At 69.1% G+C, this 57,671-nt stretch carries 42 protein-coding genes (2 of these 42 cut by a window edge); 26 read left to right on the forward strand and 16 right to left on the reverse strand.

Going from position 1 to position 57,671, the window contains the following annotated elements; translation table 11 throughout:
• The 8 genes from FVQ98_RS12245 to hutG form a co-directional block, all read left to right on the forward strand.
• Window positions 1–638, forward strand: the 3' portion of a protein-coding gene (locus FVQ98_RS12245) for a branched-chain amino acid ABC transporter permease (RefSeq protein ID WP_147913730.1). 247 nt of this gene lie to the left of the window's left edge; 638 of the gene's 885 nt are visible here — the last part of the coding sequence; the start codon falls outside the window, past its left edge; its stop codon occupies window positions 636–638.
• On the forward strand, window positions 635–1,441 hold the full coding sequence (locus tag FVQ98_RS12250; protein WP_147913731.1) for an ABC transporter ATP-binding protein: 807 nt from the start codon (window positions 635–637) through the stop codon (window positions 1,439–1,441). Before FVQ98_RS12245 ends, FVQ98_RS12250 begins: the two co-directional genes overlap by 4 nt.
• Window positions 1,434–2,138, forward strand: a complete 705-nt coding sequence (locus tag FVQ98_RS12255) for an ABC transporter ATP-binding protein (RefSeq protein ID WP_147913732.1) — start codon at window positions 1,434–1,436, stop codon at window positions 2,136–2,138. Before FVQ98_RS12250 ends, FVQ98_RS12255 begins: the two co-directional genes overlap by 8 nt.
• Window positions 2,139–2,199: 61 nt before the next feature.
• A complete protein-coding gene (gene hutU / locus FVQ98_RS12260) occupies window positions 2,200–3,897 on the forward strand; it encodes a urocanate hydratase (RefSeq protein WP_147913733.1) in 1,698 nt (565 codons plus the stop codon).
• Between the two features lie 55 nt (window positions 3,898–3,952).
• Complete coding sequence (locus FVQ98_RS12265) at window positions 3,953–4,546, forward strand: HutD/Ves family protein (RefSeq protein WP_187265719.1); 594 nt, start codon at window positions 3,953–3,955, stop codon at window positions 4,544–4,546.
• A gap of 88 nt (window positions 4,547–4,634) precedes the next feature.
• The gene (gene hutI / locus FVQ98_RS12270; protein WP_147913734.1) at window positions 4,635–5,864 is read left to right on the forward strand and encodes an imidazolonepropionase; all 1,230 of its coding nucleotides are present in this window, start codon (window positions 4,635–4,637) and stop codon (window positions 5,862–5,864) included.
• Between the two features lie 73 nt (window positions 5,865–5,937).
• Window positions 5,938–7,371 (forward strand): formimidoylglutamate deiminase, encoded by a 1,434-nt coding sequence (locus FVQ98_RS12275; protein WP_147913798.1) that lies wholly within the window; start codon window positions 5,938–5,940, stop codon window positions 7,369–7,371.
• A 30-nt stretch (window positions 7,372–7,401) separates the two neighbouring features.
• Complete coding sequence (gene hutG, locus FVQ98_RS12280; protein ID WP_147913735.1) at window positions 7,402–8,226, forward strand: N-formylglutamate deformylase; 825 nt, start codon at window positions 7,402–7,404, stop codon at window positions 8,224–8,226.
• 10 nt (window positions 8,227–8,236) lie between these two features.
• Here the strand turns inward: hutG and FVQ98_RS12285 are convergent, their stop codons facing one another.
• Genes FVQ98_RS12285 through FVQ98_RS12295 form a run of 3 tightly spaced genes read right to left on the reverse strand, consistent with a single transcriptional unit; the run spans window position 8,237 to window position 9,629 of the window.
• On the reverse strand, window positions 8,237–8,944 hold the full coding sequence (locus tag FVQ98_RS12285) for an ArsR/SmtB family transcription factor (protein ID WP_147913736.1): 708 nt from the start codon (window positions 8,942–8,944) through the stop codon (window positions 8,237–8,239).
• Window positions 8,945–8,949: 5 nt separating this feature from the next.
• Complete coding sequence (locus FVQ98_RS12290; protein WP_147913737.1) at window positions 8,950–9,294, reverse strand: antibiotic biosynthesis monooxygenase family protein; 345 nt, start codon at window positions 9,292–9,294, stop codon at window positions 8,950–8,952.
• A complete protein-coding gene (locus FVQ98_RS12295; RefSeq protein ID WP_147913738.1) occupies window positions 9,291–9,629 on the reverse strand; it encodes an NIPSNAP family protein in 339 nt (112 codons plus the stop codon). Before FVQ98_RS12295 ends, FVQ98_RS12290 begins: the two co-directional genes overlap by 4 nt.
• A gap of 137 nt (window positions 9,630–9,766) precedes the next feature.
• Here FVQ98_RS12295 and FVQ98_RS12300 point away from each other — a divergent pair, with 137 nt between their 5' ends.
• Complete coding sequence (locus FVQ98_RS12300) at window positions 9,767–10,813, forward strand: homocysteine S-methyltransferase family protein (RefSeq protein ID WP_147913739.1); 1,047 nt, start codon at window positions 9,767–9,769, stop codon at window positions 10,811–10,813.
• A gap of 104 nt (window positions 10,814–10,917) precedes the next feature.
• On the opposite strand, the gene FVQ98_RS12305 is transcribed toward FVQ98_RS12300, so the two are convergent.
• The 3 genes from FVQ98_RS12305 to FVQ98_RS12315 form a co-directional block, all read right to left on the reverse strand.
• Window positions 10,918–11,589 (reverse strand): 4'-phosphopantetheinyl transferase family protein, encoded by a 672-nt coding sequence (locus FVQ98_RS12305; protein WP_147913740.1) that lies wholly within the window; start codon window positions 11,587–11,589, stop codon window positions 10,918–10,920.
• Window positions 11,590–11,722: 133 nt separating this feature from the next.
• Window positions 11,723–12,958: a phospholipase A gene (locus tag FVQ98_RS12310; protein WP_255507756.1), complete on the reverse strand. Its 1,236-nt coding sequence runs from the start codon at window positions 12,956–12,958 to the stop codon at window positions 11,723–11,725.
• Window positions 12,959–13,150: 192 nt separating this feature from the next.
• On the reverse strand, window positions 13,151–17,215 hold the full coding sequence (locus FVQ98_RS12315) for a Pls/PosA family non-ribosomal peptide synthetase (protein WP_147913742.1): 4,065 nt from the start codon (window positions 17,213–17,215) through the stop codon (window positions 13,151–13,153).
• A gap of 205 nt (window positions 17,216–17,420) precedes the next feature.
• Here FVQ98_RS12315 and FVQ98_RS12320 point away from each other — a divergent pair, with 205 nt between their 5' ends.
• Together FVQ98_RS12320 and FVQ98_RS12325 are read left to right on the forward strand one after the other, a co-directional pair.
• The gene (locus FVQ98_RS12320) at window positions 17,421–17,870 is read left to right on the forward strand and encodes a PACE efflux transporter (RefSeq protein WP_147913743.1); all 450 of its coding nucleotides are present in this window, start codon (window positions 17,421–17,423) and stop codon (window positions 17,868–17,870) included.
• 38 nt (window positions 17,871–17,908) lie between these two features.
• Complete coding sequence (locus FVQ98_RS12325) at window positions 17,909–19,111, forward strand: threonine ammonia-lyase (RefSeq protein ID WP_147913744.1); 1,203 nt, start codon at window positions 17,909–17,911, stop codon at window positions 19,109–19,111.
• 108 nt (window positions 19,112–19,219) lie between these two features.
• Here the strand turns inward: FVQ98_RS12325 and FVQ98_RS12330 are convergent, their stop codons facing one another.
• Genes FVQ98_RS12330 through FVQ98_RS12340 form a run of 3 tightly spaced genes read right to left on the reverse strand, consistent with a single transcriptional unit; the run spans window position 19,220 to window position 26,272 of the window.
• Window positions 19,220–21,328 carry a PAS domain S-box protein gene (locus FVQ98_RS12330; RefSeq protein WP_147913745.1) on the reverse strand — a complete coding sequence of 703 codons (2,109 nt, stop codon included), beginning with the start codon at window positions 21,326–21,328 and terminating at the stop codon, window positions 19,220–19,222.
• A 4-nt stretch (window positions 21,329–21,332) separates the two neighbouring features.
• Entirely contained in the window at window positions 21,333–22,154 is an 822-nt protein-coding gene (locus FVQ98_RS12335; RefSeq protein WP_147913746.1) for a carbon-nitrogen hydrolase family protein, read from the reverse strand.
• Entirely contained in the window at window positions 22,151–26,272 is a 4,122-nt protein-coding gene (locus FVQ98_RS12340; RefSeq protein WP_147913747.1) for a YhdP family protein, read from the reverse strand. Before FVQ98_RS12340 ends, FVQ98_RS12335 begins: the two co-directional genes overlap by 4 nt.
• A 170-nt stretch (window positions 26,273–26,442) precedes the next feature.
• On the opposite strand from FVQ98_RS12340, the gene glnE reads away from it, so the two are divergent.
• From glnE to FVQ98_RS12365, 5 genes are all read left to right on the forward strand, one after another.
• Window positions 26,443–29,256 (forward strand): bifunctional [glutamate--ammonia ligase]-adenylyl-L-tyrosine phosphorylase/[glutamate--ammonia-ligase] adenylyltransferase, encoded by a 2,814-nt coding sequence (gene glnE / locus FVQ98_RS12345; protein WP_255507765.1) that lies wholly within the window; start codon window positions 26,443–26,445, stop codon window positions 29,254–29,256.
• 375 nt (window positions 29,257–29,631) lie between these two features.
• Entirely contained in the window at window positions 29,632–31,083 is a 1,452-nt protein-coding gene (locus FVQ98_RS12350) for an efflux transporter outer membrane subunit (RefSeq protein ID WP_147913749.1), read from the forward strand.
• Window positions 31,084–31,322: 239 nt separating this feature from the next.
• Window positions 31,323–32,567: an efflux RND transporter periplasmic adaptor subunit gene (locus tag FVQ98_RS12355; protein WP_255507757.1), complete on the forward strand. Its 1,245-nt coding sequence runs from the start codon at window positions 31,323–31,325 to the stop codon at window positions 32,565–32,567.
• 37 nt (window positions 32,568–32,604) lie between these two features.
• On the forward strand, window positions 32,605–35,715 hold the full coding sequence (locus tag FVQ98_RS12360; RefSeq protein ID WP_147913751.1) for an efflux RND transporter permease subunit: 3,111 nt from the start codon (window positions 32,605–32,607) through the stop codon (window positions 35,713–35,715).
• Window positions 35,715–36,311, forward strand: a complete 597-nt coding sequence (locus FVQ98_RS12365; protein WP_147913752.1) for a rhomboid family intramembrane serine protease — start codon at window positions 35,715–35,717, stop codon at window positions 36,309–36,311. Before FVQ98_RS12360 ends, FVQ98_RS12365 begins: the two co-directional genes overlap by 1 nt.
• A gap of 234 nt (window positions 36,312–36,545) precedes the next feature.
• Here FVQ98_RS12365 and FVQ98_RS12370 read toward each other — a convergent pair whose 3' ends face one another.
• The 3 genes from FVQ98_RS12370 to FVQ98_RS12380 all read right to left on the reverse strand — a co-directional run bounded on the left by FVQ98_RS12370 (window position 36,546) and on the right by FVQ98_RS12380 (window position 42,485).
• Window positions 36,546–39,884, reverse strand: a complete 3,339-nt coding sequence (locus tag FVQ98_RS12370) for a DUF11 domain-containing protein (RefSeq protein WP_187265720.1) — start codon at window positions 39,882–39,884, stop codon at window positions 36,546–36,548.
• Window positions 39,885–40,473: 589 nt separating this feature from the next.
• Window positions 40,474–41,079 (reverse strand): MOSC domain-containing protein, encoded by a 606-nt coding sequence (locus FVQ98_RS12375; protein WP_147913754.1) that lies wholly within the window; start codon window positions 41,077–41,079, stop codon window positions 40,474–40,476.
• Entirely contained in the window at window positions 41,076–42,485 is a 1,410-nt protein-coding gene (locus FVQ98_RS12380) for an aminopeptidase P N-terminal domain-containing protein (RefSeq protein WP_147913755.1), read from the reverse strand. Before FVQ98_RS12380 ends, FVQ98_RS12375 begins: the two co-directional genes overlap by 4 nt.
• A gap of 115 nt (window positions 42,486–42,600) precedes the next feature.
• On the opposite strand from FVQ98_RS12380, the gene FVQ98_RS12385 reads away from it, so the two are divergent.
• Window positions 42,601–43,455 carry a phosphate/phosphite/phosphonate ABC transporter substrate-binding protein gene (locus tag FVQ98_RS12385; RefSeq protein ID WP_187265721.1) on the forward strand — a complete coding sequence of 285 codons (855 nt, stop codon included), beginning with the start codon at window positions 42,601–42,603 and terminating at the stop codon, window positions 43,453–43,455.
• Window positions 43,456–43,482: 27 nt separating this feature from the next.
• On the opposite strand, the gene FVQ98_RS12390 is transcribed toward FVQ98_RS12385, so the two are convergent.
• Complete coding sequence (locus FVQ98_RS12390; RefSeq protein WP_370512957.1) at window positions 43,483–44,214, reverse strand: nucleotidyltransferase family protein; 732 nt, start codon at window positions 44,212–44,214, stop codon at window positions 43,483–43,485.
• 242 nt (window positions 44,215–44,456) lie between these two features.
• Between FVQ98_RS12390 and FVQ98_RS12395 the strand changes: the two genes are divergently transcribed.
• From FVQ98_RS12395 to FVQ98_RS12415, 5 genes are all read left to right on the forward strand, one after another.
• The gene (locus FVQ98_RS12395) at window positions 44,457–44,906 is read left to right on the forward strand and encodes a CopD family protein (protein WP_147913758.1); all 450 of its coding nucleotides are present in this window, start codon (window positions 44,457–44,459) and stop codon (window positions 44,904–44,906) included.
• A gap of 94 nt (window positions 44,907–45,000) precedes the next feature.
• Window positions 45,001–47,157, forward strand: coding sequence for a transketolase family protein (locus tag FVQ98_RS12400; RefSeq protein ID WP_147913759.1), 2,157 nt, complete (start codon window positions 45,001–45,003; stop codon window positions 47,155–47,157).
• A 79-nt stretch (window positions 47,158–47,236) separates the two neighbouring features.
• Entirely contained in the window at window positions 47,237–48,238 is a 1,002-nt protein-coding gene (gene gap / locus FVQ98_RS12405; RefSeq protein WP_147913760.1) for a type I glyceraldehyde-3-phosphate dehydrogenase, read from the forward strand.
• Window positions 48,239–48,469: 231 nt separating this feature from the next.
• Window positions 48,470–49,471 (forward strand): L,D-transpeptidase family protein, encoded by a 1,002-nt coding sequence (locus FVQ98_RS12410; RefSeq protein ID WP_222707602.1) that lies wholly within the window; start codon window positions 48,470–48,472, stop codon window positions 49,469–49,471.
• Window positions 49,472–49,508: 37 nt separating this feature from the next.
• Window positions 49,509–50,381, forward strand: coding sequence for a M23 family metallopeptidase (locus tag FVQ98_RS12415; RefSeq protein ID WP_255507759.1), 873 nt, complete (start codon window positions 49,509–49,511; stop codon window positions 50,379–50,381).
• 134 nt (window positions 50,382–50,515) lie between these two features.
• On the opposite strand, the gene FVQ98_RS12420 is transcribed toward FVQ98_RS12415, so the two are convergent.
• Complete coding sequence (locus FVQ98_RS12420) at window positions 50,516–51,253, reverse strand: DUF4230 domain-containing protein (protein ID WP_147913761.1); 738 nt, start codon at window positions 51,251–51,253, stop codon at window positions 50,516–50,518.
• 178 nt (window positions 51,254–51,431) lie between these two features.
• Here FVQ98_RS12420 and FVQ98_RS12425 point away from each other — a divergent pair, with 178 nt between their 5' ends.
• The 3 genes from FVQ98_RS12425 (at window position 51,432) to FVQ98_RS12435 (ending at window position 53,600) form a co-directional block, all read left to right on the forward strand.
• Window positions 51,432–51,869 (forward strand): DUF3717 domain-containing protein, encoded by a 438-nt coding sequence (locus FVQ98_RS12425; protein ID WP_147913762.1) that lies wholly within the window; start codon window positions 51,432–51,434, stop codon window positions 51,867–51,869.
• Window positions 51,870–52,425: 556 nt separating this feature from the next.
• Entirely contained in the window at window positions 52,426–53,145 is a 720-nt protein-coding gene (locus tag FVQ98_RS12430) for a TerC family protein (RefSeq protein WP_147913763.1), read from the forward strand.
• A gap of 110 nt (window positions 53,146–53,255) precedes the next feature.
• Window positions 53,256–53,600, forward strand: a complete 345-nt coding sequence (locus FVQ98_RS12435) for a phage holin family protein (protein WP_370512955.1) — start codon at window positions 53,256–53,258, stop codon at window positions 53,598–53,600.
• 181 nt (window positions 53,601–53,781) lie between these two features.
• Here FVQ98_RS12435 and FVQ98_RS12440 read toward each other — a convergent pair whose 3' ends face one another.
• A complete protein-coding gene (locus tag FVQ98_RS12440; RefSeq protein ID WP_255507760.1) occupies window positions 53,782–55,377 on the reverse strand; it encodes a M48 family metalloprotease in 1,596 nt (531 codons plus the stop codon).
• Between the two features lie 146 nt (window positions 55,378–55,523).
• On the opposite strand from FVQ98_RS12440, the gene moaC reads away from it, so the two are divergent.
• Window positions 55,524–56,027 carry a cyclic pyranopterin monophosphate synthase MoaC gene (gene moaC / locus FVQ98_RS12445; protein WP_147913765.1) on the forward strand — a complete coding sequence of 168 codons (504 nt, stop codon included), beginning with the start codon at window positions 55,524–55,526 and terminating at the stop codon, window positions 56,025–56,027.
• Between the two features lie 119 nt (window positions 56,028–56,146).
• On the opposite strand, the gene FVQ98_RS12450 is transcribed toward moaC, so the two are convergent.
• Window positions 56,147–57,671 carry the 3' portion of a PglL family O-oligosaccharyltransferase gene (locus FVQ98_RS12450; RefSeq protein ID WP_147913766.1) on the reverse strand. It continues 41 nt past the right edge of the window, so the window shows 1,525 of its 1,566 coding nt (coding positions 42–1,566); its start codon lies beyond the right edge, outside the window; it ends in the stop codon at window positions 56,147–56,149.

The raw sequence follows: 57,671 nt of genomic DNA on the forward strand, positions 1-57,671 counted from the left end.
CCGATTTTCTTGCGGTCACCACCATGGGCGTCGGCTTTCTGTTCATTGGCGTGGTGCGCCAGCAGGAATGGATGGGCGGTGAAATGGGCATCGCCGGTTTCCCCGATTCCGGCTTGGGCGACGTCGGCTTCATGCTGCTGTGCGTGGTGCTGGCCGCGCTGACCGCCGCGCTGTGCGTGTTCATCCGCCGCACCTGGATGGGCCGCGTCTTCGGCGGCATTGCCGAAGACGAGGACACCATGCGCGTGCTGGGCATTGACGTGCCGCGCTACAAGCTGGCCGCGTTCGCCATCGGCACCGCGCTGGCCGGCCTGGCTGGTGCGCTGTATTCGCAGCAGATCAAGTTTGTGGGGCCGGACAGCTTCGGCTTTGTCGAATCGATCACCGTGCTGTCGATGGTGGTGGTGGGGGGCATCGGCTCGGTGTTCTGGGTTGCCGTGGCCGCTGCGGTGCTGACCGCGCTGCCGGGTTGGTTCCAGTTCATTGGCGACTACAAGCTGCTGGTCTACGGCGGCCTGCTGTTCCTGATGATGCGCTTTGCACCGGGTGGCCTGGCCGGCATCGTGGAAAGCCTGCGCAAACCCAAGGCCAAACCCAACACCCAGGCGGCCGCCGCGACCAAGGGAGCCCAGCCATGAGCACAACGTATGAGGCGGTGGCCCCGCTGCTGGTGGTCTCGCACATCACGGTGCGCTTCGGTGGCCTCAAAGCCATCGACGACGTGTCGTTCAACCTTTTCCCGGGCGAGCTGCTGGGCTTGATCGGCCCCAACGGCGCCGGCAAGACCACCTGCCTGCGCTCCATCACCGGCGTGGTGCGCGCGCAGGAAGGCAGCGTCACGCTGGACGGCCAGCCGCTCGACGGCCTAGCGATTGAAAAGCGCATCCGCCGCGGCCTGGCCCTGTCGCAGCAGCTGGTCAAGCCGCTGCGCCACCTGTCCTTGCTGGAGAACGTGGCGTTGGCCGCGGGTTCAGCCAAGACGGCGTCACCATTGGCGTCGCTCATGCATGTGTCGGAGAGCGCCGAGCAGGCGCGCGCGCTGGAGTTGCTGCGCAGCGTCGGCATTGCCGAGCGCGCCGATCAACTGCCGGGGACGCAGCCGCTGGGCGTGCTCAAGCGGCTGGAGATGGCGCGGGCGCTGGCGCTCAAGCCGCGTGTGCTGTTGCTGGACGAGCCGCTGGCCGGCCTCAACTCCAAAGAAGCGCGGTCTCTGGCCGAAACCATTGCGGACATCAACCGCAGCGGCGTGACCATTGTGCTGATCGAACACAACCTGGGCGAAGTCATGCGCATCTGCCAGCGCCTGGTGGTGCTGGACAACGGCCGCAAGATCGCCGACGGCGAGCCGCGCGCCGTGATGAACGACCCGGTGGTGCGCGCCGCCTACCTGGGCAACGACACCCTGGCCGAATCGGCCGCGCCGGAGGCCGCCCATGCTTGAGCTGAAAAACCTGGCCTGCGGCTACGGCGCCTTTGGCGCGGTGCACGACCTGTCGCTGAACCTGAAGGCCGGCACGCTAACGGCCTTGCTGGGCACCAACGGCGCCGGCAAGTCGTCCACGCTGATGTGCATCGCCGGGCACGTCGCCCAGCAAGGCGGGCAGATCCACTTTGACGGACAGGACATCGGCCAACTGCCGCCCACCGAACGCGTGCGCCGTGGCATTGCCATTTCGCCCGAAGGCCGCCGCCTGTTCAAGGACCTGACGGTGGAAGAGAACCTGCGCGTGGGTGGCGTGATCCACCCCGCGAGCTACTTTGCGCAAGACCGCGACCGCGTGCTGGCGCTGTTCCCCCGCCTGGGTGAACGCCTGGATTCGTTGGCCGGCAACCTGTCGGGGGGTGAGCAGCAGATGCTGGCCATTGGTCGTGCGCTGATGACGCGCCCGCGCCTCATCATGATCGACGAGCTGTCGCTGGGCCTGATGCCCAAGGTCATCGACCTGTGCTACCAGGCGCTCAAAACCTTGCGCGACGAAGGCATGACGGTGCTGCTGGTGGAACAGAACACCGAGCGCGCATTGGCCATCGCCGATGGCGTGTGCGTGCTGGAGTCGGGCGATGTCGCCTGGCAGGGCAGCGCCGCCGACGCCCGCAACGACCCTGAACTCGCCGCCGCCTACCTCGGCATGCATTGACCGCAACGCCCGCCCCATTGTCTTCACCGTTCAATCGAACCGACCTGAAAGAGGCCTGCACATGACCACCGCCACCGACCCTCGCCTGGACCCCACCCGCGTGATCCGCGCCCCGCGCGGCAGCGACCTCAGCTGCAAGAGCTGGCTCACCGAAGCACCATTCCGCATGCTTCAGAACAACCTCGACCCAGAGGTGGCCGAGAACCCTCAGGCCCTGGTGGTGTACGGCGGCATTGGCCGCGCCGCACGCAACTGGGAATGCTTCGACCAGATCCTGGCATCGCTCAAAGACCTGGAAGCCGACGAAACACTGCTGGTGCAATCGGGCAAGCCGGTGGGCATTTTCAAGACGCATGAAGACGCGCCGCGCGTGCTGATCGCCAACTCCAACCTGGTGCCCAAATGGGGCAACTGGGAGCACTTCAACGAGCTGGATCACAAGGGCCTGTTCATGTACGGCCAGATGACGGCCGGCAGCTGGATCTACATCGGCAGCCAGGGCATCGTGCAGGGCACCTTCGAGACCTTTGTCGAAGCCGGCCGCCAGCACTTCAACAACGACCTCACGGGCAAGTGGATCCTCACCGCCGGTCTGGGCGGCATGGGCGGCGCGCAGCCGCTGGCCGCGACTTTGGCCGGCGCCTGTTCGCTGACCATCGAGTGCCAGCAGTCGAGCATCGACTTCCGCCTGCGCACCCGCTACGTGGACAAGCAGGCCAAGGACATCGACGATGCGCTGGCGCTGATCAAGCAGCACACTGAGAAAGGCGAGGCTGTCTCCATCGCGCTGCTGGGTAATGCGGCCGAGGTGCTGCCCGAACTGGTCAAGCGCGCCCAGGCCGGCGGCCCCAAGCCCGACATCGTGACCGACCAGACCTCGGCCCACGACCTGATCAACGGCTATCTGCCCATGGGCTGGAGCGTGGACCAGTGGAAAGCCGCCATGGCCGACCCGTCCCAGCACGCCGCATTGACCAAGGCCGCCGCGCAAAGCTGCAAGGTGCACGTGCAGGCCATGCTGGACTTCCACGCGATGGGCGTGCCCACGGTGGACTACGGCAACAACATCCGCCAGGTGGCGTTTGACGAAGGCCTCGCGAACGCCTTCGACTTCCCTGGTTTCGTGCCCGCCTACATCCGCCCGCTGTTCTGCGAAGGCAAAGGCCCGTTCCGCTGGGTGGCGTTGTCGGGTGACCCGGAAGACATCTACAAGACCGACGCCAAGATCAAGGAACTGTTCCCCAACAACAAGCACACTCACCGTTGGCTGGACATGGCCAAGGAGCGCATCAGCTTCCAGGGCTTGCCGGCGCGCATCTGCTGGCTGGGCCTGGGCGAGCGCCACATCGCCGGCCTGGCCTTCAACGAGATGGTCAAGAACGGTGAGCTGAAAGGCCCGATCGTGATCGGCCGCGACCACCTGGATACCGGCTCCGTCGCCAGCCCGAACCGCGAAACCGAATCCATGAAGGACGGCACCGACGCCGTGTCCGACTGGCCACTGCTCAACGCCATGCTCAACGTGGCCGGCGGGGCGACCTGGGTCAGCCTGCACCACGGCGGTGGTGTGGGCATGGGCTACTCGCAGCACTCCGGCATGGTGATCGTGTGCGACGGCACCGAAGCCGCCGAGAAGCGCCTGGCGCGCGTGCTGGTCAACGATTGCGGCTCCGGCGTGATGCGCCATGCCGACGCGGGCTACCAACTGGCGATCGAGAAGGCGAAGAAGTTCGGGTTGAAGCTGCCGATGATCAAGTGAAGGCGGTGCGCGCCGGCCGCGACCGGTTGTGCGCGCGCTCTTCGCCGAGCTGCCAATGACCTTGCACGCCTTCACTCTCGATGCCATCGCGCCCACGCCGTGGAAGAACGGCGGCGGCACGACGCGCGAAATCCTGTGCTGGCCGCCCGGTGCGGACACCAGCACCTTTGACTTCCGCGTCAGCGTGGCCAGCATCACGCAGGCCGGGCCGTTCTCGGCCTTCCCCGGCGTGGACCGGACCATTGCATTGCTGGACGGCGACGGCGTCTGGCTGAAGGGCGACGGTGTGGACCACCACTTGGCGACGCCGTTCGCACCGTTTGCCTTCAGCGGAGACACGCCGCTGGCCTGCGAATTGCTGGGCGACGTGTCGACCGATTTCAATGTGATGAGCCGACGTGCAAGCGGCCGCGCCGCGGTCGAGGTGATCGTGCAAGCACATCCGCTGCCGCCCAGTCGCATGGGCTTGCTGCTGGCGGTGCAAGACGACTGGCAAGTGGGCGACGGCCACGCGCTCCGCACGGGCCAGGGTCTGTGGTGGACGACACCCTCTGCCCAGCTGGCCTTGCGCCCAACCGGCCCCAACGCGCGCCTGATCGCGGTACGCTGGTCGGCGTCCGGGCGCCAGGCCGACGACCGCACATCCTGACGGTGCGCAGCACCTGGTTTTGAACAAAATCAGGCTCCAGCCCTAGCGCAGCTTGCGCAGCCAGCTATTTAATTGATAGTACACAGCCATGACACCGTTTCACCAACTCCCCAGCGCCGATGGGCTTTGGACCGACCTGCGCGGTGCGGACGGCTCACCCGTGGCCATCGCCGTGGTCGACGCTCAGATCCGCTGGTTGGGCGCGCCCGACGCCGTGCCCGCCGAATACGCCAAGGCTCCGCGCCATGACGGCGGCGGTGCGCTGGTCACGCCGGGGCTGGTCGACTGCCACACGCACCTGGTCTACGGCGGCCAGCGCGCCAACGAGTTCGCCATGCGGCTGGCCGGCGCCAGCTACGAAGAGGTGGCGAAGGCGGGCGGCGGCATCGTTTCCACGGTGCGGGCGACGCGCGAGGCCAGCGAGGACGAACTCTTTGCCAGCGCCTCGCACCGGCTGCAGAGCCTGCTGGCCGAAGGGGTCTGCGCGATCGAGATCAAGTCCGGCTATGGCCTGGCGCTGGAACACGAGCGCAAGCAGCTGCGCGTGGCGCGCCGCCTGGGCGAGGCCTTCGGCGTCACCGTGCGCACCACCTTCCTGGGTGCGCATGCGCTGCCGCCCGAGTACGCCAACCGCCCCAACGGCAGCAGCGAGTACATCGAGCGCGTGTGCCAGGAGATGATGCCCGCGCTCCATGCCGAAGGGCTGGTGGATGCGGTTGATGTGTTCTGCGAGCGCATCGCCTTTTCGCTGGAGGAGACCGAGCGCGTGTTCCGCGCCGCGCAGGCGCTGGGCCTGCCGGTCAAGCTGCATGCCGAGCAGCTGAGCGACATGGGCGGCGCCGCGCTGGCCGCGCGCTACGGTGCGCTGTCGTGCGACCACATCGAGCACCTCTCGCAAGCGGGCATCGACGCCATGAAGCACAGCGGCACCGTGGCCGTCCTGCTGCCTGGCGCCTACTACACCCTGCGCGACACGCAGCTGCCGCCCATCGAGGCGCTGCGCGCGGCCGGCGTGCCAATGGCTGTTTCCACCGACCACAACCCCGGCACCTCGCCCTGCCTGAGCCTGCTGCTCATGGCCAACATGGCCTGCACGCTGTTTCGCCTCACGGTGCCCGAAGCCATCGACGGCATCACCCGCCACGCGGCCCGTGCGCTCGGCCTGCAGGACACGCATGGCGAACTGGCGGTGGGCCGGCCGGCCAACTTCGTGCTTTGGGATCTGCAGGACGCCTCCGAGTTGGCCTACTGGTTCGGCCAGCGCCCGGTGCGTGCCGTGGTACGCCAGGGCCGGGTGGCCGAGGACCGCAGTGCCTGAACCCGCCAGCGCCGCCACCCCTTCCCCGGCCATCGCCCGCGTCGCGGCGGCCACCTTTGATGCTTTCCTGCCCATGACCGCAACGCTGCCGCCCCGCCAACTCTTCGCACCGCACGCGCTGCTGCCCACCGGCTGGGCGCGCGACGTGCTGCTGACCTGGGATGGTGCCAGCGGCGCGCTCACGCAGGTGCAGTCCGCTGCGGCGGCGCCCGCCGGCGTGGCGCGGGCCGCCGGCCCCGTGCTGCCCGGCATGCCTAACCTGCATTCGCACGCCTTCCAGCGCGCCATCGCGGGCCTGACCGAATACCGCGGCGCCGGCGAAGACAGCTTCTGGAGCTGGCGCACGCTGATGTACCGCTTCGCGCTGCAGCTCGATCCCGCGCAGCTGGAGGCCATCGCCTTCGGCCTGTATGTGGAAATGCTGGAGGCCGGCTACACCAGCGTGTGCGAGTTCCACTACGTGCACCACGACCGCGATGGTCGCGCCTACGCCGACGATGCCGAGCTCGCGCTGGCCGTGATGCGCGCCGCCCGGCGCGCCGGCATCGGCCTGACCCTGCTGCCAGTGCTCTACCAGACGGCCGGTTTTGGCGGCAAGCCGCCTGCTGAAGGCCAGCGCCGCTTCATCCGCAGCACCGACAACATGCTGGCGCTGCTGCAGCGCCTGAAGCCGCTGTGCGACACGCAGAGCGCGCGAGGCATCGAAGGCGTCCCCGCGGTACGCCTGGGCCTGGCCCCGCATTCGCTGCGCGCCGTGCCGCCCGAGGCGCTGCGCGAGGCCGTGGCGGGACTCACGGCGCTCGACGCGAGCGCGCCCATCCACATCCACGTCGCCGAGCAGACGCAGGAGGTGGACGACTGCCTCGCCTGGAGCGGCCAGCGCCCCGTGGCCTGGCTGCTCGACCACGCGCCGGTCGATGCCCGCTGGTGCCTGGTGCACGCCACCCACATGGACGCCGACGAATACCGCCGCGCGGCCGCCAGCGGCGCCGTGGCCGGCCTGTGCCCCACCACCGAGGCCAACCTGGGCGACGGCATCTTCGACTGGAACCAGTGGCAGGCAGGCGGCGGCGCCTGGGGCATCGGCTCCGACAGCCACATTTGCGTCAACCCAGCCGAGGAACTGATGGTGCTGGAGTACAGCCAGCGCCTGGCCACGCGCCGCCGCAACGTCATGGCCACGCCCGCGCAGCCGCAGGTCGCCACCGCGATGACCCTGGCCGCCGTGCAGGGCGGCGCGCAGGCGGCGGGCCGCGCCATCGGCGGCCTGGCGGTGGGCCAGCAGGCCGATCTGGTGGTGCTCGATGCGCAGCACAGCGCCCTGGCGGGACTGGATGGTGCCGACGCGCTCTCGGCCCACGTGTTCGCCAGCCACCGCACCAGCGCGATCCACAAGGTCTACGTCGGCGGCCAGCCGCAGGTGCGCGGCGGCGCCCATGCGCTGCGGCAGGAAGCCCGCGCCGGCTTCGTGCAGGCGCGCCAGCAGTTGTTGCAGACGGCGGCCTGAGGCCGTCCGACCGATTTCAAGGGAACCCCCATGACCTTCTCCACCACCGAAGCCCCGTTCCGCTTTCGCCGCGGCACGCGGCCGCTGCTCATCTCCATGCCCCACGTGGGCACCCATGTGCCGCCAGCGCTGGCGGCGCGCTTCACACCCGAAGCGCGGAACGTGCCCGACACCGACTGGCACCTGGAGCGCCTGTACGACTTCGCGGACGAACTCGGCGCCTCGGTGCTCGTCGCCACGCATTCGCGCTACGTGATCGACCTCAATCGCCCGCCGGACGGCGCCAGCCTGTACCCGGGCCAGAGCGTGACCGGCCTGTGCCCGATCGACACCTTCGACAGCACGCCCGTCTACGCCGACGCGCAGGACCAGCCCGACGCCGCCGAAATCGCCGCGCGGCGCGACGCCCTCTGGCAGCCCTACCACACCAAGCTGGCCGAGGAGCTGGCGCGCATCCGCGCCGCGCATGGCGTGGCCGCGCTGTGGGACGCGCACTCCATCCGCTCCGTGCTGCCGCGCTTCTTCGAGGGCAAGCTGCCCGACCTGAACCTGGGCACCGGCAACGGCAGCAGTTGCGCGCCGGAACTGGCCGAACAGCTGCTGGCCATCGCGCAGGCCAACCCGGCCTACAGCGGCGTGCTGAACGGCCGCTTCCAGGGCGGCCACATCACCCGTCACCACGGCCAGCCCGCGCAGAACGTGCATGCGGTGCAGCTGGAGATGACCCAGTGCAGCTACATGCAGGAAGCGCTGCCCTTCGACTACCTGCCCGATGTGGCCGTCGGCGTGCAGCCGCAAGTGCGGCAGATGCTGCAAGCCGTGCTGGCGTTCGTCGAAGCGCGCGCCGAACGCTGACCTGCGCGGTTCAAGCGCTCGCGCTCCCAGACAGCAACAGCGGCAGCAATTCGCGCTCGCCCGCAGGCGTCAGCTGCAGCGCTCGCCCATCGCTGCGGCGCAGCCAGTCGCGGCCCAGGCAGTGGGTCAACCACGCGTCGGCCAGTTGGCCCGCCAGGTGGTCGCGCCGCTCCGACCAATCCAAGCACGCGTAGGCGTAGCGCCGCTGGCGGCTGGGCGTTGGTGCAGCCATGCCCGCGTGGATGAACCAGGCCTCGCCGTCCGGCGTGAGCGTCAAGCCGTCTGCTGCCGGCCGCAACACACCGGCGGTCAGCCACGTGTCCCACAGGCGCACGCCCAACTCGCCGGCGATGTGGCCGTAGCAGCAGCGCGCATGGCGCAGGCGCTGGCGCGCGGGGTGCGACCACGTGCTGGCGTGCTGCGTGCGCTCGGCCACCACGGCCAGGGCTTCCAGCGCGTGCGCAACGTCGGCGCTCGCCAGTCGGTAGTAGCGGTGGCGCCCACGCGGCTCACAGCTGACCAGCCCTTCGTCCAGCAGCCGCGCCAGGTGCCCGCTGGCGGTGGACGGCGTGACCGACGCCGCCCGCGCCAGCTCGCCCGCGCTGACCAGTTCGCCCGACAGCAGGCAGGCCAGCATGCGCGAGCGTGCCGAGTCGGCCAGCAGCGCCGCCACGCGGGCAATGCGCGGTTCGTGCAGGGCGGTGGCGGGGCAGCTCATGGCGGTCAGCCTAACGCATCGCGTGCGTCTGCGGGGGCCTGGTCGCGCGCGTGCAAACCATAGTCGCGCAGCACCTCGGCCACGCGCAGGCGGTAGTCGGCGAAGACGCTGGCGCGCCCTTCGCGCTGGGCCGCGCGGTGCGCCATCTGCTGGCGCCAGCCGCGCACGGCCGCTTCATCGGTCCAGAAACTGAGCGACAGGAAGCGCCCCGGCTGCGTCACACTCTCAAAGCGCTCGACCGACAGGAAGCCCGGCTGCTGCGCCAGCGTGTCGCGCAGCTCGGCGGCCAGCGCGAAATAGCGGTCGGCCAGACCTTCGCGTGGCTGCAGCTCGAAGATGACGGCGATCACGGCGTCACCTCGGCCGCGCGGTTCAGCGTGCCGGCAACGCCTTCGAGCCAGGTGCGCTCCTCGCGCAAGATGAAGCGCTGCGCCTGCGCCCGCTCGAAATTGGCGCGCCCTTCGGCGTCGGCGCGCAGCGTGGCGCGGTAGCGCTCGTAGGCGGCCAGGCTGTCGAAGCCGATCAGGCCCCAGGCGATGTCGTTGGTGCCTTCGCTCGGCACGAAGTAGCCGATGAGCGCGCCGCCACAGCGCGGGATGATGCGCCCCCAGGCCTCCGCGTAGGCGACGAAGGCGGCGCGCTGGAAGGGGTCGATCTGGTAGCGGATGAAACAGGTGACGGGCATGGTCGCGGTCTGGAGTGAAACAGAGCCCAGTCTGGCGCGCCGCGACGCCGCGATGTTTCGCTGGGTGCCGAAGTGTGGCGGCGCCCACGAAGCGCCTACGCCCCTCAAGTCCATGCCCCGCTGCCTACAATTCGGGCATGAGCCTGCCCCACTACACGCGCGCCGCCGCGCTGCCCGAGATCCTGAAGCAACGTCTGGTCATCCTGGACGGGGCCATGGGCACGATGATCCAGCGCTTCAAGCTGACGGAAGAACAGTACCGGGGCGAGCGCTTCAAGGACTTTCACCGCGACGTGAAGGGCAACAACGAATTGCTGAGCCTGACGCGGCCCGACGTGATCCGCGACATCCACGAGCAGTACCTGGCCGCGGGTGCCGACCTGATCGAGACCAACACCTTCGGCGCCACCACGATCGCGCAGGACGACTACGAGATGGGCCATCTGGCGCGCGAGATGAACCTCGAATCCGCCCGCCTGGCGCGCGCCGCCTGTGACAAATACAGCACGCCGGACAAGCCGCGCTTTGTCGCCGGCGCCCTCGGTCCCACGCCGCGCACGGCCAGCATCAGCCCCGACGTGAACGACCCCGGCGCGCGCAACGTCAGCTTCGAGCAGCTGCGCGCGGCCTACCTGGAGCAGACGCTGGCGCTGATCGAAGGCGGCGCCGACGTGATCCTGGTCGAGACGATCTTCGACACGCTCAACGCCAAGGCCGCCCTGTTCGCCGTGGACGAGGCCTTCGAGCAGACCGGCGAGGTGCTGCCGATCATGATCAGCGGCACGGTGACGGACGCGTCCGGCCGCGTGCTGTCGGGCCAGACGGTCACGGCGTTCTGGTACAGCGTGCGCCACGCCAACCCGCTGTCGATCGGCCTGAACTGCGCGCTGGGCGCGGCGCTGATGCGCCCGTACGTGCAGGAGCTGAACCGTGTCGCACCCGACACCTTCATCAGCTGTTACCCCAACGCCGGCCTGCCCAACCCGATGAGCGACACCGGCTTTGACGAGACGCCTGAAGTCACCAGCCGCCTGGTGCACGAGTTCGCCGCCGAAGGCCTGGTGAACATCCTGGGCGGCTGCTGCGGCACGACGCCGGACCACATCGGTGCCATTGGCCAAGCGGTCGGGACGTTGAAGCCGCGCGGCGTGCTGGGCGCGAATTTCTACCGCGACGCGGCCTGATCGCCGGCGGTAGATTTCAAGCCTTTTCGCCCGCCAGCCCTACAACCACTTGCGCGAGCAGCTTCAAAACCAATAGCAACCGGCCGATCGGCCGGTGTTGTGCTTCACGCTACCGACCCGCGCCACGCGACCGCCGCCGCAGCGGGCGCGGGCAAGCGCTGTGCGATCTCGGCGGGCAGCGCCAGCGCCGCCACCTGACATACCCCCAAACGCGCCGCCAGCGCGGGCGACCATTCCATCAGCGGCTCACCCAGGCATTTCAAGCGCGCTTCCCATGCCGCCCAACCGCGCGCAAAGCACGCGGCGTCGGCCCCGGCTTGCGCCGCCGGGTGCGCCGGGCCGAGGTAGAGCGCGGCCTGCTGACGCAGGGCAACGTCGTTCGCGTGAGCGGACCAAGCGGCGGGCAACACCGCCACGTCCACGCCTACGGGGCCGGCGGTGCGCAGGGCGACCAGCGCAACGCTGGCTTCGTGGCTGATCGACAAGCCGAGCGTGGCCCAGCCCGGCGGCGGCGCGGTGCCTGCTGCGAGCGTGGCGCGCACGCCGGCGCCGCGCTGGTCGCTCAGGGTGATCGCGTGGACCGGCAACGCGAAGTGCTCGGCCAGCAGCGCGCGCAGGGCGGCGCGGGCGGCGCTGCGCGCGTCTTGGCGCGCGGCTTCGGGGGGCGAGAACGGCGCGCCGATGTCGATAGGCAAGGCCCAGACACGCGGCGCATCGGGCGCGCCATCGCCAGCGAATCGGCAGCACTGCGGCGCGCACATGGGCACCTCAGGCATGCGCCAGCGCATCGGCGCGGGCAGGAAGTGCCGTCTGCACAGCCACCACCTTCACTCCTGTTTTGCTAGCTGCCCGCGCAATCGGTTGTAGAGCCAGAGGGCGATTTGCTCGAAAACCGGAATCGCGCGGCGCTCAGAAGTCCACCAGACTCAGGCCGAAGCTGAAGGTGGTGCGCTTGTAGTTGTAGTCCAGCAGCGTGTCGCCGTAGCCGTGGAAGATCGACGTGTACAGGCGCAGGCCCGAGAAGGTGTTGCCGCGGCCATCGCCCAGCGAGCGCGTCCACTCCAGCTTGCCGGAGCCGCGGCCGTTGAAGCCGGTGTAGATGGCGCGCACGGTGTTCTTGGAATCGATGTTCCAGCCCAGCGTGAGGTCGCCGCGGCCGATGTAGCGCGTGATGTCGGGGTTGTTGTTCTTCTCGTCGCTTTCAGACAGGCGCTTCCACAGGCGCAGCTGCACGCTGAAGCGGTCGTCCTTCTCGAACCCGGTCATCAGGTACACGCGGTTCCAGCTGCGCGACAGCGGGTCGCTCTGGCCGTTGGACTGGTGCACCAGGCCGATGCCGCTGTAACGCCACAACCAGCCGCCGGGCAGCTTGGCGGTGGTGGGGTAGACGTACATGATCTCCGGCATGTGGTCGGTGTTGCGGAACGGGCGCGACAGCTGGCTGTTGAACACCTGCCATTCGGACTGGCTGGTGTAGCCGGCCCACAGCGAATCGCGCAGCGTGCCATCGCGCGGGGTGAAGATGCCGCTGGCCAGCTTGGTGCGCACGGAGATCTGCAGGCGCATCGAATGCTTGCTGTAGTCGACCGGCTCGGTCGCGCTGTTGGCGGGGTTGGGCGACGTGGGCTGGCGGTTGACCTTGTCGCTGCTGCCGATCGCCACGGTGTTGGCGCGGTAGGCGCGCAGGCCGAAGGTGGGGCAGCTGGAGCCCGATTCGAGCTCCCAGAAACGCGAGGTTTCCGAGAACTGGCGGTCGCGGCAACCCTGCTCCAGGCCGACGCCGATTACGCCGCTGGAGCCGGCCGCGCCATCGGCGTCGGGCTGGGTGGTCGCCACCGCGGCGGCGACCTGGCCGCGCACCGCAGCGGCCTGGGCGCTGGGCGCCACGTTGCGCGACGGCGAGGTTTCGACCGAGCGGGCCTTGTCTTCAATGGCGGTCAGCAATTCCTGCTGCCCCTTGGCCCAGTCGTCGTAACAGGCCAGACGGTCACTGTCGGCCTTGCCCAGACAGGCCTGCCAGGCGGGCGCGGCTTCGGCGGCGGCGGGCAGGACCGGGGCCGCAGGCTTTTGTGCCCAGCTCAAGCCGGACAGGGTCAGGCCGGCGGCCAGGGGAGCGAGGGGAAGGTAGCGGCGGGGCATGGTCATCAACAGGGCAAAACAGCAGCGCCTGGCGCGTCGCGCATCAGACTGGAGGAAGAAAGAAACGCCGGTCAGCAGTGCCGACGGCGAAACGCTGTCATCGTACTGGCCGCATGGCAGGTTCCGCCAGCCGAACGAGGCGATTTTCAGCGTGCGCGCCACACCTGGCCCTCGCAGCGCGCGACAGGCTGCCCGCCTTCAGCGCCAGGGCGCCGCGGGCAGGCCGCGCCAGCGGGTGGCCGCCGGAATGCTCTCGCCCTTCATGACCAGCGTGAGCGGACCCAGTTGCGCCCCGTCGCCGACGTTGGCGCCGTACAGCACGGTGCAGCGCGGGCCCAGGGTGACGCGGCTGCCGATGCGCACGTGGTCGATCTTCATCACGCGGTCTTCGAACAGGTGGGTCTGCGGGCAGCAGGCGGCGTTCAGCTCGCTGTGGTCGCCGATGTGCACGCAGTCGAATTCGGTGATGTCGGTGGTGTCCAGGTACACGCCGCGGCCGATGTCGGCGCCCAGCAGGTTAAAAGCGTCGGACAGCCAGGGCGTGCCGCGCAGGTAGCGCAGCAGCCACGGCACGGTGATGCCTTCGTACATGTTGGTCGTGGCCTCGGACAGCCACACGAAGGGCGTCCACATCGGCACGGCGCGGCGTTGGTAGCGCCGCACCGTCAGCCATTTGAACAGCGCCACAAAGACGAAGGTGGCAAAGCCGAACAGCACGCCGCCCACGCCCAGGTCCAACGCGACGTCACGCCAGCGGCCGGCCTCGGCCAAGGGCATGGCGTCCAGCACGATGGCGTAGCCAGCGGCGATCACCAGCGCGTGCGGCGCGGCGATGCGGAAGGCTTCGACCAGGGCGCGGCCCAGCTTGCGCCAGCGTGAGGGCGCGAAGGTCAGGTTGTCGGGGTAACCCGCAACGACTTCGCGCGCCGGCAGGTGCAGCGGCGGCGCGCCCAGCCAGGTGTCGCCGGGCTGCATGGCGGCGTTGCGTGGCACGGCGCTCATCACGCCGATCAGCACGTTCTCGGGAATCGTCGTGCCGTCCGGCACGTAGGCGCCGTTGCCGACGAAGCTGCGGCGCGACACCACGGTGGGCTGCACCGTCATCCAGCCGCCGTCGATGTGTTCGTCGCCCAGCATCACGGCGTCGGCGATGAAGCATTCGTCGCCCAATGTCAGCATGTCGGGCACCACGCCCAGGGCGGTGGACAACTCGGTCTCCTTGCCGACCTTGGCGCCCAGCAGGCGGTACCAGCTGGCCGAATACACCGTGGCGTAGATGCCGTGCAGCACCGCCAGGCTGGACTCCTGGATCTGGTTGACCAGCCATTTGGCGAGGTAGCGGTTGCTGTGCAGCGACCAGGTGCCCGCCCGCATGCGCGGCAGAAACGCCCAGCGGATCAGCGCCGACAGCAGCACCGTGGCAAAGATGAACACCAGACTGGCGGGCAAGGCCAGCAGGAAGAACTTCAGCAGGCGCAGCGCAAACGCCTGCACGTCGGTGATGCTGCCGGCATCGACCAGCGGGCGCACCGAAATGGCGTCGACGTCCAGCAGGTCGATCAGCAGGAAGGTCGGGTACACGGGCATGAAGAACAGCACCGAGATCGCCAGCGCGCCGACCAGGAAGACCACGGTCTCCAGCGTCACGCGCGCGCCGCTCGGCAGTTCGCGCGGGCGCAGGGTGGCGGGGTCGAACTCGCCGCGTTCGCGCGCGGGCGAACCGTGCCAGACCTTGCGCGCCGGGATCTGCTGGCCGTCGCACAGCGCCGACTGGCCTTCCAGGTGGCCCCATTCGCCGATGCGCGTGTTGCCTTCGATCGTGACGTAAGAACCCACGTTGGCCTGCGCGCCGATGTCGATGCGGCCCAGGTGCAACAGACCGCCTTCGACGCGGGCGTTCTCCAACATCACGACGTTGCCGATGCTGCTGCCTTCGCCGATCTCCACCAGCTCGGGCACGCGCACGGTGACCGAACCCAGGTTGACCTCAGGTCCCACCTTGGCGCCCAGCGCCCGCAGCCACGCCGAATACAGCGGCGAGCCGTTGATCATGTAGGTCGGCACGGCCTCGGTCAGGCGGTCGGCCAGCCACCATCGGTAGTACGTGATGCCCCACAGCGGATAGCTGCCGGGCTTCAAACGCCCGGCGATCAGCCACTTGCCGCCCCACGCCACCACGAATTCGAGCACCGTGGTCACGACGAAGGCCAGCACCGACATGCCGATGGCGCGCCAGACCGAATCGCCTGCGTCCCCGGTGTAGAAGTGGTAGGCGAAAAACGGCGCCAGCCACTGCGCCATCTTCAGCAGCACCAGGAAGGGAATGGCCACGCCCTGCGCGATACCGCAGCGCCAGCGGCGCCAGGCCGAATGCAGCACGAACGGCCGCTCCACCTGCGCCGCGCCCACGTCGACCATGCCAGCCTGCAGGCTTTCGGCGATCGGGCCGATGCGGCGGTTCTGGTAGATGTCGGCCACCGTGGCCTGCGCAAAGCGCGGGTCCTGGCGCAGGGCCGAGATGATGCGCGCCGCGAACAGCGAATGGCCGCCCAGGTCGCTGAAGAAATCCAGCTCGCGCCGGATCGGTTGGCCCGGAAACAGCTGCGCCAGCGCGGCGAACAGCACCTCTTCGGCGAGCGTTTGCGGCTCGTCGCCGCCCTCCGTCGGCGCCGCTTCGGTCAGTGCCTGGGCCTTGAGCACCTTTCGGTCGATCTTGCCGGACGACAGGCGCGGCATGGCGGGCAGCGCCTCAAAGCGCGCCGGCACCATGTAGGGCGGCAGGCGCTCGGACAGCCCATCGCGCAACGCACGCACGGCCGGTGGGGTGTCGCCGGTCGGCACGTAAAACGCCACCAGCTGCTCCATGCCGGCCTCGTCCTTGCGCATGATGACAGCCGTGGTGCCCACGCCGGCCTGCTCGGCCAGCACGGCCTCGATCTCGCCCAGCTCCACGCGGAAGCCGCGGATCTTCACCTGGTCGTCGGCGCGGCCCAGGCACTGCATCTGCGGCGTGCCGTCGCTCTTGTTTTCAACCCGCGCCAGGTCGCCCGTGCGGTACAGGCGCGCTTCCTGCGCGTTGCGCGCCCAGGGATTGGGCAGGAATTTCTCGGCCGTCAGCTCAGGCCGGCCCAGGTAGCCCGCGGCCACGCCGGGGCCGGTGATGCACAGCTCACCGGTTTCGCCAAACGGCAGAATTTTGAGCGGCGGCACCACGGCGCCCACGATGCTGTCCGGGTCGATCACCTCGATCACCAGCAAGCCGTAGTTGGGCAGCGCCTCGCCGATGGTGACGGGCTCACCGGCCTGCAGCTGGGCCAGGCTCGCCGACACCGTGGCCTCGGTTGGGCCGTAGGTGTTGAACATCAGGCGGCCGGGCGCCCAGCGTTCGACCAGGGCCTGCGGGCACATCTCGCCACCCAGGTTGATGATGCGCAGATTGGGCACGTCCTGCGCGAACAGCGCCAGCAGCGTGGGCACGGCGTGCAGCACGGTGATGTCGTTTTCGATCAGCGCGCGCGGCAGCGCCTCGGGGTCGCCCGAGATTTCCTTGGGCGCAATCCACAGCGTGGCGCCCACCAGGTAGCTGATCCAGATCTCCTCGAAGCTCATGTCGAAGGCGACCGAAAAGCCCTGGTAGACCTTGTCGTCTTCGCGCACACCCAGGCGCGCGTTCTCGCTGCGCAAAAAGTGGCAGATGCTGCGCTGCGTGATGGCGATGCCCTTGGGCTTGCCGGTGGAGCCGCTGGTGTAGATGACGTAGGCCGTGTGGTCGGGCGAGGCGTTTTCGCGCCGCCGCAGCACTTCGCCTTCGGGCAGGGGCGCCAGCAGCTGCTGCGCCGTGAAGATTTGAGCCGAAATGCCCGCTTGCCCTAGAACCGCCTGCGCGGCCAGCTCATCTATCAATAGCGCCTTGGCGCTGGCATCTTCTAGGCAGATGGCGATGCGCTCGGTCGGCACCTCGCTGTCGAACGGCAACCAGGCCGCGCCGACCTTGGCGATGCCCAGCTGCAGCACCAGCAAGTCGATGCCACGCGGCAGCCACAGCCCGACCATGTCGCCGGCCTGCACGCCGGCGCTGATCAGCCGGTGGGCGACCAGGTCGGCGGCGGTGTCCAACTCGGCGTAGCTGAGGCTGCGTTCGCCCGCGATCAGGGCGGTTTTGTCGGGGATGCGCGCGGCCGTGGCTTCAAAGACGTCGGCCAGGATTTCCGGGCGCAACAGGTCGGGCCGATCGGGGCCGTGCAGGATGGGAGGCAGGGACATGGGTGGGAGCAGCAGGGCAGCAACGCGGGGACTGCACCACAACGCCGCCCCAAGGGTCGGTGGTGGACAGCAGCGCTGGCATTGTCGCCCGCCCTGGAGGCGCATTGCGACCAAAAAGACGCCTGGCCGCGGACTTTTAAGCATCGGCCCCCCGGCAACGCCCCGCAGCGCCGGGGTAAATGCGCCATTCGGTACAGTGCCGGGCATGTCGCCCCGTGCACCGCTTTTTTTCTCGCTCCAGGGGCCGCGTCGCCGCGTCCTCTATGTCGCCCTGTATGAGGGCATCGCCATCGCCGTCGTGACGCTGGCGCTGCTGGTCTTCACCGATGAAGACCCTTTCAGGGCTGGCGGCTTGGCCGTGGGCAGCTCGGTCATCGCGGTGGTCTGGAACCTGGTCTTCAACGCCTTGTTCGAGCGCTGGGAGCGCCGCCAGGCGGTGCGCGGGCGCAGCGCGGCGCGGCGCGTGGCGCACGCCATCGGCTTTGAGGGCGGCCTGCTGTTCTGGCTGGTGCCGTTTTTTGCGTGGTGGCTGAACATCAGCCTGTGGCAGGCCCTGGTGATGGACGTGGGGCTCTTGGTGTTCTTTCTGGTCTACACCTTCGTCTTCACCTGGTGTTTTGACCGCCTGTTTGGCCTGCCCGCATCGGCGCAATAGGCCAGCGGCTGTCACACAAGCGGCCGCACAATCGGGGGATGCTCCAACTCGCCGACATCGAAAGCGCCGCCGAACGCCTGCAGGGCCAGGTGCTGAACACGCCCTGCGTCGAATCGCGCACGCTGTCGCAGATGACCGGCGCGCAGGTTTTTTTGAAGTTCGAGAACCTGCAGTTCACCGCCTCGTTCAAGGAACGTGGCGCGCTGAACAAGCTGGTGCAACTGACGCCGGAAGAACGCGCACGCGGCGTGATCGCCATGAGCGCCGGCAACCACGCGCAGGGCGTGGCCTTTCACGCGCAGCGCCTGGGCATCCGCGCGGTGATCGTCATGCCGCGCTTCACGCCGGGTGTGAAGGTGGCGCGCACGCGCGGCTTTGGCGCCGAGGTGGTGCTGCACGGCGACACGCTGGATGCGGCCAGCACCCACGCGCGCGAGTTGGCGGCGGCGCAGGGCCTGAGCTTTGTCCACCCGTTTGACGACGAGGCCGTCATGGCCGGCCAGGGCACGCTGGCGCTGGAGATGCTGGCGCAGCAGCCGACGCTGGACGCACTGGTGGTGCCGATCGGCGGCGGCGGGCTGATCAGCGGCGTGGCCACGGCGGCCAAGGCGCTCAAGCCCGGCATCCGCGTGGTCGGCGTGCAGACGCTGCGCTTTCCCGGCGCCGTGAACGCCGTCACCGGCAGCCAGCACCCGCGCGGCGACAGCACGATTGCCGAAGGGATCGCCGTCAGCGCGCCGGGCGCGTTGTGTCTGCCAGTGATCCGCGAACGCGTGGACGATTTGCTGCTGGTGGACGAAGGCGATGTGGAACACGCCATCGTCGCGCTGCTGGAGATCGAAAAAACGCTGGCCGAAGGCGCGGGGGCGACCGCGCTGGCGGCGCTGCTGCGCCACCCCGAAGGCTTTGCCGGTCAGCGCGTGGGCTTGGTGCTGTCGGGCGGCAACATCGACCCGATGCTGCTGGCCGCCATCATTGGGCGCGGCATGGTGCGCAGCGGGCGGCTGGCGCGCGTGGTCGTCAGCTCGCGCGACGTGCCGGGCTCGCTGGCGCGCATCACCGCGCTGGTGGCCGAGGGTGGCGCCAACGTGCAGGAGATCCACCACCAGCGCGCCTTCACGCTGCTGGCGGCCCAGCATGTCGAGGTGGAGCTGGTGCTGCAGACGCGCGACGCCGACCACGTGCAGGAGTTGCTGGCGCAGCTGAACGCGCAGGGCTTGCAGGCGCGCCTGCTGGCTTGAGCGGGCCGGGCTGCGGCCCTCTGGCGCTGGCGCGTCTCAGACAGGATCGACAGCCCAATTTCCGGTGAATTTGGTCTTTGGCCCTACAACCACCTGCGCAAGCAGCTACTATTTTTGCAGTAAACCGGTCTGGCTGCCCGCGGCTCTGGCCACCGCCAGGCTGAAGCGAAACTCGGTCCCCTGGGGCTGGAGAGCGGTGTAGCTCAGCGTGCCGCCGTGCTGTTCAACCACGGTGCGGCACAGCGACAGGCCCAGGCCCATGCCTTCGGCCTTGGTGGTGAAAAAGGGCGTGAACAGCTGCTGCGCCACCTCTTCGCTGATGCCTTCGCCCGTGTCCGCCACGCTGAATTCGACCGCGCCACGCGTCTGGCCCGGCACCGGCGCCGTCGGTTGCGCGGCCAGCGACAGCACGCGCAGGCCGCGCACATCGGCCATGGCCTGCATGGCGTTGCGCGCCAGGTTGATCAGCGCCTGCTCGATCATCGTCGGCTCGCACCAGACCTCCGGCAGGTCGGGCGCCACCGTCAGCTCCACGGTGACGCGCAGCTTGCGCGCCTGCAGCTGCACCAGCGGGAAAATGGCGTCGAACAGCGCGCGCGGCGCCACCGCCTGGCGCGTGGTGGCGCGCCGCCGCACCAAGTCGTGCACGCTGTTGATGACCTTGCCGGCGCGGCCAGCCTGCTCGGCGATGCGCGCGAGGGCGACCCGCACATCGTCCATGGTGTCGTCGCTGGCGGGGGTGTCGGCGGCCGACTGAAGCAGGTTGAGCGAGCCGGTGGCGTAGCTTGAGATGGCGGCCAGCGGCTGGTTCAATTCGTGGCTCATCAGCGAAGCCATCTCGCCCACCGTGGCCAGGCGGGCACTGGCTTGCAGGCGCTCCTGGCTGGCACGCGAGAGCTCTTCAGCACGCCGTTGCGCCGTGAGGTCGAGCACCGCCCCCATCCACCCCGTCTGCCGACCGTGCGCGGCGATCAGCGGCGCTTCGATGATCAACACCGGAAAGCGCGTACCGTCCTTGCGCATGAAGACCGACTCCATCCCCTCCCGAGGCGGCAACTGGCCCGAGCGCCGCACCGCCTGGCGCGCGCGGAATTCGTGCGCATTCTCGGGCGGCCAGTAGGGCGCCGGCGACGGCAGGCCGATCAGCTCCTGCGCCGAGTAGCCAACCATGTCGCAGAAGGCGGGGTTCACGTAGGTGATGGTGCCGTCCAGATCGCGCGCGCGCAGGCCGGTGACGAGCGAATCCTCCATCGCCTTGCGAAAGGCCAGCGCCTGGGCCAGGCCGGCCTCGGCCAGCTGGCGGCGGCGGAAGTCGCGCACCAGAAGTACCAGCACCGACACCAGGGCAATCGACAGCAGCGTGACCAGCGCCGTGAGCACGTTGGGAAACACATCGGGCGCCGGCCGCCCGCCCTCCAGACGCAACACCACGGTGGTGCCCGGCAGATCGACGATCTGCTGCGCCACGAACAGGCGCGCACTGCGGCGCGTGGCGCCGGCCACCGCCAGACGGGTGCCGTCCAGTTCCGTGAACACGACCGTTTGGCGCTGCGTGAAGGGAGGCCCCAGCAGCTGCGACAGCACGCCGCCCAGTGAATAGGTGGCCACCAGGTAGCCAAGGCTGCGCTGGCCCTGCATCAGTGGCAGGCAGACTTCCATGACCTCTTCGCCCACGCCGTTGGCGCGCGTGACGAAATGGCTGGGTGCGTAGGCCGGACCGCCAAACTTGCGGGCCGAAGCACAGGCCTGCGCGGCCCCTGCGTCGGGTGCACTGCGCAGGCGGTCATCGACCTCGCTCAACGGTGGATAGTACGGACTGTCCACCGACGCCAGCACGCTGGTGGGGGTGCTCCGCCATTCGAGGCGCAGCCATTCACGGTGGTCTTCCAGCAGCTTCAGCGCAGCGGGCGTCCATTGGTCGTGCGTGCCGTGAATGGCACCCAGCCCGTGCAGATCCTGCAGGTTGCGCGCCAGGCCGCTGCGCAGCACCTGCGCGGCCTCGGCCGTGTCGCGCTCGATAGCCCGCTGCACCTGCTCGATTTCATAGCCCCGCGCCAGCCAGACCAGCGTGGCCAGCACCGCCAGCACCAGCAGCGACAGCAAACCCCACAGCATCCAGCGGCGCCAAACGCTGCGCAGCCAGCGCAGCGTAGGCCTCAGGCGCGCACGCGCCCGCGCGGGCCAGCGCCGGAAGGCGAAGGCGGCGCCCTCGGCCATGGCGTCAGAGCACGCGGTGCGTCAGCGCTGGGAGTTGCGCTCGGCGCGCCGCGATAGCCGGTGACGGCAGGTCGGCCAGCACGATACCGGCTCCTTCTGCCTGCATACCGAGGACCTGGCCCCAGGCATCCAACACCATGCTGTGGCCCCAGGTGCGGCGGCCGTTCTCGTGCGTGCCGCCCTGCGCGGCGGCAACCACGCCACACAGGTTCTCGATCGCCCGTGCCCGCAACAGCACCTCCCAGTGCGCCATGCCCGTGACGTAGGTAAAGGCACTGGGCACCAGCAGCAGGTCGGCGCCTTGCGCGACGTAATGCCGGTACAACTCCGGGAAACGCAGGTCGTAGCAGACGCTCATGCCCACCTTCCAGCGGTGGCCATCTCGCGAAGGCAGGTCGAACAGGGTTGGCGTCCGCCCGGAGTTCAGCACCGCGGCTTCGTCGTACACCCGCGTGCCGTCATCAAAGCGGAACAGGTGGATCTTGTCGTAGCAGGCCACGCGCTCGCCCGCTGGCGAAAACGCCAACGACGCGTTGCGCACGCGCATCGGGTCCGCGGGCTCGGACGATACGGGCAACGTGCCTCCGACAATCCACAGATCCAGCGCACGCGCGGTGGCGGCGAGCCAGTCCTGGATCGGACCGTTGCCCAGCGCTTCCTGCAGTGCCAGCTTGTCGGTGTCGCGTCGACCCATGACACAGAAATATTCAGGCAGCACCGCCAGCTCCGCGCCGGCCTGGGCGGCTTGGATCAGCAGGGCATGCGCGGTGCGCAGGTTGTCCGCCACGTCGGTGGACGACACCATCTGGATCGCAGCGACTTTCATGAAGACTCCTCCATGGTCGCATTCTGCGGCAGCTGTGAACCGGGCGTGCCGGAAGCCCCCGCTTCCGGGGCCGAAGCTGGTGCCCCGGGCACGGTCGCCGGCGCGGTGCGGCCCTTGATCTGCGTGACCTGCGGGTCGGCCCAGGTGCCGCCAACGTGGAACTCGCGCGTGGCCGCCTTGATGAGTGGCTGCTTGAGCACAAGTTGCGCGATGAAAGCGCCGATGCCGATCGCCGGGTTGATCACCGTGGCCGCCAGCGCGGCGGTGCCCGCGTCGATCTCCGGCACCACGACCACGCGCAGGTTCTGCGTTTCGCGGTCGATGTCGGCGCTGCCGTCCATCAGCACCGCCGCGTTCACGCCCTTCATCTGAAGATTGTTGGTCGTGGCCACGCCGCGCTCCAGCGTGACATCGCCGCGCACGTAGTCAAACGCGAATCCGGTACTGAACAGGTCGCGAAAATCGAGCGTGAGCCGCCGCGGCAGCGCCTGCAGGCTGAGCACGCCCAGCAGCTTGGCGATGCCCGGATCGGCCTTGAGGAACTGGCCCGCGTCCACATCCAGGTGCAGCGCGCCGCTCATGGTCGGGTAGTGGGGCGACGTCGGGGCCCCTGCCCATGTCAGTTGGCCGGACAGCGTACCTTTGCCACGCGCCAGCACGCCAGGCATGTCGAAGCGCTTGAGCAAGGCGCCGGCGTCGCGGATGTCGATCTTCAGGTTCAAGGCGGTGCGGCGGCGATCATCGGCATCGCGCGGCGCGCGGGGATCCACGGGCAGGGCGGGTGCACGCACCCGCGTCGCCCAGCGCCCGGTGGCACTGAGCGCACCTTCGGGCATGGTCAGTCCCAGGTGCGACAACTCCCACTCCTGCACGATCCCCGCGCCCTGGCGCGGCATCACGACGTCGTGGTTGATCGCCTGCAGTTCCAGGCGGCCCAGTTTCTTGCCGCGCAACTCGAAGTCGTCAACCACCACGTCCAGCGCCGGAATGTGCGCTGGCGGCTCACCCAGCGTGGCGGGGCCTTCGCCGCCGCTGGGCGCAGGAATGCTGAGGCGCGCCAGGCGGGCATGAACCTTGCCTGCCCGTCCCCCGGCACCTTCGCTGTATTCAATGCGCCCGGCCAGCTCGCGTGCCTGCACGTCGGCGCGCCACAGCGCGCCCACACGCGTACCGGTGGCGCTGACCTGGTGCAAGCTGCGGTCGTCGGCCACCAGCTCATCGACTTTCATCGTCCACTGCGTTGGCAGAAATCCGCTGTCCCCAGGCGCCGCGGGTGCCAACGCCTCGCTGCCGCCAAACAGGTTGCCCAGCAACTCCTCCCATGGCCCCGTCTCCAACCGGGGCAATTGCACCTGGGCAATCACGCCGCTGCCTGGCAACTTCAGGCCTTCGGCCGGCACGGCACCGAGGGCAAGCACGCCACGCAGAACGCGGGCCGGCACCGCGTGCGTATCGCGCTCGTAGTGGAGCGCAAGTGCGTCGCCGACACGCAGGTTCAGATCGGACCGCCCTTCGGCGCTAGCGCGTGACGCGTAGCGCAATGGCCACGCGGCCTCGGCCGTCTTGTTCAACGGGGCCGGCAATGCCCAGGCCATGCCGCGCAGGTCGCTGGTGACTTGCACGTCCGGCTGGGGGCCGTTGAAGCTGATGACCGCCTCGTAGGCCGCGCTGCCGCTCGCCCGCTCCGCCAGCGCAGGCAGGGGCGCCCAGTCGGCCATGCTGCGCAAGCCCTCCGCCGTGGCCGCGCCCCGGGCGCGAACCACCACGCCAGCCGCGGCACTCTCGCCCGGCGGGCGCTGCATCCCGCCGCTGACCTGGGCCTCGCCCCCCAGCAACTGGACCCGCACGTCGTGGATCGCGAACCCGGCTTGGGAAAAGCTGATTTCACCGCGCGCCTGCCCCAGCCGGGGCGAATCGGCACTCAGTCGCAAATCGTTGCCCTTGAGCACAACCCTTCCGTCGACGCGCGCCTTGTCGATGTGCGAGATCGGCAGGTCCAGCTTGAGCCTCAGGGCGGCCTCGCCGCTGCCTTCGGCGTTGTCCAGCGCGTGCTGGGTGAACCCCGCAACCGGCGATGCCTTGGCGATGCCCAAGGCTGCGGCCAGCGGCCCGCGCCCCTCGCCGTCCACCAGCACCCGGGTGTTCTGCAGGTCGGCGATGCCCGCCTGGATTTGCGTGAATTGCCAGCCCGGATGTCCCTGCACACGGCCGCGCGCATCGCGAATGCGCATGCTGCTGTGCTCGAAGATCAGCTCGCCCGACAAGTCCTCCAGCGCAGGCCATGCCGGCTGGCCCGCGGGCTGGATGGCGCGCGGCACATAGGCCATGGTCACGCCTTGAGTCTTCCCGGCGATGCGGAACTCGGTGCCAGGCGGTGGGTTATGGGTAGCGACGTGCCGCAGATCGCCCTTGACCCGCACCGCCACATCGCGCGCCTCGCCCTTGACGATGGCGTCCCGCACGTAGTGCCGCGCATCCGAGGGAATGGCCAGCGGCAGGTAGCGGTGCACGCTGGCACCGTTGGCCCGGCTGAAGGCGCCCTGCAGATCCAGCACGCCAGGGAATCGCGGCACGGTCTGGCCGTCGCCTGTGGTCCAGCGCGCCTTGAAACTGCCTGTGGCGTCGGCATTGGTCAGGCGCAACTCGTCGACGGTCAGTTCAAGCTGCTCGCCCTCGACGCGCCAATGCGCGCTGGTGGCGAGATCGGCCACCTCGATGGTCGGCTGCTCGAACACGCCGGGGAATTCCAGCGCGCCCTTCTGCATGCTGATTTGCGCCTTGCCGCCCTTGGGGTGGACCTCGGCGTCGACCACAGCGCCGCGCAGGCCGGGCACACCAGCCACCGGTTCTCCCTTGGTGTCCGGCGCGGCCGGCATGGCCGCCACCGAAAGGTCCGACACGCGGGTGCGCACCTGCCAGTCGCGCGGTGCGCTGAGCGAACCGTCCCATCGGGCATCCAGGCTTTCGACCAGACCCGCCACGGAGTGCGCTTGCAGGCGTTCGTGCGCCACCGCCGGCAGCGGCAGGCGGCTGGCGATCTTGGCCAACGCGGCAAGATCCAGGCGTTCGCCCGCCAGCGTTCCGCCCCCCAGGTCGATGCCCAGCGGCTCCCGGTAGTTGAAGCGAAAATTTCCCCCGGGCCAGGCCAGACCATCGGCATCGACGAACTTCAGGCCCTCCGTGCTGAGCGCAAGCCCGCGGTTCTGGCCGCGCCAGTCGACCCGGCCTGTGAGCGAGGCGAACGACAGCGGCTCCAGCTTTGGATCAAAGCGAACCGACACCGCACCTAAGGCCAGATCGGCTGTCGCCTGGGTCAGTTGACCCTTGGCCGCGTGCGCCCATAAGCGCAGCGCACCCTGCCCCTGGCGCAGGTCCACACCCCAGTCGGTACTGAGGTCTAAGTACTGGCGCAGGCGCGAGACGTCGGCGTGAGGAACGTCGGCGTACAGCTCGCCCACCCAGTCTTTCCAGTAGCCTGCATGGCGCGAGAACACCGGTTGCCGGAACTGCCCCATCAGCGTGAAGCGCTGACCCCATTGCGCGTCGGGCGTCGCATCGATGCGCATCTGGTGGCGCCGGTGGCCGTTGCGCACCACGACCTGCACGTCGCGCAACTCGACCGGCTCAACTGCGCGCTTCTCGTCCACCCAGCGCAGTCGACCGCCCAGCACCAGGAACTCGTCCTGCGAGAAGAACCAGTCGGCCGCCCCGGTGTCGCCCGACGACGCGTCGCCCGACATGTCGATGCCGCCAACACGCAAGCGGCCATCGGCGGTGCGGCGCACCTCCAGCGTGGGCTGTTCGATGACCAGCTGTTCAAGCTCGCCGCGCGCCAGCGACAACACTGAAAACGACGCCAGCACACGTGGCAACTGCAAGCCAGCGCGTCCCGTGGGGTCATGCACACGCACATCGTGCAGCGACACCGTGGGTACGAGACCATTTGACTCGGCCCTCAGCCCGCCGATGGTCACCGGCGCCGAAATCGCGCGCGTGACCATGGCTTCCAGCCGCGGACGGAATTCGTCGATCCGCGGCAAAATCACCCAGTGGAGGACGATGGCTGCAAGGATCAGCAACACGAACGCCGCGCCGACCAGGCGAGTCACCCAGCGCATGAGGATCGCGGTGGCTTTAAAGGACAGCTGCAACAACGGCGTTCGGACAATCAATGAGGCGGACGGGCAACGGCCGCCGACCTCAGCAAAGCAGTGAGGAAATTATGACCCGCGCCGAAGTCGGAGGTTCTCGCGCCAGCGGTGAATCTTTGTTAACCGACGCTGAAGACGTGACCCGTGGTGCGCTTCTGCCTGCCGATACGGCGGGCGCCGCACGGCATTCCCGTCTGGTGCAGCGCCTGCGTCGGCGCTATGAAAGCGAGCTGCCGCTGCTCGCGCCCGGTGTGCCCGATCCAGCCATGTTGCGCGAAAGTCTGCAGTGTCTGCTGGCGCAAGGCCACGACACCGCGGCGGCCTTGCGCATCCTGCGCCAGCTCGTCATGGAGCGCCTGGTCGTGCTGGACTGCGAACAGGCCGCACCCCTGGCCACCATCACCAGCGCCGTGACGCAACTGGCCGAACTGGCCCTGGACACCGCCTGCCAGAGCGCCTTTGCGCAACTGGATGAGCGCCATGGCGCCCCGATGACCGAGGCCGGTCAGCGCGCCGAACTTTGGGTCATCGGCATGGGCAAGCTCGGCGCGCGCGAGCTGAATGTGTCGTCCGATGTCGATCTGATCTACGTGTACGACGAAGACGGCGAGACCGCGGGCCGCGCCGATGGCCGCGGCCAGATCACGGTGCAGGAATACTTCACCCGTGCGGTCAAGATCATCTATGGCCTGATCGGCGACACCACCGAACATGGCTTCGTGTTCCGTGTCGACCTGGCCTTGCGGCCCAACGGCAATTCCGGCCCCACCGTGTGCTCGCTCGACGCGCTCGAGGAATACATGCTGGTACAGGGCCGCGAGTGGGAGCGCTTTGCCTGGATGAAAAGCCGTGCCGTCGCCCCGCGCGCGGCCATCACCAACGGCTCCGCCCAGGCCCTGCGCGGCGTGGTGCTGCCCTTCGTGTTCCGCCGCTACCTCGATTACGCGGTGTTCGAATCGCTGCGCACGCTGCACCAGCAGATCCGCGACCACGCCAGCAAGCGCAGCGCCGGTCGGCCCGAGCGCGCCAACGACGTCAAGCTGTCGCGCGGCGGCATCCGCGAGATCGAATTCACAGTGCAGCTGTTGCAGGTGGTGCGCGGCGGCCAGTTCCCGGAGCTGCGCACCCGCCCCACGCTGGAGGCGCTGCAGCGCCTGGCGCGTGCGGGTCTGATGCCCGCCGACACCGCCGACGGGCTGGCCCGCGCCTACGTGTTCCTGCGCCAGGTCGAGCACCGCATCCAGTACCTGGACGACCAGCAGACCCACGTGCTGCCCACCGCCGATGCCGACCTCGACTGGCTCGGGCGAACCATGGGCTTTGACAGCACTTGCGCTTTCCTGGGCGAGCTCGACACTCACCGCGAGTTCGTCGCCGAGGAATTCGACCGCCTGCTGGGCAACGACGGCGGCTGCAAAAGCTGCCAGAAGAAAGCCCCGCCCGGCGCGCCCGCCGCCGCACCGTCCGATCTGGATGGTCTGCTGAGCCTGTTTCCTGAGAGCATGCACGCGCGTCTGACCGAATGGCGCGAACAGCCGCGCGTCGAAGGCCTGCGCGACGCTGCCCTGGGCCGCCTGTGGCGTCTGATGCAGCGCACCGCGCAGTGGCTGGATGAAGGCCGCACCAGCGAAGTCGGGGTGCTGCGCCTGCTCGACTGGATCGAATCCCTGCTGCGGCGCGACAGCTACCTGGCCCTGCTGCTGGAACGCCCGGCCGTGCACGAACGCCTGCTGCGCCTGTTGGGCGCGGCGCGCTGGCCGGCGCGCTACGTCATGCAGCACCCGGGCGTGATCGACGAACTCGCCAGCCCGCGCCTCTTGACCGACCGCTTCGACGCCGCCGCTTTCGAGCGCGAGCTGGAATGGCGCCGCGAAGCCCTGGCCAGCACGGGCGAGGACGACGAGGAAAACCTGCTCAACCTGCTGCGCCGGGCGCACCACGCCGAGCTGTTCCGCACCCTGGTGCGCGACCTGGAGCGGCTGATCACCGTCGAGCAGGTGGCCGACGACCTGTCCGCCCTGGCCGACGCCGTGCTGCGCCTGACGCTGCGCTGGTGCTGGCCGCTGCTGCGCCAGAAGCACCGCGACACGCCGCACCTGGGCATCGTCGCCTACGGCAAACTGGGCGGCAAAGAGCTGGGCTACGGCAGCGATCTGGACCTGGTCTTCGTGTTCGACGACGAGCACGAAGACGCGCAGGAGATCTACAGCGCCTTCGTGCGCAAGCTGATCAACTGGCTGACCATCAAGACGGCCGAAGGCGACCTGTTCGAGATCGACACCGCGCTGCGCCCCAACGGCGGCTCCGGCCTGCTGGTGACGCCGTTCGAGGCCTACGCCGATTACCAGGAAAACCGCGGCAGCAACACCGCCTGGACTTGGGAACACCAGGCGATGACGAGGGCCAGGATGGTCCCGCCCCGCTGTCCGCCGCCAAGCACGCCGCCGCATCCCGACGCGCCGCACATCGTAGAGGCGCCCCGCGACGCGCAAGCCGATGCCGACGCCGACGCCCTGGTCGCGCGCTTCGACGCCGTGCGCCACGCCGTGATCACCGCGCCGCGCGACCGCGAGGCGCTGAAGGGCGAGATCATCACCATGCGCGAGAAGATGCGCAACGCGCACCCCGTGCGCGACGGCCTGTTCGACCTCAAGCACAGCCCCGGCGGCATGGTCGACGCCGAGTTCGCCACGCAGTACCTGGTGCTGGCGCACAGCCGCGACCACCCCGCGCTGGAGCCCAACCTGGGCAACATCGCCCTGCTGCGCCGCGCCGAAGACGCCGGCCTGCTGCCCACGGGCGTCGGCGCCGCGGCGGGTGACGCGTACCGCGAATTGCGGCGCGCGCAGCACGTGGCACGGCTGGACGAACAAGCCACGCAATTGCCGCCAGAAGCCATGGCCGCCGAATGCGCCGCCATTCAGCGGCTGTGGCAGGCGGTTTTTGTGTGAAATTGGTGCCTAGCCCTTGCCAGATGTGCGCAATAAGCTACTTTATAGATAGCAACAATCTGCTTGTAGCAGGGCCACTTAGCCACACGGAGTCAGCCCGGAGCGAGGGCCATCAGCCCTGGAATGCGCCGCAGCGCACGCAATCGGAAACATTCCCCGGCAGGGTGTATCGGCTTGGGGTCGCCGCCGTGGTGTAATTTCGCCCGCCTGCCCAGCTGCGACCGCAGCGCCGCAGGCAGCTTGTCCGCCCTCCGCCACCCTGCCCCAGCCCGCCAGCGCATTCGGCGGCCGTGAGCCCTGGCCAGGTGGGCGCCCGGTCACCGTCCGTGGCGCGGCCCGCTGGCCTGACAGCAGGTTGCCCTCCACTCAAGCCTTATGCGCCCGCCTTTCGCTCCTGTTCGACGCACCGCTGGCTGGCCTCCCGCGCTGGCCCTTGCCCTGGCCACCGCACTGGCCGGCTGCGCAGCCACGCCGCCGACACCCGCGCCCGAACTGACCCAGCTCGCGCCCGCGCAATGGTTTGCGCCCCAGCCGCACGGCGGCACCGCCGCGCAACTGGTCGACTGGTGGCGCCAACCCGGCAGCGACAGCGCGCTGGCCAGCCTGATCGACGCCGCGCTGCGCGACGCACCCACGGTGGACGCCGCCGAAGCGCGCGTGAACGCCGCCCGCGCCCAGCTGGGCGCGCAGCGCGCCGGCCTGATGCCGCGGGTGGACGCCGCCGCCAGCGCCAGCCGTGGCAACAGCAGCGCCATCGGCTCAACAGCGCCGGGGGGCTCGCCGCCGATCATCACCACGCTGCAGGCGGGCCTGCAGGCGCAGTGGGAAATCGACCTGTTCGGCCGCCAGCGCGCGCTGGTCGACGCCGCCCGCACACGCGTGGACGGCGCCGAGGCGCTGGCCCAGTCGGCGCGCGTGTCGCTGGTGGCGGACGTGGCCGGCGCCTACCACGGGCTGCGGCTGTGCCAGCTGATGCTGACCACGGCCAGCGCCGACGCCGCGTCGCGTGGCGAGACCGCGCGGCTGACCGGCATCAGCCGCGACGCCGGCTTCACCGCGCCGGCCACCGCTGCCCTGGCCGACGCCAGCGCCGCCGAGGGCCGCAACCGCGTGACGCAGCAGCGCGCGGTGTGCGATGCGCAGCGCAAGGTGCTGGTGGCCCTGACCGGCCTGCCCGAGCCTGATTTAGAACAAAAAGTGGCTGTAGCGCAGACCCCATCTGCGCAAGCAGCTTCTTTTTCGATAGCACAACTGCCCGCCGAAACGCTGCGCCAGCGCCCTGACGTGTGGGCCGCCGAGCGCGAAGTGCTGGCCGCGCGCGCCGAGATCGACGCCGCCGACGCGGCGCGCTGGCCGTCGCTCAGCCTGGGCGGCAACGTGGCGGCGCTGCAGCTGCGCAGCGGCGGCGCCAGCGCCAATCTGTCGACCTGGACCTTCGGCCCGCTGCAGCTGGCGCTGCCGATCTGGGACGGGGGCCGCATCGCCGCCAACCAGGCCGGCGCCCGCGCCCGCTACGACGAGGCCGTGGCCAACTACAAGGGGCAGGTGCGCCAGGCCGTGCGCGAAGTCGAAACCGCGCTGACCGACGGCGCCGCCGCCCGCGCGCGCGAAGCCGATGCGCGCGCCGCTGTGGCGGGCTACCGCCGCCAGTTCGACGCCATGCAGGGCATGTACCGCCAGGGCATGGCCAGCCTGCCGCAGCTGGAGGAAGCGCGCCGCACGCTGCTGAACGCCGAGATCGCGCTCAACCAGCTACTGCACGACCGCGACGCGGCCGGGGTGGCGCTGTACCGGGCGGCGGGGGGAAGATGGAATGCACCCCCCTGAGTCGCCTTTGGCGCCTTCCCCCCTCTGCTTCGCGAGGGGGGACAACGCCAGTTGCCGGCGCAGGTCCGGCAACGGCGTTTGCTGGGCTGGCGCGCCCATCGGTCCGCAGCGCCCTTGCACGACGCGCATGCGCGCTGGTGTGAAGCGCCGCACGCCACTGCGCGCCATACGCCCAATGACGACGTTGAATGGGATTCCCCCACTCCGCGCGACGCTGTTTTTTTACTGAACGCCGTGCCTTGAAAGACACCATGCCCAAGTTCTTTCCGCTTCTGATTTCCACCCTTACCGCAGCGGTGCTGCTGGCCGCTTGCGGCGGCAAGGACGGCGATGCGCCCAAGGGCGCGGCCGCTGATGCGGCGTCGGCGCCTGCCGCCGCGGGGAGTGCGCCGCGCGCGGCGCTGACGGTGACGGTGGCCACGCCGCAGAAGGTGAGCTGGGCGCGCGAAATAGCCGCCAACGGCAACATCGCGGCGTGGCAGGAGGCCAGCATCGGCGCCGATGTGGCTGGCTTACGCCTGCAGGACTTGCGCGTGAACGTGGGCGACGTGGTCAAGAAGGGCCAGGTGCTGGCCACCTTCGACGCGGCGCCGGTGCAGCAGGACCAGGCGCAGGCGCGCGCCAGCCTCGCCGAGGCCGAGGCCGCCTACGCCGATGCGCGCGGCAACGCTGAACGCGCGCGCGCCGTGCAGGCCAGCGGCGCTCTGAGCCAACAGCAGATCAACCAGTACGCCACCTCCGAGAAGACGGCCCGCGCGCGCGTCGAAGCGGCCAAGGCCGTGGTCGCCAGCCAGAACCTGCGCGTGCGCAACACGCAGATCGTGGCGCCGGACGCGGGCGTGATTTCGGCGCGCACCGCGACCGTGGGCCAGGTGGTGGGCGCCGGGACCGAGCTGTTCCGCATGGTGCGCCAGGGCCGCCTGGAATGGCGCGGCGAAGCGCGTGCCGAGGACCTGAGCGCCATCCGCCCGGGCCAGCGCGTGCGGATCGAGCTGCCCGGCCACGCGGCCGATGGCAGCGCGAGTTCCGGCACGGCCATCACCGGCACGGTGCGCCAGCTCGCACCCACGGTGGACGCGCGCACCCGCTATGCGCTGGTGTACGTGGACCTGCCACCGGGCACCGCGGCGCGCGCGGGCATGTTCGCCAGCGGGCATTTCGACATCGGCGCCGACAGCGCCCTCACGGTGCCGCAGGAATCCGTGGTCATGCGCGACGGCTTCGCCCACCTGGCCGTGCTGCAGCCCGACCGGCGCGTGCGCCTGGAGCGCGTGCAGACCGGACGGCTGAATGGCAACCGGGTCGAGATCATGACCGCGCTGCCGGCGGGCGCGCAGGTGGTGGTGCGCGGCGCCGGCTTCCTGAACGACGGCGACCAGGTGCAGGTGGTGGGCGAACCTGCCACAGCCGCTGCATCGGCCGCAGCTTCAGCGCCAAATCAGGCCGCAGCGCCCGCTCAGCCTGCGCAGGCAGCTAGCAAATAAAGAGCATAGCTCTCATGCTTCACACACGGTTGTTGCCATGAATTTTTCCGCCTGGTCGATCCGCAACCCGGTCCCGACCCTGATGCTGTTCGTGCTGCTCACGCTGGGGGGGCTGTTCGCCTTCCACCAGATGAAGGTGCAGAACTTTCCCGACATCGACCTGCCCATGGTCAACGTGGTGGCCGCGCTGCCGGGCGCCACGCCGGGCCAGCTAGAAAACGACGTCGCCCGCAAGATCGAGAACAGCCTGGCCACGGTGCAAGGCGTCAAGCACATCATCACCAGTGTGGTCGATGGCGCGGTCACCATCGTGGTGGAGTTCAGGCTGGAAAAGGATTTGCAGGAGGCGCTGGACGACGTGCGTTCGGCCGTCTCGCGCGTGCGCAGCGACCTGCCGACCGATTTGCAGGAGCCGATCGTAAGCAAGGTTGACCTGGCCGCCCAGCCGATGCTGGCGTACGCCCTGTCGTCCGACCGCGTGAGCGACGCAGACCTGTCCTGGTTCGTCGACAACGACGTGGCCAAGCGGCTGCTGGCGATCCCAGGCGTCGGCGCGGTCAACCGCGTGGGCGGCGCCAACCGCCAGGTGCACATCGACCTGGACCCGGCGCGCCTGCAGGGGCTGGGGCTGACGGCGGCCGAGGTGTCGCGCCAGCTGCGCCAGGTGCAGATGGAAAGCGCGGGGGGCCGCGTCGACCTGGGTCAGGGCGAGCAGCCGGTGCGCACGCTGGCCACCGTCAAGAGCGCGGACGAGCTGCGCGCCATGCCGATCGCGCTGCAGGACGGGCGCAGCGTGCGGCTGGACCAGGTGGCCAAGGTGACCGACACCGTGGCCGAACCGCGCGCGGCGGCGCTGCTGAATGGCAAGCCGGTGGTGGGCTTCGAGGTGGCGCGCAGCCGCGGCGCCAGCGAGGTGGAAGTGGGCGCTGGCGTGCGCGCCGCGCTCAAGGAGCTGCAGGCGGCGCGGCCCGACCTGCACTTCACCGAGGCGTTCGACTTCGTCACCCCGGTGGAAGAGGAATACCACGCCTCGCTCAAGATGCTGGGCGAAGGCGCACTGCTGGCGGTGGTGGTGGTGTGGCTGTTCCTGCGCAACGGGCGCGCCACCTTTGTCGCGGCGGTGGCGCTGCCGATGTCGATCCTGCCAGCGCTGATCGGCATGTACTTCTTCGGCTTCACCATCAACGTGGTGTCGCTGCTGGCGCTGTCGCTGGTGGTGGGCATCCTGGTGGACGACGCAATCGTCGAGGTGGAGAACATCGTGCGCCACCAGGGCATGGGCAAGTCGCCCTACCAGGCGGCGATGGAGGCGGCCGACGAGATCGGGCTGGCGGTGATCGCCACCACCTTCACGTTGATCGCGGTGTTTTTGCCGACCGCTTTCATGACGGGTGTGGTCGGCAAGTTCTTCAAGCAGTTCGGCTGGACGGCGGCGATGGCGGTGTTCGCCTCGCTGGTGGTGGCGCGCCTGCTCACGCCGATGATGGCCGCGTACATGATGAAGCCCGATCCGCGCGGCCACCACGAGCCGGGCTGGCTGCGCACCTACGGACGCTGGGCCGCGTGGTGCGTGAAGCACCGCATCTGGACGGTGATCGGCGGCTTCGTGTTCTTTGTCGGCTCGATTGCGCTGATCCCGCTGCTGCCGACCGGCTTCATCCCGCCCGATGACAACTCGCAGACGCAGGTCTACCTGGAGCTGCCGCCGGGCGCAACGCTCACGCAGACCGAGCGCGTGGCAGAGGAGGCGCGGCAGCTGCTGATGCAGGACACCAACGTGCGCAGCGTCTACACCACCATCGGCGGCGGCGCGGCGGGCGGCGACCCGTTTGCCGCCAGCAGTGCCGACGTGCGCAAGGCGACGCTGACCATCCAGCTGGCGCCGCGCGGCGACCGCCCGGTCAAGCAAACCGTGGAGGCCGAGCTGCGCCACCGTTTGGCGGTGCTGCCGGGCGTGCGCAGCAAGGTGGGCCTGGGCGGTTCGGGCGAGAAATACATCCTGGTGCTGCAGGGCGAAGACCCGGTGGCACTCGGCCAGGCCGCGCGCAAGGTCGAGTCCGACCTGCGCGCCATGCCCGGCTTGGGCAGCATCACCAGCACCGCCAGCCTGGTGCGCCCCGAGATCGCGGTGCACCCCGACTTCGCGCGCGCCGCCGACCTGGGCGTGACCAGCAGCGCCATCGCCGACACGCTGCGCGTGGCCACGCAGGGCGACTACGACGCCCAACTGCCCAAGATGAATCTGGCGCAGCGCCAGATTCCGATCGTGGTGAAGCTGGACGACGCCGCCCGCAAGGATCTCGGGGTGCTCGAGCGCCTGCACGTGCCGGGCGCCAAGGGCCCGGTGCCACTGGGCCAGGTCGCGACGCTGAGCTACAGCGGCGGCCCGGCCGTGATCAACCGCTACGACCGCGCGCGCAACATCAACCTGGAGGTGGAGCTTTCGGGCCAGCCGCTGGGCGACGTGGCGGCCAAGACCAAGGCGCTGCCCTCCGTCAGGAACCTGCCGCCCGGCGTGAAGGTGGTGGAAGTGGGCGACGCCGAGGTGATGGGTGAGCTGTTCGTCGGTTTTGGCCTGGCCATGCTGACGGGCATCCTGTGCATTTACATTGTGCTGGTGCTGCTGTTCCACCACGTTCTGCACCCGGTCACCATTCTGGCGGCGCTGCCGCTGTCGCTGGGCGGCGCCTTCGTGGCGCTGCTGCTGACCGGCAAAGCGTTTTCGATGCCTTCGCTGATCGGCTTGATCATGCTGATGGGCATCGCGACCAAGAACTCGATCCTGCTGGTCGAGTACGCCATCCTGGCGCGGCGCGAGCACGGGCTCTCCCGCTTCGACGCGCTGATGGACGCCTGCCACAAGCGCGCGCGCCCGATCATCATGACCACGCTGGCCATGGGCGCGGGCATGCTGCCGATTGCCATCGGCTGGGGCTCGGCCGACCCGAGCTTTCGCTCGCCCATGGCGGTGGCGGTGATCGGGGGGCTGATCACCTCGACCTTCCTGAGCTTGCTGGTGATCCCTGCGGTCTATACCTACATCGACGACATCGCGCAGTGGTTTGGCAAGCGTTTTCACCGCTCCGGGCATGCTGGTCCTGCGCCGGCAGCTCCTGAAAACGGAGCGCAGACGAGCCACCCCGCCTGATGCGCCGCATCGCCTGGCCCCTGCTGTGCGCCGTGCTGGTCGTGGCCAGCGGCACGCTGTGGCTAGTGGGCGTGGCTGGCTATGTCGACCCGCCGCGCTGGGTGTGGCAGTACGACCATTGGCGTGCGCTGCCCTGGACCTTGTGGACCGGGCCGCTGCTGCACTTCCTGTGGCCGCACCTGCTGGCCAATGTGCTGGCACTTGTCGCGCTGGCGGTGCTCGGCGCTGCGCTGGAGGCGCCCCCGCGCGACGCGCTGGCGCTGCTGCTGGCGTGGCCGCTCGGCACCGCTGCGCTGTACGCCTGGCCCGGCGTGGGGGCCTTCTACGGCCTGTCGGGCGTGGTGCACGCGGCCACCGCCGTCGTGGCCGTGCGCGCGCTGGCCACGCCCTCGCAGCGCTGGCTGGGGCTGCTGCTGGCTGGCGGCCTGGCGATCAAGCTGGCGCTGGAGCGCGCCTGGAAGGTGCCCGTCGGCTTTGACAGCGGTTGGGGCTTCAACGTCATCTACGCCGCCCACCTGACGGGAGCATTGGCCGGTGCCGTGCTGGCGACGGCGTTCGAACTGTTGCGAGCCGGGCGCCCTGAACGCGGGCAGTAACGGCGGAAGACGCACGGGTGCATGCTCCCGCGCGGTCACACGATGAAACGAGCGCGCTGACGTCAGCCCCCGCCGCGGTATCCATGGGCTCGCGCCCTGTTGGCCCACCCCACCCACAAACCTCCTACATCTGGCCTGAATCCCCATAAAAAGAGCGCCCCGAGGGGCGCTTTCAAAGGGGGCATCAGAGAGAGAGCGAGCGAGACATGCCCCCACCCGGGCTACGCGGGGTTCTTAGTCGGTGCGGCGCAAGGGCAGGGCGCCCAGACCGGCGATCACCGCCAGCAAGACCAACAGCGCCCATTCACCCAAGGTCGGTACCGCCACCGGGGGTTCCTTGCTGGGGACGCGCGTGGTCGTGGTGCTGGTGTCGTTGTCGGGATTGGGGTCGCCCGGCGCGTCGAGCGTGGCGGTGTTCACCACCGGGCTCGCACCTTCGTACGGGTCGGCCAGCTGCGCGGTGAAGCTGAACTCGCGACTCTGGCCATTCGCCAGCGTGCCCACCGCGCAACTGACGGTCGCGCCGCTGACCACGCAGCCGCTGGAGGAAGACATGAAGGTCATCCCGGCAGGCAGGGGGTCGGTCACTGTGGCGCCGATGCTGTCCAGCGGCCCGAGGTTGCTGACCGTCAGCTTGTAGACGGCCAGGTCGCCCGGGGCCAGCGTGGCCACGTCGACCGACTTTTCCAGCTCCAGGTCGGTAGCGATGGCATCGCGGCGCGTGGTGGTGTCTTCATCGACCGTGTTGTTGCCTTCCTCGGCCTCCTCCTCGTCCACGGCCACCACCACGCGGTTGCCCTGGGTGCCTGAGTAGGCGCCCGGCTGGACGATGCTTTCGGCGCGCATGCGGTACCTGAGCACCACCTCCTTGGCCGCGCCCGGCTCGATCGAGGGGAAGCGGCACACCAGTGCGCCGCTGGTGGCGCCCACGGCAGGTTCGGTGCAGTCGGGCGCCGTCAGGGGTGCGCCCGCCACCGTCGCGCTCAGCCCGCCCTGGTAGCTGAAGCGCGCACTCGCTCCTGCATTGGGAAAGGTGTCGGTGACGACCAGTTGCGTGCCGAACGAGGGGCCGACGTTCGTCACCGTGACGGTGTATTCGGTCTCGCTGCCCAGCGGTACTGGGTCCACGCTGTCGGTCTTGTGGACCAGCAAGTCCAGCTCCGCCGGCACAACGTTCACGGAAGCGCTCGCGGTGTTGTTGCTGGCGTTGGTCTCCGGCGTGTCGGTGGCAACGGCGACGGTGTTGGTGATGGTGGTGCCGACAGCTTCAGCAAGCGGGCGCAAACGCACCGTCACCGTGCGCTGCGTCTTGCTGGCAACGTCCGCCGCCCATCGGCAGTCGATCGTGCCGCTGGTGGCTCCGACGTCCGGCAGGGTGCAGCTGCCGCTGTCCGAGGCCGTGGCGGAGATGAATGCGGCGTGGGCCGGCATGGCGTCGGTGACGCGCACGTTGGCGGCCGCCGAGGGCCCGCTGTTGAGCGCAGTGATGACCCACACCATCGGCTCACCCACGCGCACCGGCTTAGGGGTGACGGACTTGCTCACCGTCATGTCGACACGCGGCGCGACGTCGGTGGTCACGGTGTTGCTGGTGTTGCTGCTGGGGTCGGGATCCACCACCTGGGTCGAGCTCACCGTGGCGACGTTGGTGCGCGCCAGCACGGTGGAGCCTGTGTTGCCCGCCTTGACCCGAATCGTGACGACCGCGGTGCCGCCAGCCGCCAGCGTGGGCAGCGTGCAGGTGACCGTCGCATTGCCGTTGGTCGGGCCAGCCGGGCTGCAGGTGCCCGTGCCGGTGGTCACCGCGGCGCTGACCAGCCCGTTCGGATTCAGTAGGTTGTCGAGCACGTCGCGCACCTTCACGTCGGTGGAGGCGCCGGGGCCGGCGTTGGTGACCGTGAGCGTGTAGGTCAGCTCGTCGCCGACCACCGCGGTGGCCGTGTTCACGGTCTTGGCGATGCGCAGGTCGGCCTGGTTGACGCCCTCCGTGGACCACACTGTGGCGTTGGTGCAGTTGTTGTCGGGGTCATCCGGGCCGGGTCCGGTCAGCCAGTTGCAGACACCATTGACCAGTGGCCCGGTGGCTGTGTTGACCACAGGGAAGGTGATCGGCGGGAAGTTGGTATTGACCGCCTGATCGGCTGCCAGCGTGCGCTCGCAGGCGAGGGTCGCGGGCCCCACCATCGGGTAGCCCGTGGCGGGCAGGCAGGACCAGCCTGTCCCCGTGGGCAAGGCGGTCAGCGTCATGCCGGGCGGCAAACTTTCGACCACCTGCACTTTTTGGCCGGCACGCGCCGGTACCGGGCCGTGGTTGCGCACGGTTACCGTGAAGTTGTAAGCCTCACCCACAAGCACGGGCGATTTGCTTGCGGTCTTGGTCGGCCGCAGATCGGACGTGTTGCTGCCGGTGACCGTCACGGTGCTCGAGCTGTTGTTGCCCGGCACCGGGTCGATCTGGGCGTTGCCCGACGGGAATCCGACGTGGGCGACGTTCGGCTGCGCCCCCAGACCGACGTTGGCGGTCAGGGTGATGGCCGGCATGGCATCACCTGGCCTGCCCGGCCAGGCGCCCGGGTAGGTGCAGCTCAGGGTCGGCGCGGTGAAGGTGCAGGCCCACGGTGCTGGCGCGCTGTGTGACACGTAGGTCAACCCGGGCGGCAGCGTGTCCGTGACCACCACGTCGCTGGGCGACATGCCGGCGACGAGGCGCGGCGTCAGGGTGAATGCGACCGCTGTGTTGATGGCCACCGTGCCGCTCGGCGAAACGGTCTTGCCGATCGCCAGATCGCTGCCGCCGGCGAAGCTGCTGTTGACCAGGGCTGTGTTGTTCAGGTCGTCGCCGTCCGGGAAGGTGGAGGTGACGCCGAAGCTGGCGGTCACCGTGCCCGAATGGTTGGCCACGGTGGGCACCGAGATCGCGGGCCATGCGGCTCCGCTGCTCAGCGCGTCGCTGCCACCGCTGCGTGCGCAGGTGATGGTGGTGGCGCTGGTCGGGTTGGCTATGGGGTAGCCGGTCGCAGGTGTGCAGTCCCAGCCCGTGCCGGTGGGGCGGGCTGTCACCGCCGTGCCCGAGGGCACCGCGAACGTGACCCGCGGCTGCTCTCCCGCAGGCAGGGCGTCGGGGCCATTGTTGCTGGCCGTCAGCGCGTAGGTGTAGGGGGTGCCGGCGGGTGCGCCCGCAGCGGCGGAACTGTTGGCCGCCAAAGTCAGATCCGCGGCCGCCACCGCCGTGATGCGACGAATGAGGCCGTTGTTGCCGTTGTTCGGGTCATTCGTGGACGCACTCACGGACGCCGCGTTGTCGTACACCCCTTTGGCCGGAATACGCAGTTTCAGCGTGACGGTGCGCTGTCCCTTGTAAGCCAGCGTCGGCCAGTTGCACTGGAACGGTGCGGCCGTGGTGCAGGTGCCGCCGTCGCTCGCCACCATGCTCTCAAAGACCGCACCGACGGGCAGCAGGTCCGTGAGCACCACGTTGCTGGCCGTGTCGGGGCCGTTGTTTTCAACCGTGAGCGCGATCGTGGCGATCCCGCCCGCCTTGACCGGATCGGGTGACACGACCTGTTTGGCCAAAACAAGGTCTGCTGACTGCGCCGCCGCCTGTGCAGTTGCCCCCAGCAGGCACCAGCCCGCCACGGCGGCCACCGCCGCATTCCTGGTACTCCCAGTTGCCAGCGCACGCCATGGCGCCAGAGCCCCTCTCCTATCCATCCCGCTTCCTCAATAGTTCGATTTAATACTTCATTATGCGGTGGAAACCCTATGTAGTAAGTCATAAGGAACAGTTTTAGTGGGCTAATCGCACATTTAATATATCTTTTGGATTAAACTTCAGTACCCGCGCGCAGCCGCACCTGCGCGCGTACTTTGCGTTGAGGTTCGCCGGCGCGGCACCTGCGCTCCGGCGGAGCGCGCCGACCGAATCCAGCCAGCACGCGGCGACCTTGGCCCGACGCCTGGCGGACGGGGCCCAACGCGCGGCCCCTGCGACCGGGCACCAATGCTTCTATTTCAGGAGCTGCTCGCGCTTACCTGGCGCCACTTCAAGACTGAAACGCCTTCTTCGGCCCGTGCACACCGCCGCACCGACACATCGTGCACCAGAAACTACCAAAACCATAGCTGTCAGCGCTTTCTGCATCAGCGCCAGGGGCAGTTTTGGCTATCCGTTGCGATGCCGCGCCCATTTGGCGTGGATGGCGTCCGGGATCGACAAGCCGCGGCTGCCCGGCTCGACGCGGATCGCCATGCCCGCGCACAGCTCCCCCGGCGTGTCCACCGCCAGGTAAAACCCACAGCGCGCCGTGCGCACCATGACCTGGGCGGCCTGCGCGAAACCCATCACGGCAGTGAATTTGCCGCAGGGCTCGCGCGGCGCCGTGACGCGCAGCACGCACGCCGAGCCATCGAAGCGCAGCGTGTCGCCCACCCACACGTCGGACTCCAGCAGGCCTTCCAGCGTGAGGTTCTCGCCCATGAAGCCGGGCGGCAACGGCTCGTCGAACAGGCTGACGCCGCGATCCCGACGCTCGGCCTGCCAGAAGGGCAGGTGCTCTGCCGGGTAGGCGTACACCGCCTTGGTCAGACCGCCGTGGATGCTGAGGTCGGCCTGTTCATCGCCAGCCAGGCCCAGCGGCTGTGCGGCGACCGGCCCGGTCACGGCTTGCTTGCGGATGCCGCTCAGCACCGTGCGGCCACCTGCGACGGACAGTTTCGCGGTGCGCCCGACGTTGACGGAGCGCAGGCGCGCGGCCGGGCGGCCGCTCATCCGCGCATCAGCGCTTCGATCTCATCGGGCGCGACCGGCACGCCGCGCGTGATCAGCTCGCAGCCGGTGTCGGTGACCACCGCGTCGTCTTCGATGCGGATGCCGATGTTCCAGAAGGCTTCGGGCACGTTGTCGGCCGGGCGCACGTACAGGCCGGGCTCGATCGTCAGCACCATGCCGGGGCGCAGGATGCGGCTGGGGCGGTCCTTGATCAGCTCGCCGGAGAGCGGGTCCTTGCGCTCGCTGATCTGGCCGACTTCGCTGGGCTCCACGTAGCTGCCGCAGTCGTGCACGTCCATGCCCAACCAGTGGCTGGTGCGGTGCATGTAGTACGGGAAATAGCCCCGCGCGGCGATGGCGTCATCCAGCGTCGGGTGCTTGGCCTTGTCGATCAGCCCCAAGTCCAGCAAGCCCTGTGTCAACACGCGCACCGTGGCGTCGTGCGGGTCGTTGAAGCGCGCGCCGGCGCGGGTGGCAGCGACGGCGGCGTCCTGGCTGGCCAGCACCAGCTCGTACAGCTGGCGCTGCGGGCCGGTGAAGCGGCCGTTGGCAGGGAATGTGCGCGTGATGTCGCTGGCGTAGCCGTCGAGTTCGCAGCCCGCGTCGATCAGCACCAGCTCGCCATCGCGGATGGGCGCGACGTCGGCGCGGTAGTGCAGCACGCAGGCGTTGGCACCGGCCGCGACGATGCTGGTGTAGGCGGGAAATTGCGACCCGTGCTCGCGGAATTCGTGCAGCAGCTCGGCGTCGAGGTGGTACTCGCGCACGTCCTGCGCGGCGCGCAGCATGGCAGCGCTGCGCTGCATGGCGCGCACGTGGGCGCGCGCGCTGATCTGCGAGGCGCGGCGCATCACATCCTGCTCATACGCATCTTTCACCAGGCGCATTTCGTCCAGCAGCGCGCACAGGTCGCGTTGGGTGTCGGGCGCCAACGCGCCGTAGCGCACACGGGCGCGGACCTTGTTCAGCCAGCCGTCGATGCGCGTTTCCAGCCCCGGGTGCGTGGCAAACGGGTACCAGACGACTGCCTTGTTTTCCAGCAGCTGGGGCAGGCGCGTGGCCAGTTCGTCAACCGAAAACGCTTCGTCCACGCCCAGCGCGGCGGGTGCGGCCTCAGGGCCCAGGCGGATGCCGTCCCAGATCTCGCGCTCCAGGTCTTTCGGCTGACAGAACAGCGTGCTGCGGCCGTCGCCGGTCAGCACCAGCCAGGCGTTGGGCTCAGCAAAGCCGGTCAGGTAATGAAAGTAGCTGTCGGCGCGGTAGGGGAAATCGCTGTCGCGGTTGCGCTGCTGCACCGGCGCGGTGGGGACGATGGCGATGGCATCGGGGCCGAGTTGTGCAGCCAGGCGGGCGCGGCGGTCCGCGTAAGAGGGTGCTTGAGCAGGCGGGGAAGAGGCAAGCGTCATGCCCGCATCTTCTCACCAACGTCAAGTCGCCGGCGTCCATGTGAATTTAGGCACAACGTTGTATATTTCGTCACAATTTTGTGAAATAGTCCCGCTTTTTCCTACAGGATTCCCGATGCAGCTGCCTTTCTGTCTGATCCGTCCTGGCTTTGTGCTGGCCTTGGCCACGATGGGCGGGCTGCTGCCGGCCGCGCGCGCCGATTTGCTGTTTGCCGTCAGCGAAGGCACGTCGGGCGGTGGCTCGGCGGTGACCGACGAGCAGATGGCCATCAAATACAAGCCGATGATCGAGGTGATGGAGCGCGTGCTGGCCCAGAAGGTGAATGTGCGCTACGTGCGCGACTTCCGCCTGCTCGAAGAAGGCATGAAGGCGGGCAGGTTCGACATGGTGCTGGCGCGGCCCAGCGACTACCCGGCACGCGGCGTGCGCGACTACGGCTTCAGCGCCGTGACCACCACCCAGCCCGACGGCCACTGCCTGCTGATCGTCAAGGAAGACAGCCCGTTCAAGACGCTGGACGACCTGAAAGACAAGCGCGTGATCATGCCCGAGCGCGTGGCCTACATGACCAAGTTCTGCCTGGCCGAGATGCGCGACCGCAAGATGGGCGTGAACCCCGAAGAAGTGACCTACGTGCGCGAGCAGGGCGCGATTCCGTTCGCCATCCAGAATGGGCTGTCGCACGTGGGCGGCATCGCCTCGTATTCCGGCGTGGCGGGCAAGCTCAAGAAGGAAAAGCTGCGCGTGATCCACACCAGCACGCCGCAGCCGTACCTGCCGCTGATCGCCGGCAGCCGCGTCACGCCGCAGCAGGTGCAGCAGCTCGGCGTTGAACTGGTTGCACTGTCGCAAACCGAAGCGGGCGGCAAGGCGCTGGGCGCCATCGGCCTGAAGGGCTTTGAGATCGGCACGCAGCCGCGCCTGCTCTCGCTGCTCGACTGGCTGGGCGACACCAAACCCGCCAACTGATGGCCCCTGCGCAGCGTGCGGGCAGGGTCAGTCCGATGCGTTGAGCTGCGCCAGACGCTCGGGCGTGCCCACGTCCGTCCAGGCGCCGGTGTAGAGCTCGGCGCTCACCTGGCCGGCGCCGATCGCGCGGCGCAGCAGAGGCGCCAGCGGCGCGGCCGTGCCCTGCGGGTTGCCGTCGATGATGTCGCACCAGGGCGCCTCAAACAGCGCGCGCCGGTACAGCCCCACGGTGCTGAAGGTGTGGCGCACGGCGCCGTCGGGCGCATCGTTCAGCGCCAGGCCGTCCGGCGCGATGGCGAAGTCGCCCTTCAGGTTGTGCGGCGGGTTCGGCACCAGCCACAGGTGGGCCAGGCGGCCACTGTCGGCAAACCGCTGCACGGCTTCGTCGCTGATCACAAAGTCGGGCGCAAAGATATCGCCCGCCACGACCCAGAACACGTCCTGCGGCTGCGGCGCCAGCCAGGGCAGCGCACGCACGATGCCGCCGGCCGTTTCCAGCGCATAGCCGAAATCGCGCCCTTCATGCGAGCAGCGCACGCTTGTGAGTACATCTTTTTGCTCTACATTTGATAGCTGTTCGCGCAATACCCCGTAGGGCTGGACCGAGAAATAACCCTCAATCTGCTCCCCCAACCAGGCGGTGTTGACGACGATGTCGTGCACGCCGCCGCGCGCCAGCGCGTCCACCCACCACTGCAGCAGCGGCCGGCCGCGCACGCGCAGCAAGGGCTTGGGACAGCTGTCGGTCAGCGGGCGCATGCGCTCGCCGCGGCCAGCGGCCAGGATCAGCGCGCGAACCCGACCCGCGGGCTCGGCCGCGGGGGCACCGTGCAGCCTCACGCGCCAGCCTCCACGGCGGTGGCGCATCGCAGGGGCAAAAGGCGGCGGGGCGCGCCCACGGGGCAGATCAGGCCATGCATGGGCGCAACTGTAGTATGGAAAGGTGGCCGCATTTTCCACGCCACGCCCGTCCCATCCTTTCACCGACCCCTGCACCGACCATGTGGCGATCCGTTCTGCTTCTGCTCCATCTGCTGGCGGCCATGGCCTGGGTCGGTGGCATGTTCTTCGCGCACTTCTGCCTGCGCACGGCCGCCGTGCACACACTGGCGCCGCCACAGCGGCTGCCGCTGATGGCGGCGGCGCTGACGCGCTTTCTGCGGGCCATGGCGGTGGCAGTACCGATGGTGCTGTTGACCGGGCTGGCCATGCTGGCGCAGACCGGCATGGCGCACGCGCCCTGGGGCTGGCACGCCATGCTGACGATTGGCCTGGTCATGGCGGTCGTCTACGCCTTCATCCACGGGCGCCTGCTGCCGCGCCTGCGCCAGCATTGCGCGGCCAGCGCATGGCCGCTGGCGGGGCAGACGCTGGACCGCATCCGCCGGCTGGTCATGCTCAACCTGGCGCTCGGCGTGCTGACGGTGGCCGCGGCCGTGCTGGGCCGCTGACGGCGCCGCCCGCAGGGCATCGGCCCGCGTCAGCTGACGGTACGGGCGGGGCCGATAAAATCAGGGGTTTTCGCCTACCCGCCCCGCTTTCGCCATGCCCACTCCTACCCTCATGGCCAACGCCATCCGCGCCCTCGCGATGGACGCTGTCCAGCAAGCCAATTCCGGTCACCCCGGCGCTCCCATGGGCATGGCCGACATGGCCGTGGCGCTGTGGGGCCGTCACCTCAAGCACAACCCCGTCAATCCGCACTGGGCAGACCGTGACCGCTTCGTGCTGTCCAACGGCCACGGCTCGATGCTGCTGTACGCGCTGCTGCACCTGAGCGGCTACGACCTGCCGATGCAGGAGCTGAAGAGCTTCCGTCAGCTGCACAGCAAGACCGCGGGCCACCCGGAATGGGGCATCACTCCCGGCGTCGAGACCACCACCGGCCCGTTGGGCCAGGGCATCACCAACGCGGTGGGCATGGCGCTGGCCGAGAAGCTGCTGGCGGCCGAATTCAACCAACCCGGCCACGCCATCGTCGACCACCACACCTACGTGTTCCTGGGCGACGGCTGCCTGATGGAAGGCATCAGCCACGAAGCCTGTTCGCTGGCCGGCGCCTGGAAATTGAACAAGCTGATCGCCCTGTACGACGACAACGGCATCAGCATTGACGGCAAGGTAGCACCCTGGTTTGTCGACAACGTGGCACAGCGCTTCGAGTCCTACCAGTGGGACGTGATCGGCCCCATCGACGGCCACGACGTGGACGCGGTGGACCGCGCCATCGGCCAGGCCAAACAAAGCGGCGACCGCCCCACGCTGATCATCTGCAAGACCCACATCGGCAAGGGCAGCCCCAACCGCCAGGACACGGCCAAGGCCCACGGCGAGCCGCTGGGCGCCACCGAGATTGCCCTGACGCGCGAAGCGCTGGGCTGGCCCTACGGCCCGTTCGAGATCCCCGACACGGTCTATGCCGACTGGGACGCCAAGGCCGCTGGCGCGCAGGCCGAGCAAAGCTGGGACCGGCGCTTTGCCGCCTATGCCAAAGCCCACCCGGCGCTGGCCGCCGACTTCCTGCGCCGCATGGCGGGTGAGCTGCCCAAGAACTTCGCCCAGGTGGCGGTCGACGCCGCCGTGCGCGCCCACGAAAAAGGCGAAACCGTGGCCAGCCGCAAGGCCAGCCAGATCGCGCTGGAAGCCTTCACCGCCGACCTGCCCGAGCTGATCGGCGGCAGCGCGGACCTGACCGGCTCCAACCTGACGAACACCTCGTTCACCACGCCGCTGCGCTTCAACGACGACGGCAGCGTGGTCCTGCCCGAGTCCAAGCCCGAGCGCGCCACGCAGCTGGAGCGCGCCACCAACGGCCTGGGCCAGGAAGACGAGGCCGGCAACAGCGGTGCGGCCCCCCTGCCCGCGGTCGATGCGCGCGCCGCCGCGCCGGCCATTTCGGCGCGCTTTCACATCAACTACGGCGTGCGCGAATTTGGCATGGCCGCGATCATGAATGGCATCGCGCTGCATGGTGGCTACATCCCGTACGGCGGCACCTTCCTGACCTTCAGCGACTACAGCCGCAACGCCATCCGCATGGCGGCGTTGATGAAACAGCGCGTGATCCACGTGTTCACGCACGACAGCATCGGCCTGGGCGAAGACGGCCCCACGCACCAGAGCGTGGAACACGCCGCCAGCCTGCGCCTGATCCCCGGCCTGGACGTCTGGCGCCCCGCCGACACGGCCGAAACCGCCATCGCCTGGGCCGTCGCCCTGGAAAGCCGCGAGCGCCCCACCGCCCTGCTGCTGAGTCGCCAGAACCTGCCTTACGCGCCCAAGCGCGACCTGGGCGACATCAGCCGCGGTGCCTACGTGCTGAGCGAGCCGGCCGACCTGGGCCTGCGCAGCAAGACGCAGGCGGTGATCATTGCCACCGGCTCCGAAGTGCAGCTGGCGCTCAAGGCGCAAGAACTGCTTGCTTCGCAAAAGATAGCTGTCCGCGTAGTCTCGATGCCGAGCAACACGGCTTTCGACCGCCAGGACGAGAAGTACAAGAAAGCCGTGCTGCCCGCCGGCCTGCCGCGCATCGCGGTGGAAATGGGCGTGACCGATGGCTGGTGGAAGTACGGCTGCGCCGCCGTGGTCGGCATCGACCGCTTTGGCGAGTCGGCCCCGGCGCCGCAACTGTTCGAGTTCTTCGGCTTCACGCCCGAGAACGTCGCGCAGACGGTGCAGGCCGTGCTGCGCAAGCGCCGCTGAAAATTTAAGCCAAATAGGGCTGTAGCGCTACGACCACCTGCGCTGACAGCTATGAATACACTAGCAAAAAGGAAATGACATGACCATCAAGATCGGCATCAACGGCTTCGGCCGCATCGGGCGCATGGTGTTCCGCGCCGCCGTGGCCAACTTCAAGGACATCGAAGTCGTCGGCATCAACGACCTGCTTGAGCCCGACTACCTGGCCTACATGCTCAAGTACGACAGCGTGCACGGCCAGTTCAAGGGCGACATCGCCGTGGAGGGCAACACGCTGGTGGTCAACGGCAAGAAGATCCGCCTGACGGCCGAGAAGGACCCCGCCAACCTGAAATGGGGCGAGGTCGGTGCCGAGGTGGTGATCGAATCCACAGGCCTCTTCCTGACCAAGGAAACCGCGCAAAAGCACATCGACGCCGGCGCCAAGAAGGTGATCATGTCGGCCCCGTCCAAGGACGACACCCCGATGTTCGTGCACGGCGTGAACTGCGCCAAGTACGCGGGCGAGCCGATCATCTCCAACGCCAGCTGCACCACCAACTGCCTGGCGCCGATCGCCAAGGTGCTGCATGACAAGTGGGGCATCAAGCGCGGCCTGATGACCACCGTGCACGCCGCTACCGCCACGCAGAAGACCGTGGACGGCCCGAGCAACAAGGACTGGCGCGGCGGCCGCGGCATCCTGGAGAACATCATCCCGTCGAGCACCGGCGCGGCCAAGGCCGTGGGCGTGGTGCTGCCCGACCTGAAGGGCAAGCTGACGGGCATGAGCTTCCGCGTGCCGACCTCCGACGTGTCGGTGGTCGACCTGACGGTCGAGCTGGAAAAGCCCGCCACCTACGCCGAGATCTGTGCCGAGATGAAGGCCCAGAGCGAAGGCAAGATGAAGGGCATCCTGGGCTACACCGAAGACAAGGTCGTCGCCACCGACTTCCGCGGCGACGCCCGCTCGTCGATCTTCGACGTCGATGCCGGCATCGCCCTGGACAACAGTTTCGTGAAGCTGGTGAGCTGGTACGACAACGAATGGGGTTACTCCAACCGCTGCCTGGACATGGTGCGCGTGGTGACCAAGAAGTAACCCCCACCTGGGACGCCCTGCGGCGTGCGCCAGCCGAAGGCCGGGCACCGCACCCCCAACGGCCCGTACCGCACTGCGCGGTACGGGCCGTTTTTGCCTGGAGCGCGCGCAGCTTGACGGGCCGAGCGGCGGCGGACCGCCGTCCAACGCGCCGATTGCGGGCGGCTCCTACAGCGCACGCCACCGCTTCAGGGCAGACTGAAGCTTGTGTGAACTTTGAACGCTATCCGCATGCCCCTTACCCGCCGTCTGGCTCTGGCCAGCCTGGGCGCTGCCGCCCTGCCCTTGCCCCTCTGGGCCCGCAGCCCCGCCGCACCGAGCGCCAGTCTGGCGTTCGATCCGTTCAATGCCGCCAGCGATGCACCGCTGCTGAAGATGGGCAGCAAGGGCGCCGCCACTGCGCGGGCCCAGATCCTGTTCGACCGCGTCTGGTTCTCGCCCGGCGAGATCGACGGTGCCTTCGGGCGCAACCTGCAGCGCATGGTGCGCGCCTACCAGGGCGCCAACGGCCTGAAGGAGACCGGCACCGTGGACGAGGCCACCTGGAAGGCGCTGCGCGAAGCCGACTCGGCACCGCTGCTCACGCGCTATACCATCACCGAGAAAGACGCCGCCGGTCCGTTCGCCAAGACGCCCACCAGCATGGCCGCGCGCGCCGAACTGAAGGCGCTGCCCTACGCCTCGCTGAGCGAGGCATTGGCCGAGCGCTTTCACGTGGCGCCGGCCTTTCTGCAGCAGCTCAACCCGGGCGTCAAGCTGGCTGCGGGCGCCGAGATCGTGGTGCCCAACGTGCTCGACAGCAAGGCGCCGACCCGCGCCAGCCAGCGGCTGGAGATCGACAAGGCCGAGCACGTGCTGTTCGTGCTGGACGGCGACGGCAAGCCCGCCGCGGGCTTTCCGATCAGCATGGGCAACGAGGCGCGCGACCCGCTGCCGGTGGGCAAGATGGCCATCAAGAACGCGGTCGAGATGCCCAGTTACACCTACAACCCCGCCATTCTGAAAACCGCGCCCAAGAACGCCGCCAAGGCCGAGATTCCGCCCGGCCCCAACAACCCGGTGGGCACGATCTGGCTGGGGCTGACCAAGCCGCACTGGGGCATCCACGGCACGCCGGAGCCATCGCGCGTGGGCCACGATGAGTCCAACGGCTGCATCCACCTGACCAATTGGGACGCGGAGCGCCTGGCCAAGGTGGTCAAGGTCGGCGCGCAGGTGGACGTGCGCGCGTGAACGCCGCCACCCCGCGCAGCACGCTGCGGCACGCAGGGTGAACCGCCCCCCACGCCACCCGCGCGCCACCGGCCCGTGGCAGGCGCTGGGCTGGGGCGTGGTGCTGGTCGGCCTGACGCTGGCGGGCAGCTATGCCTTGCGCCATGCCGAGCCCGCGGCGCCGCCCACGCCAGCGCCGGCGTCGGTCCCGGCGCCCGAACCTCCGCCAGTGGCTTCTGCGGCTGGCCCGTCCTCACCGCCGCCGACCGAGCCTTCGTCAACGGCTAGCCCGTCCAGCGGTGAGATGGCCGCCGCTGACATGCCAGCCCCGCCCGCCTCCCACCCGGTGGAGCCGGTCGCGCCTCAGGCTTCCGCAGCGCCACCCAACACCATCGTCCCGGTCGCGCAGGCGCCTGCCAGCGCGGCGGCCAGCCCGAGCGACGGCGCGGCACCGATCGACCCGCTGCCCGAGGACACGGCCCGCCTGCGCGCGCGCCAGCTCACCGTGCCGGTGCAGGGCGTGGCGCGGGCGCAGCTGAGCGACACCTTCACCCAGGCGCGCGCCGGCGGCGCCCGGCGGCACGACGCCATCGACATCATGGCCGCCAGCGGCACGCCGGTGCTGGCCGTGGAGGACGGGCGCATCGCCAAGCTGTTCTTCAGCCACGGCGGAGGCGGCATCACCGTCTACCAGTTCGACCCGGGCGAGCAGTACGCGTATTACTACGCCCACCTCGAACGCTACGCCGATGGCCTGAAGGAAGGCCAGACGGTGCGCCGCGGCGACGTGATCGGCTACGTTGGCGCCACCGGCAACGCCAGCGCGGACGCACCGCACCTGCACTTTGCGATCAACAAGCTGAACGCCCAGAAGGAATGGTGGAAGGGCGAAGTGCTGAACCCCTACCCAGTGCTGCGCGGGGCGCCGTGAAGCGCTTCGCGGCCCGTCAGGTGCCTTCGCCCACATGCCTATTTTGCTCCTGATTCGATAGCTGCCAGCGCTTATGGTTGTAGGCCCAGAATACGATTTGACCCTAAAATCGCAGCCAACGCGCACCGCCCGCGTCACAGCCCCGTCGTGTTCATCCACTGCGCCACACAGTCCGGCTGGCTGCCGCAGGCCGCGTCCAGCGCCTCGATCGGCTCGTCGGCAAACAGCACCTGCACCGGCTGACCGGCGTGCGGGCGCCACGCGCTCTGCGTCATCAGCCATTTGGTGACGAACTCGGCCACCGTCTTGCGCGCCGCTTCGCGCTGGCGCTCCAGCATTGGCGCGGTGGCGGCCTTGCGCGCCAGCTGCGCGGTGATGGAGCGCTCCAGCGCCTGCACCTGCGCGGGGCCGGTGAACAGCGACCACAGCCCGCGCGATTCGGCCTGGATCTGCGCCGTGTCGATCGCCACCGGCAGCGAGGGCTTCACGCGCGGCGCCACCACGCGCACGCCGCCATCGGGCAGCACGCGCACCCGCCATTCAGGCGCCAGCTCGACGTGGTAGCGGTAGTGCGCCGGCACCCGCACGCGCGAAAACGTGCTGCCCATCGGCACGCCCAGCACGTCGTGGTCGCGCGAGACCTCGAAGCTCTCGGTCTGCCGCAGCTCCGACACCTCCAGCTTGCCGCCCGGTGTGCGCAGCACCACCGCGCGTCCCACCTCCGTCGGCGGCGGCAGCGGCGCCGGCGGCTGCGCGCGCCACAGCCACACAGCCAGCGCGGCGTTGGCCAGCAGGCTGAGGGCAAGCCACAGGCGCCAGCGGCGGGGTGCGCCGGACTTGCTGGCCAAACTGGCGTCTGGCCTTACATCCATATGCGCAACCAGCTACTGAAAAAGGAGCAATCAAGGACCCGCATCGGCCCATCTTGCCACGCGAACGCCCATGTGCGCGCAGCGCCCTTGCCGTGCCTGCCGGGCAGCAACACCCAGCTGCCGCAGCGGCCCCGCCCGCGTCGGGGGCATCGCCTCGCGCGCTACCATGATTGCGCCCATGGATGCCCTGCACATCGTCGATCTGGAAAGCGCCATCAACCACTGGCGCGCGCGCGAACCTGCGCTGGCGGGTGCTGCGCTGGCGCCGGCCGTGGCGGCACTGGCCGAGGTGTACGCGCGCATGGTGGTCGAGCGGCGCGACACGGTGGCCGTGGCGGCGCTGACCGACGACGCGCGCGCTGCCTGGCTGGCCTGGTACGCCACCACGCCCGACACGCCGTGCATCGCGATCTGCTCGACCAACCAGGGCGACGCGGTCTGCAAGGGCTGTGGACGGACCGAGGACGAAGTGCGGCACTGGCTGTCGATGACGCCCTGGGCCAAGCGCGCGGTGTGGCGGCGCATCACGCAGGCGCAGACGGCCTGGCGCTTTACCCGCTACGCCGAGCGGGCACGCGAACGCAGCGCGGCCACCACATTGCCCGATGCTTCATGACGCGGGCTGACGTGGCGCCCGGCACATCCTCGCCGGCGACCCACACATCCTCGCCACCCCTCGGGCGCGCAGACTGGGCCTGAAGTCCCCGCAGCGAGCGCCTGCCAAGCGCCCGAGAAGGCCCCGCCGCCCTTGCCGGGCAGCGCCGCCAACCGCCCGCGCTTGCCAAAATCAAGCAAGTAATGAAATAATGCGCGGTTCCGAAGGGGAGTAGCTCCCTGCCTCGGTGGCGCAACGCAGTACCTGCTGGCACGCCACCGCGGTTTCGACGGGTCGTCAATACGAAGCCGGGGCTTGCGCCCCACACGGCTTCCGGCCCGCCGGGTCCCGCCTGCCGCTCGTGTGCGCAGGCCGTGGCCGAGCAAGACCTTCGATCAAGCCCTGCCGCACGGCATGGGTGGTCGAAGTCCGGGTCTTGCCTGTTTTCCCTGCCTCACGCGCGTCTCGGCGCGCCGCTGTGTGGACGGGTGACATTCCTTGATGCGATCATCTTTGCCTGCGGCGCCCTGTGCCGCGGCAAGCCTGTCGCGCATCGAAAGTCAATCGGAGCCTGTTCATGGAATTTCTCTCCCCCGCCTGGTGGTCCGCGCTGATGGCCATCATACTGATCGACCTGGTGCTGGCCGGCGACAACGCCATCGTCATCGCCCTGGCCGCGCGCAACCTGCCCAAACACCTGCAAAAGAAGGCCATCGTCTGGGGAACCGTCGGCGCCATCGCCGTGCGCACGCTGATGACGCTGATCGTGGTGTGGCTGCTCAAGATCCCCGGCCTGATGCTGGTCGGCGGTTTGGGCCTGCTGTGGATCGCCTACAAGCTGATCGCCGACCAGGGCGGTGACGATGGCGACCACGGGCCGGGTGCCACCACCTTCATGGGCGCGATGAAGACCATCGTCGTGGCCGACGCGCTGATGGGCATCGACAACGTGCTGGGCGTGGCCGGTGCCGCGCACGGCGCGATGGACCTGGTGGTGCTGGGCCTCTTGATCAGCGTGCCGATCGTGGTGTTCGGCTCGACCATGGTGCTGAAACTGGTGGACCGCTTCCCCGCCATCATCTACATCGGTGCCGCCGTGCTGGCCTGGACGGCCGCGTCGATGATCACCAACGAGCCGGTGCTCAACCCGTGGTTCGGCACCCGCGAAGCGCCCGAAACCGCGCTGCGCTGGGCGGTGGCCGCCGTGTGTATCGCCGGTGTGCTGGGCACCGCCTGGCTGGCCACGCGGCGCAAGCCGGCGGCGGTCAGTGGCGACAGCGACGGCACCGCCGGCTGAGGCGAAAGGCCGGTTCCGTTAAGATGAAGTGACCTTTTCCGTGGGGCCGCGCTGGCCCCACGGTTTGTCTCACCCGCCGGCCCGCACCCGGCGCCAACGAACGGACCGACATGCTGAAACTCCTGCTCAAATGGCTGCTCTCGGCCGCGGCGCTGCTGGGCGTGGCCTACATCTACGGCGGCGTCTCGGTGGCCAGCTTCGGCACGGCGATGTTCGCTGCCGCCATCATTGGCCTGCTGAACATGCTGGTGCGGCCGATTCTGGTGATCCTCACGATCCCGATCACGCTGCTCACGCTCGGGCTGTTTTTGTTCGTGATCAACGCGCTGATGTTCTGGGCCGCGTCTGGCCTGATCGGCGGCTTTCACGTCAACGGCTTCTGGGCGGCGCTGCTGGGCTCGCTGATCTACTCGGCGCTGGGCGTGGTGATCGATGCGGTGCTGGAGCGGGCTTGAAGTTCGCCGTTGCGGCAGCCCTATTGCTACTCAATAGATAGCTGCTTGCGCTGATGGCTGTAGGGCTAAAGCCGATTTTTATTTACATTCTCAGCCGTCTGAGAAACCGCTCTTCGAGCGGTTTTTTTATGCCGCACACCCATCGGCGCCGCACCAGGTTTGGCCGATGCCGTGCGAGCGCTCAGCGCCGCTTCAGTTCGTCCTCGCGCTGCTGTCGCAAGGCCGCCTGCGCCAGGCGCAGCCGGCTGTCGACGATGCTCGCCTCGATCAGGTCGGCGCCACCGGCCGCCGGCTTGCGTGAAAAATCCTGCGCGGCGCGCCAGCGGTCCACCGCGCCGGCGTAGTCCATGTGCGCCATCGCCACTTCGCCCTGCGCACGCAAGGCACGCAGCGTCTGGCCTTGCGCGTCGTACGCGGTGGCCAGCGCCTGCCAGGCACCGGCGTCGCGCGGGTGGTCGCTGACCCAGGTCTGCAGCGCCGACGCCGCCTCCGCCCCGCGCTGCGTGGCCGTCAGCGCCTGCGCGCGCATCAGCAGGCTGGCGCGCCCGCCTTGGCCCTGCGCCAGTGCGCTCGGCGCGGCATCCCCGCTTCCCGGCGTGACTTGGCGCGCCGCCGACCCGGCCGCGGGCAGCCATTCCAGCGCCTTGGCGGGCTCGCCGGCTCGCAGTGCCAACTCGGCCTGCAGCAGCCGCGCCTGGCGCAGCCCACGCGCATCGCCCGCCATGGCCTGGGCCAGTTGGGCCGCCAGCGCCTGCGCCCTGGGCAGATCGCGCAGATCCGCCTGCGCCATGGCGGCGGCGTACAAAACGCCCGCGCGGCGCGGCAGCGGCTGGCTGTCGAAGCGGGCCTGCGTGGGTTCGGACGCCCAGGCGCGCAGCACATCCACGCCGGGGCGGCCCAGCACGCGCGCGCGCCCGGCGAGCAACAGCGCCTCGTAGTCTGGCGCTGGCGCCGGGCCGCGCGGTTGCGCTTGCTGGCGCTGCTGCATGTCGCCAATGCGCTGCGTGGTCAGCGGGTGGCTGCGCAGGTAGGGCCAATCGCCGTTGTCGTTGATGCGCGAGGCGGACTGCAGCTTTTCGAACATGCTGACGAAACCGCTGGGCGCAAAACCGGCCTGGCTGAGGATGCCGAAGCCGATGCGGTCGGCCTCGCGCTCCATGTCGCGCGAGAAATTCAGCTGCTGCTGGATCACTGCCGCCTGGCCGCCCACCGCGATCGCCATGCCCGCCTGCGGGTTCTTGCTGGCCGCAATGGCGCCCAGGATCAGCGCCGCCATCATCATCGGGCCCTGGCGGCTCTGCTGGCTGAGCAGGCGCGCAATGTGGCGCTGGGTGATGTGGGTGATCTCGTGCGCCAGCACCGACGCCAGTTCGTCCCGCGACGCCACGGCACCCACCAGCCCCGCATGCAGCCCGAAATAACCGCCCGGCAGCGCGAAGGCGTTGATGCTGCGGTCGCGCCCCAGCAGCACCTCCCAGGCGAAACGCTCTTCCAGCTCGGGCGACAGCTCGCCGCGCGCCCGCGCGCCCGCCAGCAACTGGCGCCACAAGCCGTCGACGTATTCGCCAATGATCGGGTCGTCCATATAGTCCGGGTCGCGGTACAGCTCGCGCGCGATCTCGTCGCCCAGCTTGCGCTCTTCCAGCGCGGTGATCTGGCCGGCGTCGCCGAGGGAGGGCAGTGCGGAGGGCGCTGGGGCGGGTCGACTGGCAGCCTGCGCCTGCACCGCAGGGGCCGCGCAAAGCAACGCCCCCGATGTGGCGGCAGTCAACGTCAAGCGGCTTACAAACCGGAAAGTCAAAGGTTGCACAGGCAGCGGGCCTGCCGACCCCTCATACGGGTCGCAGGCCTGGTCAAGACAGTGGCCCGTATGATGCCGGATTGCACCCCAGCGTTCCCGCACGCCTTCCATTGGATGTTTCGATGAGCAGCACTTCACCCCTCACCCATTTCGACGCCCAGGGCCAAGCCCACATGGTCGACGTGGGCGACAAGGTGGCCACCCGGCGTGTGGCCGTGGCCACGGGGCGCATCGAGATGCTGCCCGCCACGCTGGCGCTGATCGAGTCGGGCACGGCCAGGAAGGGCGATGTGCTGGGCGTTGCGCGGCTGGCCGGCATCATGGCCGCCAAGAAAACGAGCGACCTGATTCCCCTGTGCCACCCGCTGGCCCTGACGCGCGTGGCGCTGGAGCTGCAGACGGCGGCCGCGGACGCCGACCACCCGGCCGCCGTGCACTGCACCGCGACCGTGGAAACCACCGGCCCCACCGGCGTCGAAATGGAAGCCTTGACCGCCGTGCAGGTGGCGCTGCTCACCGTCTACGACATGTGCAAGGCCGCCGACCGCGGCATGGTGATGACCGGCGTGCGCCTGCTGGAAAAGCACGGCGGCAAATCGGGCAGCTTTGTAGCAGCGCCCCGCTGACACTCCCAATTCAATAGCTGCCTGCGCACAACCAGCAAGCGCTACAGCGTGATTTGACCTCAAGCCGACGCCTTGCCGTCGTTGGTCTTCACGCAGCCCGCCCAAACGGGCTCAACCACTCACTGAGAGGCTGCCGACGCCCCGGCTGCCTCTTCGCGCCAGACGCGCGCGCCTTCGGTCAGGCGGCGGTTCTCGGCCGTCCATTCGCGGTACTGCGCGGGAAATGCCGCCTTGAACCGCGCCAGGTGCGCCAGCGCCACGTCGTCCCGGCCCAAAAGGGTCGCGCTTTCGATCACCTTGGTGATCACCCGCGTTTCGGGCGAAAAATGGAGCGCACGCAGCGCCTCGGGCAGCATCCATTCGGCGTTGTCCCGCGTGGCCGGGCGGGTGGTGACTTCGGCGAAACGCACCGCACCGGCAAACAGCCACGATTGCTTGGCGTGGCCCATGGCGTCATCGCGGTACCAGGGCGAGCGCTCTTCGTACGGCAGGTAGATCTGGCTGATGCGGTGGTAATCCCAGCCAACGTAGGCGACGGCCGCCAACATGACCGCGGCAACGCCCCAGCGCAGCCTTTGCCAGCGACCGCTTGAAGCTACGTTCAACTCAATATTGCTATCGCTTACATAGCTGTTCGCGCTTGTGCGTTGCGGTCTGGTGGACCAAAGCATCCAGAGGCATAACCCAACCGCGATCTGAAACGGGCCGTACCAGAGCGGGTATTCCACCAGGCTGTGCAGCCCGATCGCCAGCAACACCCCCCAGGCCAGCTGCCGCGTCGGGTCCGTTTCAGCCCAAGGGCGCCCGCGCCACACCAGGTACAGAATCAGCCCGCAAACCGCCAGCGCCACCGGCACGCCCAACTCCACCGCCAGATGCAGGGGCAGGTTGTGCGCGTTGTCGAGGATGTGGCAAAAGCGCGGGCCGTCGTACAGCGTGATGTAGTGTGCATAGGCCAGCTCGCCCCAGCCCCAGCCCATCCACGGCTTCAGGCTGATCAGGTGCAGCACGTTGCTATAGAGAATGAAGCGGCTCCCGCAGGTGGATTCAGCGCTGCGCAGCCTTTCGATCAGATCACGCCCCGCCGCACCTTCGCTCGCCTGCAGCGCCCACGGCAGCGCCACGGCCGCCAGTGCATACAGCACCAGCGCGCCCAGCACCGCCAGCGCCGCCATGCGCCAGCGCCCGCGCGCTGCCCAACACAGGCTCAATGCCCCCGCTGCCAGAAACTCCACCAGACCCACGCGCGAGGCCGTGGCCGCCAGCGCCGTCAGCAGCAGCGCGGCCATGCCCGCCGCAAGCCGGTTGCTCAGGCCCCTGCGCAACCACCAGCGCAAGCTCAACAGCCCGATCACCAGGAGAGAAGCCAATTGATTGGGCTGGCGCAGATTCCCGAACGCCTGCCCCGGCTCGGCTATGTTGACCCAAGGGAAAAGCGGACCCTCCAGATCGAAATACTGCAGCAGCGCGATCCCACCGCTGACCAGCGCCGCCCCCAGCCAGCCCGCGGCCACTGCGCGCAGGGGCGCATCTCGCCCCGAAGCCCGCGCCGGCCACGCCAGCAGCAGCACAGCCGCCACCGTCACGCCCGCCAGATACGGCAGCGTAGCCGCCACGGGGCCAGAGGTGAAGGGCCAGAGCCAG

The organism is Ottowia flava (assembly GCF_008017535.1).
GTDB classification, from domain to species: Bacteria; Pseudomonadota; Gammaproteobacteria; order Burkholderiales; family Burkholderiaceae_C; genus Ottowia; species Ottowia flava.

Bases quoted from the DNA above. Each gene is read 5' to 3' on its own strand.
- FVQ98_RS12250 (WP_147913731.1), top strand. From the start codon at position 635: ATGAGCACAACGTATGAGGCGGTGGCCCCGCTGCTGGTGGTCTCGCAC.
- FVQ98_RS12255 (WP_147913732.1), top strand. From the start codon at position 1,434: ATGCTTGAGCTGAAAAACCTGGCCTGCGGCTACGGCGCCTTTGGCGCG.
- hutU (WP_147913733.1), top strand. From the start codon at position 2,200: ATGACCACCGCCACCGACCCTCGCCTGGACCCCACCCGCGTGATCCGC.
- FVQ98_RS12265 (WP_187265719.1), top strand. From the start codon at position 3,953: ATGACCTTGCACGCCTTCACTCTCGATGCCATCGCGCCCACGCCGTGG.
- hutI (WP_147913734.1), top strand. From the start codon at position 4,635: ATGACACCGTTTCACCAACTCCCCAGCGCCGATGGGCTTTGGACCGAC.
- FVQ98_RS12275 (WP_147913798.1), top strand. From the start codon at position 5,938: ATGACCGCAACGCTGCCGCCCCGCCAACTCTTCGCACCGCACGCGCTG.
- hutG (WP_147913735.1), top strand. From the start codon at position 7,402: ATGACCTTCTCCACCACCGAAGCCCCGTTCCGCTTTCGCCGCGGCACG.
- FVQ98_RS12285 (WP_147913736.1), bottom strand. From the start codon at position 8,944: ATGAGCTGCCCCGCCACCGCCCTGCACGAACCGCGCATTGCCCGCGTG.
- FVQ98_RS12295 (WP_147913738.1), bottom strand. From the start codon at position 9,629: ATGCCCGTCACCTGTTTCATCCGCTACCAGATCGACCCCTTCCAGCGC.
- FVQ98_RS12300 (WP_147913739.1), top strand. From the start codon at position 9,767: ATGAGCCTGCCCCACTACACGCGCGCCGCCGCGCTGCCCGAGATCCTG.
- FVQ98_RS12305 (WP_147913740.1), bottom strand. From the start codon at position 11,589: ATGCCTGAGGTGCCCATGTGCGCGCCGCAGTGCTGCCGATTCGCTGGC.
- FVQ98_RS12310 (WP_255507756.1), bottom strand. From the start codon at position 12,958: ATGACCATGCCCCGCCGCTACCTTCCCCTCGCTCCCCTGGCCGCCGGC.
- FVQ98_RS12315 (WP_147913742.1), bottom strand. From the start codon at position 17,215: ATGTCCCTGCCTCCCATCCTGCACGGCCCCGATCGGCCCGACCTGTTG.
- FVQ98_RS12320 (WP_147913743.1), top strand. From the start codon at position 17,421: ATGTCGCCCCGTGCACCGCTTTTTTTCTCGCTCCAGGGGCCGCGTCGC.
- FVQ98_RS12325 (WP_147913744.1), top strand. From the start codon at position 17,909: ATGCTCCAACTCGCCGACATCGAAAGCGCCGCCGAACGCCTGCAGGGC.
- FVQ98_RS12330 (WP_147913745.1), bottom strand. From the start codon at position 21,328: ATGGCCGAGGGCGCCGCCTTCGCCTTCCGGCGCTGGCCCGCGCGGGCG.
- FVQ98_RS12335 (WP_147913746.1), bottom strand. From the start codon at position 22,154: ATGAAAGTCGCTGCGATCCAGATGGTGTCGTCCACCGACGTGGCGGAC.
- FVQ98_RS12340 (WP_147913747.1), bottom strand. From the start codon at position 26,272: ATGCGCTGGGTGACTCGCCTGGTCGGCGCGGCGTTCGTGTTGCTGATC.
- FVQ98_RS12350 (WP_147913749.1), top strand. From the start codon at position 29,632: ATGCGCCCGCCTTTCGCTCCTGTTCGACGCACCGCTGGCTGGCCTCCC.
- FVQ98_RS12360 (WP_147913751.1), top strand. From the start codon at position 32,605: ATGAATTTTTCCGCCTGGTCGATCCGCAACCCGGTCCCGACCCTGATG.
- FVQ98_RS12365 (WP_147913752.1), top strand. From the start codon at position 35,715: ATGCGCCGCATCGCCTGGCCCCTGCTGTGCGCCGTGCTGGTCGTGGCC.
- FVQ98_RS12375 (WP_147913754.1), bottom strand. From the start codon at position 41,079: ATGAGCGGCCGCCCGGCCGCGCGCCTGCGCTCCGTCAACGTCGGGCGC.
- FVQ98_RS12380 (WP_147913755.1), bottom strand. From the start codon at position 42,485: ATGACGCTTGCCTCTTCCCCGCCTGCTCAAGCACCCTCTTACGCGGAC.
- FVQ98_RS12385 (WP_187265721.1), top strand. From the start codon at position 42,601: ATGCAGCTGCCTTTCTGTCTGATCCGTCCTGGCTTTGTGCTGGCCTTG.
- FVQ98_RS12390 (WP_370512957.1), bottom strand. From the start codon at position 44,214: ATGCGCCCGCTGACCGACAGCTGTCCCAAGCCCTTGCTGCGCGTGCGC.
- FVQ98_RS12395 (WP_147913758.1), top strand. From the start codon at position 44,457: ATGTGGCGATCCGTTCTGCTTCTGCTCCATCTGCTGGCGGCCATGGCC.
- FVQ98_RS12400 (WP_147913759.1), top strand. From the start codon at position 45,001: ATGCCCACTCCTACCCTCATGGCCAACGCCATCCGCGCCCTCGCGATG.
- gap (WP_147913760.1), top strand. From the start codon at position 47,237: ATGACCATCAAGATCGGCATCAACGGCTTCGGCCGCATCGGGCGCATG.
- FVQ98_RS12410 (WP_222707602.1), top strand. From the start codon at position 48,470: ATGCCCCTTACCCGCCGTCTGGCTCTGGCCAGCCTGGGCGCTGCCGCC.
- FVQ98_RS12420 (WP_147913761.1), bottom strand. From the start codon at position 51,253: ATGGATGTAAGGCCAGACGCCAGTTTGGCCAGCAAGTCCGGCGCACCC.
- FVQ98_RS12425 (WP_147913762.1), top strand. From the start codon at position 51,432: ATGGATGCCCTGCACATCGTCGATCTGGAAAGCGCCATCAACCACTGG.
- FVQ98_RS12430 (WP_147913763.1), top strand. From the start codon at position 52,426: ATGGAATTTCTCTCCCCCGCCTGGTGGTCCGCGCTGATGGCCATCATA.
- FVQ98_RS12435 (WP_370512955.1), top strand. From the start codon at position 53,256: ATGCTGAAACTCCTGCTCAAATGGCTGCTCTCGGCCGCGGCGCTGCTG.
- moaC (WP_147913765.1), top strand. From the start codon at position 55,524: ATGAGCAGCACTTCACCCCTCACCCATTTCGACGCCCAGGGCCAAGCC.